58 protein-coding genes (1 of these 58 cut by a window edge) are annotated in these 56,713 nt (G+C 54.6%); 39 read left to right on the top strand and 19 right to left on the bottom strand.

Features of this window, described 5'->3' with window-relative positions:
- On the top strand, window positions 1–1,211 hold the 3' portion of the coding sequence (gene envZ, locus VI01_RS04060) for a two-component system sensor histidine kinase EnvZ (RefSeq protein ID WP_034819650.1). The gene continues 148 nt to the left of window position 1, outside the view; the window shows 1,211 of its 1,359 coding nt (coding positions 149–1,359); its start codon lies off the left edge, out of view; the stop codon is at window positions 1,209–1,211.
- Window positions 1,212–1,281: 70 nt separating this feature from the next.
- Here envZ and pckA read toward each other — a convergent pair whose 3' ends face one another.
- The 5 genes from pckA to VI01_RS04035 form a co-directional block, all read right to left on the bottom strand.
- Entirely contained in the window at window positions 1,282–2,901 is a 1,620-nt protein-coding gene (gene pckA / locus VI01_RS04055) for a phosphoenolpyruvate carboxykinase (ATP) (protein ID WP_045814068.1), read from the bottom strand.
- A 270-nt stretch (window positions 2,902–3,171) separates the two neighbouring features.
- Window positions 3,172–4,044 (bottom strand): Hsp33 family molecular chaperone HslO, encoded by an 873-nt coding sequence (gene hslO / locus VI01_RS04050; RefSeq protein ID WP_045814067.1) that lies wholly within the window; start codon window positions 4,042–4,044, stop codon window positions 3,172–3,174.
- A 25-nt stretch (window positions 4,045–4,069) separates the two neighbouring features.
- Complete coding sequence (hslR, locus tag VI01_RS04045; protein ID WP_038644272.1) at window positions 4,070–4,471, bottom strand: ribosome-associated heat shock protein Hsp15; 402 nt, start codon at window positions 4,469–4,471, stop codon at window positions 4,070–4,072.
- Window positions 4,472–4,484: 13 nt separating this feature from the next.
- The gene (gene yrfG / locus VI01_RS04040) at window positions 4,485–5,153 is read right to left on the bottom strand and encodes a GMP/IMP nucleotidase (RefSeq protein WP_038644273.1); all 669 of its coding nucleotides are present in this window, start codon (window positions 5,151–5,153) and stop codon (window positions 4,485–4,487) included.
- A 51-nt stretch (window positions 5,154–5,204) separates the two neighbouring features.
- Entirely contained in the window at window positions 5,205–7,352 is a 2,148-nt protein-coding gene (locus VI01_RS04035; RefSeq protein ID WP_045814066.1) for an intracellular growth attenuator family protein, read from the bottom strand.
- Between the two features lie 397 nt (window positions 7,353–7,749).
- Here VI01_RS04035 and nudE point away from each other — a divergent pair, with 397 nt between their 5' ends.
- On the top strand, window positions 7,750–8,316 hold the full coding sequence (gene nudE / locus VI01_RS04030; RefSeq protein ID WP_038644276.1) for an ADP compounds hydrolase NudE: 567 nt from the start codon (window positions 7,750–7,752) through the stop codon (window positions 8,314–8,316).
- A 50-nt stretch (window positions 8,317–8,366) separates the two neighbouring features.
- On the opposite strand, the gene mrcA is transcribed toward nudE, so the two are convergent.
- On the bottom strand, window positions 8,367–10,916 hold the full coding sequence (mrcA, locus tag VI01_RS04025; protein WP_045814065.1) for a peptidoglycan glycosyltransferase/peptidoglycan DD-transpeptidase MrcA: 2,550 nt from the start codon (window positions 10,914–10,916) through the stop codon (window positions 8,367–8,369).
- A gap of 242 nt (window positions 10,917–11,158) precedes the next feature.
- On the opposite strand from mrcA, the gene pilM reads away from it, so the two are divergent.
- From pilM to trpS, 12 genes are all read left to right on the top strand, one after another.
- Window positions 11,159–11,968 carry a pilus assembly protein PilM gene (pilM, locus tag VI01_RS04020; RefSeq protein ID WP_045814064.1) on the top strand — a complete coding sequence of 270 codons (810 nt, stop codon included), beginning with the start codon at window positions 11,159–11,161 and terminating at the stop codon, window positions 11,966–11,968.
- Window positions 11,965–12,510 carry a PilN domain-containing protein gene (locus VI01_RS04015; RefSeq protein ID WP_231638459.1) on the top strand — a complete coding sequence of 182 codons (546 nt, stop codon included), beginning with the start codon at window positions 11,965–11,967 and terminating at the stop codon, window positions 12,508–12,510. Before pilM ends, VI01_RS04015 begins: the two co-directional genes overlap by 4 nt.
- Window positions 12,503–12,997, top strand: coding sequence for a hypothetical protein (locus VI01_RS04010; protein ID WP_045814063.1), 495 nt, complete (start codon window positions 12,503–12,505; stop codon window positions 12,995–12,997). The genes VI01_RS04015 and VI01_RS04010 overlap by 8 nt, the downstream gene beginning before the upstream one ends.
- The gene (locus VI01_RS04005; RefSeq protein WP_045814062.1) at window positions 12,987–13,367 is read left to right on the top strand and encodes a HofP DNA utilization family protein; all 381 of its coding nucleotides are present in this window, start codon (window positions 12,987–12,989) and stop codon (window positions 13,365–13,367) included. Before VI01_RS04010 ends, VI01_RS04005 begins: the two co-directional genes overlap by 11 nt.
- Window positions 13,309–14,568 (top strand): DNA uptake porin HofQ, encoded by a 1,260-nt coding sequence (gene hofQ / locus VI01_RS04000; protein WP_075564072.1) that lies wholly within the window; start codon window positions 13,309–13,311, stop codon window positions 14,566–14,568. Before VI01_RS04005 ends, hofQ begins: the two co-directional genes overlap by 59 nt.
- 482 nt (window positions 14,569–15,050) lie before the next feature.
- Entirely contained in the window at window positions 15,051–15,572 is a 522-nt protein-coding gene (aroK, locus tag VI01_RS03995) for a shikimate kinase AroK (protein ID WP_034820046.1), read from the top strand.
- 39 nt (window positions 15,573–15,611) lie between these two features.
- Entirely contained in the window at window positions 15,612–16,700 is a 1,089-nt protein-coding gene (aroB, locus tag VI01_RS03990) for a 3-dehydroquinate synthase (RefSeq protein ID WP_038644284.1), read from the top strand.
- A gap of 182 nt (window positions 16,701–16,882) precedes the next feature.
- On the top strand, window positions 16,883–17,917 hold the full coding sequence (locus tag VI01_RS03985) for an SPOR domain-containing protein (RefSeq protein ID WP_045814061.1): 1,035 nt from the start codon (window positions 16,883–16,885) through the stop codon (window positions 17,915–17,917).
- A 96-nt stretch (window positions 17,918–18,013) separates the two neighbouring features.
- Window positions 18,014–18,826: an adenine-specific DNA-methyltransferase gene (gene dam, locus VI01_RS03980; protein ID WP_038644286.1), complete on the top strand. Its 813-nt coding sequence runs from the start codon at window positions 18,014–18,016 to the stop codon at window positions 18,824–18,826.
- Between the two features lie 65 nt (window positions 18,827–18,891).
- Complete coding sequence (gene rpe, locus VI01_RS03975) at window positions 18,892–19,575, top strand: ribulose-phosphate 3-epimerase (protein ID WP_034819612.1); 684 nt, start codon at window positions 18,892–18,894, stop codon at window positions 19,573–19,575.
- A complete protein-coding gene (locus VI01_RS03970; protein ID WP_045814060.1) occupies window positions 19,559–20,236 on the top strand; it encodes a phosphoglycolate phosphatase in 678 nt (225 codons plus the stop codon). The genes rpe and VI01_RS03970 overlap by 17 nt, the downstream gene beginning before the upstream one ends.
- A gap of 15 nt (window positions 20,237–20,251) precedes the next feature.
- The gene (gene trpS, locus VI01_RS03965; RefSeq protein WP_034819607.1) at window positions 20,252–21,256 is read left to right on the top strand and encodes a tryptophan--tRNA ligase; all 1,005 of its coding nucleotides are present in this window, start codon (window positions 20,252–20,254) and stop codon (window positions 21,254–21,256) included.
- Between the two features lie 101 nt (window positions 21,257–21,357).
- On the opposite strand, the gene cysG is transcribed toward trpS, so the two are convergent.
- From cysG to nirB, 4 genes are all read right to left on the bottom strand, one after another.
- Window positions 21,358–22,722 carry a siroheme synthase CysG gene (gene cysG / locus VI01_RS03960; RefSeq protein WP_045814059.1) on the bottom strand — a complete coding sequence of 455 codons (1,365 nt, stop codon included), beginning with the start codon at window positions 22,720–22,722 and terminating at the stop codon, window positions 21,358–21,360.
- 161 nt (window positions 22,723–22,883) lie between these two features.
- Window positions 22,884–23,687 carry a nitrite transporter NirC gene (gene nirC, locus VI01_RS03955; RefSeq protein WP_045814058.1) on the bottom strand — a complete coding sequence of 268 codons (804 nt, stop codon included), beginning with the start codon at window positions 23,685–23,687 and terminating at the stop codon, window positions 22,884–22,886.
- 30 nt (window positions 23,688–23,717) lie between these two features.
- Window positions 23,718–24,044 (bottom strand): nitrite reductase small subunit NirD, encoded by a 327-nt coding sequence (gene nirD, locus VI01_RS03950; protein WP_045814057.1) that lies wholly within the window; start codon window positions 24,042–24,044, stop codon window positions 23,718–23,720.
- Window positions 24,041–26,581: a nitrite reductase large subunit NirB gene (gene nirB / locus VI01_RS03945; RefSeq protein ID WP_045814056.1), complete on the bottom strand. Its 2,541-nt coding sequence runs from the start codon at window positions 26,579–26,581 to the stop codon at window positions 24,041–24,043. The genes nirD and nirB overlap by 4 nt, the downstream gene beginning before the upstream one ends.
- A 288-nt stretch (window positions 26,582–26,869) precedes the next feature.
- On the opposite strand from nirB, the gene VI01_RS03940 reads away from it, so the two are divergent.
- Window positions 26,870–28,153, top strand: coding sequence for a cytosine deaminase (locus tag VI01_RS03940; RefSeq protein WP_045814055.1), 1,284 nt, complete (start codon window positions 26,870–26,872; stop codon window positions 28,151–28,153).
- A gap of 91 nt (window positions 28,154–28,244) precedes the next feature.
- On the opposite strand, the gene tsgA is transcribed toward VI01_RS03940, so the two are convergent.
- Window positions 28,245–29,423 (bottom strand): MFS transporter TsgA, encoded by a 1,179-nt coding sequence (gene tsgA / locus VI01_RS03935; protein WP_045814054.1) that lies wholly within the window; start codon window positions 29,421–29,423, stop codon window positions 28,245–28,247.
- A gap of 263 nt (window positions 29,424–29,686) precedes the next feature.
- Between tsgA and ppiA the strand changes: the two genes are divergently transcribed.
- The 5 genes from ppiA (at window position 29,687) to VI01_RS03910 (ending at window position 33,030) form a co-directional block, all read left to right on the top strand.
- Complete coding sequence (ppiA, locus tag VI01_RS03930) at window positions 29,687–30,259, top strand: peptidylprolyl isomerase A (RefSeq protein WP_045814053.1); 573 nt, start codon at window positions 29,687–29,689, stop codon at window positions 30,257–30,259.
- A gap of 98 nt (window positions 30,260–30,357) precedes the next feature.
- Window positions 30,358–30,522, top strand: coding sequence for a YhfG family protein (locus VI01_RS24635; protein WP_075564071.1), 165 nt, complete (start codon window positions 30,358–30,360; stop codon window positions 30,520–30,522).
- On the top strand, window positions 30,512–31,105 hold the full coding sequence (locus tag VI01_RS03920) for a putative adenosine monophosphate-protein transferase Fic (protein WP_045814051.1): 594 nt from the start codon (window positions 30,512–30,514) through the stop codon (window positions 31,103–31,105). The genes VI01_RS24635 and VI01_RS03920 overlap by 11 nt, the downstream gene beginning before the upstream one ends.
- A 41-nt stretch (window positions 31,106–31,146) precedes the next feature.
- On the top strand, window positions 31,147–31,722 hold the full coding sequence (locus VI01_RS03915; protein ID WP_038644298.1) for an aminodeoxychorismate synthase component II: 576 nt from the start codon (window positions 31,147–31,149) through the stop codon (window positions 31,720–31,722).
- Between the two features lie 87 nt (window positions 31,723–31,809).
- Window positions 31,810–33,030, top strand: a complete 1,221-nt coding sequence (locus VI01_RS03910) for an aspartate aminotransferase family protein (protein WP_045814050.1) — start codon at window positions 31,810–31,812, stop codon at window positions 33,028–33,030.
- Here the strand turns inward: VI01_RS03910 and VI01_RS03905 are convergent, their stop codons facing one another.
- Together VI01_RS03905 and crp are read right to left on the bottom strand one after the other, a co-directional pair.
- The gene (locus VI01_RS03905) at window positions 33,031–35,106 is read right to left on the bottom strand and encodes a YccS/YhfK family putative transporter (RefSeq protein ID WP_045814049.1); all 2,076 of its coding nucleotides are present in this window, start codon (window positions 35,104–35,106) and stop codon (window positions 33,031–33,033) included.
- Between the two features lie 58 nt (window positions 35,107–35,164).
- Window positions 35,165–35,797, bottom strand: a complete 633-nt coding sequence (gene crp, locus VI01_RS03900; protein ID WP_000242758.1) for a cAMP-activated global transcriptional regulator CRP — start codon at window positions 35,795–35,797, stop codon at window positions 35,165–35,167.
- A gap of 303 nt (window positions 35,798–36,100) precedes the next feature.
- Here crp and VI01_RS03895 point away from each other — a divergent pair, with 303 nt between their 5' ends.
- Window positions 36,101–36,505, top strand: a complete 405-nt coding sequence (locus tag VI01_RS03895; protein ID WP_045814048.1) for an OsmC family protein — start codon at window positions 36,101–36,103, stop codon at window positions 36,503–36,505.
- 43 nt (window positions 36,506–36,548) lie between these two features.
- On the opposite strand, the gene VI01_RS03890 is transcribed toward VI01_RS03895, so the two are convergent.
- From VI01_RS03890 to VI01_RS03880, 3 genes are all read right to left on the bottom strand, one after another.
- The gene (locus VI01_RS03890) at window positions 36,549–37,418 is read right to left on the bottom strand and encodes a phosphoribulokinase (RefSeq protein WP_038644305.1); all 870 of its coding nucleotides are present in this window, start codon (window positions 37,416–37,418) and stop codon (window positions 36,549–36,551) included.
- A gap of 61 nt (window positions 37,419–37,479) precedes the next feature.
- Window positions 37,480–37,698: a YheU family protein gene (locus tag VI01_RS03885; RefSeq protein WP_034820041.1), complete on the bottom strand. Its 219-nt coding sequence runs from the start codon at window positions 37,696–37,698 to the stop codon at window positions 37,480–37,482.
- A gap of 2 nt (window positions 37,699–37,700) precedes the next feature.
- Window positions 37,701–38,717: a hydrolase gene (locus tag VI01_RS03880; protein WP_038644307.1), complete on the bottom strand. Its 1,017-nt coding sequence runs from the start codon at window positions 38,715–38,717 to the stop codon at window positions 37,701–37,703.
- Window positions 38,718–38,777: 60 nt separating this feature from the next.
- On the opposite strand from VI01_RS03880, the gene VI01_RS03875 reads away from it, so the two are divergent.
- Entirely contained in the window at window positions 38,778–39,380 is a 603-nt protein-coding gene (locus VI01_RS03875; RefSeq protein WP_038644309.1) for a LysE family translocator, read from the top strand.
- A gap of 1 nt (window position 39,381) precedes the next feature.
- On the opposite strand, the gene VI01_RS03870 is transcribed toward VI01_RS03875, so the two are convergent.
- The gene (locus VI01_RS03870; RefSeq protein ID WP_045814047.1) at window positions 39,382–40,362 is read right to left on the bottom strand and encodes a LacI family DNA-binding transcriptional regulator; all 981 of its coding nucleotides are present in this window, start codon (window positions 40,360–40,362) and stop codon (window positions 39,382–39,384) included.
- A gap of 233 nt (window positions 40,363–40,595) precedes the next feature.
- Here VI01_RS03870 and tauA point away from each other — a divergent pair, with 233 nt between their 5' ends.
- The 4 genes from tauA to tauD are packed head-to-tail and all read left to right on the top strand — an operon-like array spanning window position 40,596 to window position 44,014.
- Window positions 40,596–41,576, top strand: a complete 981-nt coding sequence (gene tauA / locus VI01_RS03865; RefSeq protein ID WP_045814046.1) for a taurine ABC transporter substrate-binding protein — start codon at window positions 40,596–40,598, stop codon at window positions 41,574–41,576.
- Between the two features lie 10 nt (window positions 41,577–41,586).
- Window positions 41,587–42,354, top strand: coding sequence for a taurine ABC transporter ATP-binding subunit (gene tauB, locus VI01_RS03860; RefSeq protein ID WP_038644313.1), 768 nt, complete (start codon window positions 41,587–41,589; stop codon window positions 42,352–42,354).
- The gene (tauC, locus tag VI01_RS03855) at window positions 42,351–43,178 is read left to right on the top strand and encodes a taurine ABC transporter permease TauC (RefSeq protein WP_038644315.1); all 828 of its coding nucleotides are present in this window, start codon (window positions 42,351–42,353) and stop codon (window positions 43,176–43,178) included. The genes tauB and tauC overlap by 4 nt, the downstream gene beginning before the upstream one ends.
- Complete coding sequence (gene tauD, locus VI01_RS03850; protein WP_045814045.1) at window positions 43,175–44,014, top strand: taurine dioxygenase; 840 nt, start codon at window positions 43,175–43,177, stop codon at window positions 44,012–44,014. Before tauC ends, tauD begins: the two co-directional genes overlap by 4 nt.
- Before the next feature lie 321 nt (window positions 44,015–44,335).
- Here tauD and VI01_RS03845 read toward each other — a convergent pair whose 3' ends face one another.
- Window positions 44,336–46,240: an ABC transporter ATP-binding protein gene (locus VI01_RS03845; protein ID WP_045814044.1), complete on the bottom strand. Its 1,905-nt coding sequence runs from the start codon at window positions 46,238–46,240 to the stop codon at window positions 44,336–44,338.
- 115 nt (window positions 46,241–46,355) lie between these two features.
- On the opposite strand from VI01_RS03845, the gene kefG reads away from it, so the two are divergent.
- The 4 genes from kefG (at window position 46,356) to slyD (ending at window position 49,698) form a co-directional block, all read left to right on the top strand.
- Entirely contained in the window at window positions 46,356–46,907 is a 552-nt protein-coding gene (gene kefG / locus VI01_RS03840; RefSeq protein WP_045814043.1) for a glutathione-regulated potassium-efflux system ancillary protein KefG, read from the top strand.
- Window positions 46,907–48,709, top strand: a complete 1,803-nt coding sequence (gene kefB / locus VI01_RS03835; protein ID WP_045814042.1) for a glutathione-regulated potassium-efflux system protein KefB — start codon at window positions 46,907–46,909, stop codon at window positions 48,707–48,709. The genes kefG and kefB overlap by 1 nt, the downstream gene beginning before the upstream one ends.
- 46 nt (window positions 48,710–48,755) lie before the next feature.
- A complete protein-coding gene (locus VI01_RS03830) occupies window positions 48,756–48,950 on the top strand; it encodes a YheV family putative zinc ribbon protein (protein ID WP_034830784.1) in 195 nt (64 codons plus the stop codon).
- 193 nt (window positions 48,951–49,143) lie between these two features.
- The gene (gene slyD, locus VI01_RS03825) at window positions 49,144–49,698 is read left to right on the top strand and encodes a peptidylprolyl isomerase (protein ID WP_034830781.1); all 555 of its coding nucleotides are present in this window, start codon (window positions 49,144–49,146) and stop codon (window positions 49,696–49,698) included.
- Window positions 49,699–49,744: 46 nt separating this feature from the next.
- On the opposite strand, the gene VI01_RS03820 is transcribed toward slyD, so the two are convergent.
- Entirely contained in the window at window positions 49,745–49,963 is a 219-nt protein-coding gene (locus VI01_RS03820; protein ID WP_045814169.1) for a SlyX family protein, read from the bottom strand.
- Window positions 49,964–50,242: 279 nt separating this feature from the next.
- On the opposite strand from VI01_RS03820, the gene fkpA reads away from it, so the two are divergent.
- The 9 genes from fkpA to VI01_RS03775 form a co-directional block, all read left to right on the top strand.
- Window positions 50,243–51,073, top strand: a complete 831-nt coding sequence (fkpA, locus tag VI01_RS03815; RefSeq protein ID WP_045814041.1) for an FKBP-type peptidyl-prolyl cis-trans isomerase — start codon at window positions 50,243–50,245, stop codon at window positions 51,071–51,073.
- A 257-nt stretch (window positions 51,074–51,330) separates the two neighbouring features.
- Entirely contained in the window at window positions 51,331–52,053 is a 723-nt protein-coding gene (locus VI01_RS03810) for a transcriptional regulator (protein WP_034830776.1), read from the top strand.
- Window positions 52,053–52,439, top strand: a complete 387-nt coding sequence (gene tusD / locus VI01_RS03805) for a sulfurtransferase complex subunit TusD (protein ID WP_038644322.1) — start codon at window positions 52,053–52,055, stop codon at window positions 52,437–52,439. Before VI01_RS03810 ends, tusD begins: the two co-directional genes overlap by 1 nt.
- Entirely contained in the window at window positions 52,439–52,798 is a 360-nt protein-coding gene (gene tusC, locus VI01_RS03800) for a sulfurtransferase complex subunit TusC (protein ID WP_038644324.1), read from the top strand. Before tusD ends, tusC begins: the two co-directional genes overlap by 1 nt.
- Before the next feature lie 9 nt (window positions 52,799–52,807).
- On the top strand, window positions 52,808–53,095 hold the full coding sequence (gene tusB, locus VI01_RS03795; protein ID WP_034830769.1) for a sulfurtransferase complex subunit TusB: 288 nt from the start codon (window positions 52,808–52,810) through the stop codon (window positions 53,093–53,095).
- Window positions 53,096–53,221: 126 nt separating this feature from the next.
- On the top strand, window positions 53,222–53,596 hold the full coding sequence (gene rpsL, locus VI01_RS03790) for a 30S ribosomal protein S12 (protein ID WP_006120575.1): 375 nt from the start codon (window positions 53,222–53,224) through the stop codon (window positions 53,594–53,596).
- Between the two features lie 96 nt (window positions 53,597–53,692).
- On the top strand, window positions 53,693–54,163 hold the full coding sequence (rpsG, locus tag VI01_RS03785) for a 30S ribosomal protein S7 (protein WP_007886246.1): 471 nt from the start codon (window positions 53,693–53,695) through the stop codon (window positions 54,161–54,163).
- A 93-nt stretch (window positions 54,164–54,256) separates the two neighbouring features.
- A complete protein-coding gene (gene fusA, locus VI01_RS03780; protein WP_038644327.1) occupies window positions 54,257–56,371 on the top strand; it encodes an elongation factor G in 2,115 nt (704 codons plus the stop codon).
- Window positions 56,372–56,440: 69 nt separating this feature from the next.
- The coding region (locus VI01_RS03775; protein ID WP_045814040.1) for a GTP-binding protein at window positions 56,441–56,713 on the top strand (273 nt) is incomplete at its 3' end.

The following is a 56,713-nucleotide window of genomic DNA, read 5'->3' as shown; positions in this document are numbered from 1 at the left end:
TCGCCTACGAAGTGCGTATGTTGATGACCGATCGACTGCAGCTGGAAGATGGCACGCAACTGGAAGTGCCACCTGCCTTCCGGCGTGAAATTTATCGTGAACTGGGTATTTCGTTGTACACCAACGCAGCGGCAGAAGAGAGTGGCCTGCGCTGGGCACAGCATTACGAATTCCTTAGCGAGCAGATGGCGCAACAGCTGGGTGGCCCGACCGATGTCCGTGTCGAGGTTAACAAGAATTCCCCCGTGGTCTGGCTGAAAACCTGGTTGTCGCCAGACATTTGGGTGCGTGTACCGCTGACTGAAATCCATCAGGGCGATTTCTCGCCACTGTTCCGCTACACCCTGGCGATTATGTTGCTGGCGATCGGCGGGGCCTGGCTGTTTATCCGTATTCAGAACCGACCCCTGGTCGACCTGGAGCACGCAGCGCTTCAGGTCGGTAAAGGCATCATTCCTCCTCCTCTGCGTGAGTATGGCGCATCGGAAGTGCGTTCCGTCACCCGAGCCTTTAACCAGATGGCGGCGGGCGTCAAACAGCTCGCCGATGACCGTACGCTGCTGATGGCGGGGGTGAGCCATGATTTGCGCACCCCCTTAACACGCATTCGTCTCGCCACCGAGATGATGAGTGAACAGGATGGCTATCTGGCCGAGTCGATCAATAAAGATATCGAAGAGTGCAACGCCATCATCGAGCAGTTCATCGACTATCTGCGTACAGGGCAGGAGATGCAGACCGAACGCGCCGATCTCAACAGCGTGTTAGGTGAAGTGGTGGCGGCGGAAAGCGGCTATGAGCGTGAGATTGAGAATGCGGTGATGCCGGAAGAGTTGATGCTGGATATCAACCCGCTGTCGATTAAGCGTGCCGTGGCGAATCTGGTAGTGAATGCCGCGCGTTATGGTAACGGCTGGATCAAAGTCAGCAGCGGTCAGGAACTGAATCGCGCCTGGTTCCAGGTGGAAGATGATGGTCCGGGTATTAAACCCGATCAGCTTCAGCATCTGTTCCAGCCCTTTGTACGTGGCGATAGCGCACGCAGCACCAGCGGCACCGGCTTAGGGTTGGCGATTGTGCAGCGTATTATCGATGCGCATGAAGGCTCGCTGGAGATAGGTGAGAGCGAGCATGGCGGATTGCGCATTCGCGCGTGGTTGCCGATTCCGGAAAATAACAGTACAGCGTTAGTCAGTACGCATCACAGTTAACGCCTCGCTCAGATCGATGCAACGCGTTGGACTTCGTATCAATGAGCCGCCATTTGGCGGCTCATTCACATCACAACTGCGGCCCAGCCTGAACCAGCGCCTTGCCCGCATCGTTATCAGTATACTTCTCAAAGTTGGTGACAAAACGCTGCGCCAGCCCCTGCGCTGCCTCCTGCCACGCGGCTTCATCCGGCCAGCTGCGACGTGGATCCAGAATCGCGTCATCGACTTGCGCCAGGGTTGCTGGCATCTGCAGGTTAAATACCGGTAGCGTTTCCGTCGCTACGTCGTCCAGCTCACCCGCCAGAATCGCATTGATGATGGCGCGGGTATCTTTCAGTGAAATACGTTTACCGCTGCCATTCCAACCGGTATTCACCAGATACGCTTTTGCACCCGCCGCTTCCATACGCTTCACCAGCACATCGGAATATTGCGTTGGATGCAACGTCAGGAAGGCCGCGCCAAAACAGGCTGAGAACGTCGGCGTTGGCTGGGTGACACCGCGCTCGGTGCCGGCCAGTTTGGCGGTAAAACCCGACAGGAAGTGATACTGGGTTTGTTCCGGTGTCAGGCGTGAAACCGGCGGCAGCACACCAAAGGCATCAGCGGTCAGGAAAATAACGCGTTGCGCATGGCCCGCTTTGGAGACCGGCTGCACGATGTTTTCAATATGCTCAATGGGGTAGGAAACACGCGTGTTTTCAGTTTTGCTGGCATCAGCATAATCAACGCTGCCATCTGCCCGCACCACGACGTTCTCCAGCAAGGCATCACGGCGGATAGCGCGATAGATCTCCGGCTCAGCTTTCTCCGACAGATTGATGGTTTTGGCGTAGCAGCCACCTTCGAAGTTGAAGACACCATCATCGTCCCAACCGTGTTCGTCATCGCCAATCAGCTGGCGGTCGGGATCGGTGGACAGTGTGGTTTTACCGGTGCCAGACAGGCCGAAGAATACCGCAACGTCACCCGCTTTACCCACGTTCGCCGAGCAGTGCATTGACGCGATGCCTTTCAGCGGCAACAGGTAGTTCATGATGGCGAACAAACCTTTTTTCATCTCGCCGCCGTACCAGGTGCCGCCAATTAGCTGCATGCGTTCGGTGAGGTTAAAGGCGACAAAGTTCTCAGAGTGCAGCCCCTGAACCTGCCAGTCCGGGTTGGTACACTGCGCGGCGTTCATCACCACAAAATCCGGTTTAAAGGAGGCCAGCTCGGCTTCATCAGGGCGGATAAACATGTTTTTGACGAAATGCGCCTGCCAGGCCACTTCCATCACAAAGCGCACGCTCAGGCGGGTATCCGGATTCGCGCCGCAGAAGGCGTCGATAACAAACAGACGTTTGCCAGAGAGTTGCGCCGTGCAGCGATCTTTCAGCGCCTGCCAGGTTTCCTGCGACAGCGGCTGGTTGTCATTTTTGCCGTTTCCAACGTCATTCCACCATAAGGTGTCACGCGTGGTGTCATCGCGCACGATGTACTTATCTTTTGGCGAACGCCCGGTAAAGATGCCGGTATCCACGGCAATGGCGCCGCTTTGCGTCAGGGTGCCGCGCGCATAACCTTCCAGTTCCGGGCGGGTTTCTTCCTGAAACAGCGTATCAAAGTCAGGGTTGTACACCACTTCTGTGGTGTTGCTGATGCCCAAAGCGGCAAGGGCTTGCGATGTCAGGCCGTGAACGCGCATGTGGCTGCTCCTTAAATCGGTGCTTCATAGCATTTTTATGAGGGGTTCTGCGTCCTGTCGTGCATAGCCGGACAGGGCAGATCGCGCGCAGTGTACACGTCTGAGCAGGGTGTAAAAGTGAGGAGAGTTAAAAATGCGAGCTGGAACGTGACAAGCAGAGAAATCCGCCACTTAAGAAACTAAAGTCAGTATAAGGTAGTTAATTTTCGCGAAAAAGTGATGGGTTCATTCCTGACAGGAATGCGGGCGGCGATGCCGCCCGTAGGGGGATTAGTGCAATTGATCGCTGTTAGGCGTTGGTGCGTTACGAATGGCAGCAATGTCTACAGCATCATAAACATAGTGCGAGCCACAATAATCGCAGTGCATATCGATCTTGCCATCCTCTTCGAGAATTTCGTCCACTTCTTCAACCGGCAGCGTGTTTAATACTTCGCCACAGCGTTCACGTGAACAGGTGCATTTGAAGCTGACCGGCGTCGGATCAAACACCGTGGCTTCTTCCTGGTGATACAAGCGCCACAGCACATCCGTCGCGGGCAGCTCAATCAGCTCTTCGCTCTTCACAGTTTCGGTCAGAGTGGCCAGATGATTAAAATCATCCTGGCTCGGCTCATGTGCAGGCAGAACCTGCAACAGAATACCGGCGGCGCCTTTATCGCTGGTACGAATAAACAGGCGAGTTGGCAACTGCTCAGAACGCATGAAGTAATCTTCCAGGCACCCAGCCAGCGTATCGGCTTCCAGACCGACGACGCCCTGATAACGCTCGCCTTTTTCCGGAGAAATGGTGATGACCAGATAGCCGTTGCCCACCATCTCTTTCAGGCTGCTGCCCGGCGCAATGTCGGCATCTTCCTTCACGCGTGCAACGCCACGTAATTCCTGTTTGTTGTTGCCGTTGATCACCGCCAATGTCAGTGGACCATCGCCCTGTAACTGAACGGTGATGTCGCCATCGAATTTCAGCGTTGCGGTCAACAAGCTGGTCGCGACCAGCAATTCACCCAGCAGGTTTTTCACCGGTTCGGCGTAGTCGTGGTTTTTGACAATCTCACGCCAGGTTTCGGATACGTTGACCAGCTCGCCGCGAACGGCGACATTTTCGAACAGGTAACGGTGCAGTTGATCTTGAACAGACATAGTGTTTCTCTCGTTGGGGCGACGGTTATTCATCGCCCGACAATTTAAATTTCATCAGATCGCGGCGCTCTTTTTTATCCGGGCGGCGATCGGGGTGCGGCATGGTCAGGGCATTCATTTTGCGCGCCAGTGCCGTTTTTTCACGCTTCTCAATGCTGGCGGCGGTCTCCGCATACATTGCTTGCGCTTCAGTGGCTGGGCGGCGTTGATCGCCAATGGCGGTGATCACCACCGTTCGCTCATCGTTGCCCTGGCGCAGCGTTAGCTCGGCCTGCAATTCCACAATTTTACTCGGTTTGCTGCGCTGGCCGTTGTAATGCACTTTACCGCCATCGATCATTTCGCGAGCCAGCGCGCGCGTTTTATAAAAACGCGCAGCCCACAGCCATTTATCGAGGCGGACACCTTCGCTGGTTTTTTCTTTCATTGCGGCTCCTGCTTTAACGCAGCGTTTCACACAACTGGCGATAGTCTCGCACTGCAGCATGACGCTGGAAAGATTGATCGGGCCGACCGGAATCCGGATTGCTGACGCCTAAACACCAGCGAATGCCCCAGCGTGCCGCTGCATCAAGGATCGCTTCGCTATCATCAATGAACAGCGTGCGTTCGCTATCGAATGCAGTTTGCTGCTGAACGGCCTGCCAGAGACGTGGATCCTCTTTCGGATACCCAAAGGTATGGGTAGAAAGTAATAAATCAAGGTGGGGAGCCAAACCGGTTTGCTCCAGCTTTACCTCGAGGTTGTACGGATGCGCATTGGTTAGCAAGATGGTGCGTTTACCCGCAGCACGCAGTGCCTGGAGTAGCGGCAGCGTATCCTCGCGCATGGCCGCACGGTGGCGCTTTTCCCATGTCATGGCGCGGATATCTAAGGCCAGCTCTTGCGACCAGTAATCAAGACAATACCAGTTTAGCGTATGCACCACGGCTTGATACTTTTGCTGAATCAGCTGGTGTGCTTCGGCCAGCGTGATATCACGCTCGCGGCTCAGGGTTTCCGGAACGTGCTCCAGCCAGAAATGGCGGTCAAAGGCGAGATCGAGCAGCGTGCCATCCATATCCAGCAGCACGGTATCAATCCCGGACCAGTTTAGCGTCATCGTCATACTCTCTCGCCCTAAAAAATAGGGCGACAGGGTAGCACAGAAGGGAAGGGCTCAGAACAGTGAGCGCACGCTCTGCATAGTGCTCAGATTGTGATTGAAGCACTTGTCGTAATACTGCTGAATTTCCACCATGCGCAGGCGATTACGATGCACACGTCGCAGGGCCAGCAGCCCATTGGTGACGCCGCAGAGGATCAGCACCAGCATCAATAATGCGGTACCGAGGTATCGCCATTGCGCCATCGCATCCGGTTCATTGTGCAACGCAATGTGGCGTGTGCCGTTAGCGTCAGTGGTGATGCTGGTAATAATGCCGTTGGCAGCAAACGGCGTGTGCAACAGCATACCGGACATGCGTTGCAATTCGCGCCATTGCGACGGCGCATCAAGATCAAACAGCGACACGGAGGGCTGTGGCTGGTTCACCATCTGACGGCCCTCATCACTCATTATCAGGAAGCCGCCCGGTGGTGGGCTATTCAGATTTTCTGCTGCACGACGGGTTTCACGCGAGAAGAAGGTCGAGGTCGCGGTATTCACCAGGTTCTCCAGCGCTTCCGCACTGACCGGGCGTAACAGCACGTTCATGCCGTTAAGCTTGCCGGAATCAGCGCGGTGGATCAGTGAATCCCAATCCTTAGCATTGCCCAGATTCACCAGGGCATTTTTCAGCCGGACGCAATCTTGCTGCTGGCTGCACAGATCCTGTGTTTTCAGCACTAAATCAGAGAAATCATCCAGCAGAATCATGCCCGATTTCTGAATCGCGGAGGCGAGCTGTGGATTGAGTTTCGGATCGGTGTTGGTTTCCGGATGCAGCTGACGTGTGGTGGTATCAAGCAGAGCGGCAGCTTTATCGATGATATCTGACTGCGGCTGCGGCAGAGGTGCTGCGTTATTCCAGTAAATGGCTGAGCAGTCGAACGGCATATACGCATAGCTGCGATTGCTTTGATAGTTGCCCGGTACGGAACACATGCCGGTTCCACTCACCTTCAGGTTGTCACCGATGTGCAGCGGCAGGGCGTTGAGTTTATCCACGCTATTCACTTCAATGCTTTCGGTGCCTTTTACCCAGGCGAGGCTGAGCTTGATCGGCATACTGAGCGGAATCCAGGTAAACAACATCACCAGGACCACCAGCGAACCACAAGCCAGCACCAGATTTTTGCGCCAGCGCTGAACCGGGAAATTGCGAACCTCATCGTGCAGGGAGAGGAAACGCCCCTGGCGCACCACTTGCCGATTCAGATAGATGTCGACATCCGTCACCTGGCCCAAATCGTGCGCCACATAGGGTTGCCAGTGGGGGGGATAAATTAAATCGATAATGCCCAGCGAGATATTGCTCTGCTCCTGATTGGATTCACCAAACAGGCCCCAGCGTTTCGGTGCTCCGCGCAAGCAGTGCACATCGCGCAGCCCTTTTTCACCCGGGAAGCGGTAAAGGAACCACAAGCTAACCGCGATCACTGCGCAGGCTGGCAGTGCAATCCACACCATCAGGCTTCCGGGCAGCACCAGGCTGAGGAAGAACAGCAGGAAGGCAAAGCAGATAACAATGGCCTCGCGCGTGCCATCTGGCCGCGATAGGCGGTACTCTTCCGGCGATTCTTTACGCACCTGCAGCAACTCGACATTTTCGCTCTCCTCTTTACGAATAGAGGCGTTGGTCGACATTGAACGCACCAGCGGCGGCAAGGCGGGTTGTTCTACGGCATAATTCACTAACGAGTGACCGTTGAGTGAGATTACCAGTGGCAGCGTTTGAGTGCGGATCAGCTCAACATAATTCTCTTCCGCAATGTACTGCTCCCACAGCGGTGGCAGATGCACTTCCACTTCATCGAGGTAGTAGCGCGATTGATGCGCATCATCCGTTGAGAGGCCATAGCGAGTGATGGAACGCGTGACGGGATAAACATTGCTGCTCTGCGCCGTGAGCGTCAGGGATTCGGTCTCACGCGACTTCTTTGAGGAGCGGGCAGTACTCTGTTTTTGTTTTTGCTGTTTCGCCAGGGACGCAATGTACGCTTCAACGGCGAGACGTTCTTCATCAGTGAGTTTGCGGCAGGGGGGACTAATAAACGGCAGCGGTTTCGCCAACGGCGGACGATGCCGCATAGCGTACCAATAACCTATTCCTGCTATCAGAGAGCAGGCCAGCATGACAGCCAGAATGATGATAAAAGTGCTCATGCTTTGCTCAATCCAGCCAAAAAACTGCCTTCACGTTTACGATGTGCTCCCGGTGGAACCATTATTACCAGTCAATTTTGGCGAGCAGAAGTCATTCTTACAAGAAAAAACTCAGATAAAATAACGCACAAAATCATTGAATTATAATTTATTAGATTATTCCTTAATGGGATGTTAACCACAGGACACTCAATTAAATATCGGTATTTTCTGAATTTAACAAAACCCCATTGACTTATTGTGAAAATTTAAGTGTATAGATAACAATAAGTTGTTAGCAGGCGTAAGCAAATGTGTGTCACGATGCTTTCCCTGCGCTGCGTGTCGCACATTGCTGCGGGCTTCGGTATGCTGGCGTCATCGCGATTCACAAGGCTGTGCTAAGTTTGAGGCTGATATGAAAACTCCAATGAAAAAACCTGACATCCTCAACGTGGAAGCGGTGGCCCGCTCCCGCTTGTTTACTATTGAAGCGGTTGATCTCGCTTTCAGTAACGGTGCACGCCGTGTCTATGAGCGTATGAAACCTTCCAACCGGGAAGCGGTGATGATTGTGCCGATTCTGGGTGATGATGTGATCCTGATTCAGGAATATGCCGTAGGGCTGGAAAGCTATGAGTTGGGTTTTCCTAAGGGGTTAATCGACCCAGGCGAAAGCGTGTTTGAAGCCGCAGACCGTGAGTTAAAAGAAGAAGCCGGCTTTGGTGCCCGAAAACTCGAAGCGCTGGGTAAACTCACTATGGCACCGTCTTACTTCTCCAGCAAAATGAACATTGTGGTGGCAGAAGGGCTATATGAAGAGAAGCTGGAAGGGGATGAACCTGAACCGCTGATTGTTCACCGCTGGCCGCTCAATAACCTGCTGGCGTTGCTGGAAGAGCCAGATTTCCGTGAAGCCCGGAATGTTAGTGCGCTGTTCCTGGTGCGTGAGTGGCTGGTGAAGCAGGGTCGATTGACCTACTGAATACGACAAATATGCAATAAAAAAGCCGGCGAATACGCCGGCTTTTTTTATCAGAACAGTTCGTGGCTTTGGCCGTTGTCCATGAGTGTGGTGCCCACATCATGCACAGAATACTCCGTTGGCTGAGTGCCATTGATGAAGTACTCCTGACGGGTATTGCCGCCACCGTTGGCCAGCTTGCCCGTACCGCGATCGATCGTCACAGTGACAACGCCATCTGGCGGTGTCAGCGGCTGTACCGGCACGCCATCCAGCGCAGATTTCATGTAATCATCCCAGGCTGGCTGAGCACTCTTCGCGCCGCCTTCATAGCCAGAAATCTGGTCAGGAATCGCACCTGACATGGTCGAGCGGCCCAGCGCGCGTGAATCATCGAAACCAATCCACACTGAGGTCACGACACCAGGGCCGTAACCAGAGAACCACGCATCCTTCGAGCTGTTAGTGGTACCGGTTTTTCCGCCGATATCGTTACGCTTCAGGTCACGACCCGCGCGCCAGCCTGTTCCCATCCAGCCGGGCTCACCGAACACGTTGGAGTTCAGTGCGCTTTTGATCAGGAACGACAGCGGCGTATTGATCACATGCGGAGCATATTGCTGATCACCTGCGGGTTGCGGCTGGGCAGGCACTTGCTCCAGCTCCGGCTGTGGCACCGCCTGATTTTGCGATTGATCGGAGGTCGCGACGTTTTCCACGCTCTCTTCGCTCAGCGCCAGCGATTTTTTGGTATCACCGTAGATCACCGGCAGATTGCACTGTGGGCAGGCAATCTTCGGTTTCTCTTCGAACACCACGCCGCCTTGTTCATTCTCAATTTTGGTAATGAAGTAAGGATCGACAAGGAAGCCGCCGTTAGCCATCACGGCATAACCGCGCACCACCTGCATTGGGGTAAACGAAGCCGCACCCAGTGCCAGCGATTCGGTATGGATGATGTTCTGTGCAGGGAAGCCGAAGCGCTGCAGATACTCTGCGGCGTAATCCACACCCATCGCACGCATCGCACGTACCATCACCACGTTTTTCGACTCACCCAGGCCCTGACGCAAGCGGATAGGTCCCGCATAGGTCGGCGGGGAGTTTTTGGGGCGCCAGTCCGCTCCGGCACCCGCATCCCAACGTGAAATGGGCACATCGTTCAGTATGGAAGCCAGCGTCAGTCCACGGTCCATCGCGGCGGTATACAAGAACGGTTTGATGTTTGAACCGACCTGACGCAGTGCCTGTGTCGCGCGGTTAAACATACTCTGGTTGAAGTCAAAACCACCGACCAGCGCACGTACCGCACCGTCTTCTGGATTGAGCGAGACGAGGGCCGAGTTGACCAGCGGCACCTGACCTAACCACCAGTCGTTATCGACTTTACGCACCCAAATCTGCTGGCCAGCCTGCAGTACCTGCGTCACGCTGCGGGGCGTAGGGCCTTGTAGCGTGTCGGATTTGTAAGGACGCGCCCAGCGAACGCCCGCCATACTCAGAGAGACGCTGCTGCCGTCTTTCATCATCGCGGTGGCTTCATCGGCCGTGGCAGTGGTCACCACGGCGGCATTCAGTGGGCCGTAGGTGGGCAGGTCTTTCAGCGCGTTTTGAATGCGGCTCTTATCCCAGCTGGCTTCGCCCACTTTCCACAGCACGTTGGTCGGGCCGCGATAACCATGACGCATGTCATACGCCATCACGTTATTGCGAACAGCTTGTTGTGCGGCCTCCTGCAGATGACGCGTGACGGTGGTATACACCTTGTAGCCATCATCGTAAGCGGCGTCACCATAGCGTTTCACCATCTCCTGACGCACCATTTCGCTCAGATAAGGTGCGGAGAAGGCAATTTCGGGACCATGATAGGTTGCGACCAGCGGCGTGTTGCGCGCGTCATCATACTGCTGCTGCGTGATGTAATTCTGGTCGAGCATACGCGCCAGTACCACATTACGACGCGCCAGCGCGCGCGCATGAGAGTAAAGCGGGTTAAAGGTTGACGGTGCTTTCGGCAGACCGGCAATCATCGCCATCTCACTCAGTGAGAGCTGATCAACCGGCTTACCGAAGTAGACCTGTGCTGCCGCTCCGACACCATAGGCACGGTAACCGAGATAGATTTTGTTGAGGTAGAGCTCGAGGATTTCATCCTTGCTCAGCAGTTGTTCGATGCGAATCGCCAGGAACGCTTCCTTGATCTTACGCATCAGCGTGCGTTCAGGGCTAAGGAAGAAGTTACGCGCCAGCTGTTGCGTGATGGTACTGGCACCCTGGGAAGCATGGCCGGACACCAGCGCGACGCTGGCGGCACGGAAAATGCCCACCGGATCGACGCCGTGGTGCTCATAGAAGCGGCTGTCTTCCGTTGCAATGAACGCTTTGATCAGCTCAGGCGGCATCTGTTGCAGGTTGAGCGGCACGCGGCGCTTCTCACCATACTGGGCGATCAGTTCGCCATCCGCGCTGTAAACCTGCATCGGGGTTTGCAAACGCACGTCTTTCAGCGTGTTCACATCGGGCAGCTGCGGCTCTATGTATTTGTACAAACCATAAACCGTGCCTGCTCCCAGCAGAATGCAACACACTGTAAGAATCAATAAATACTTTACGAACTTCACCTGAGAATTCCCATCTGTTGTCGTTTGGGCAGTTTATAAACAATCGCGCGGTAGTATAAAGGCAAGCCTGACGCTTTGATATACCCGTCATACTTCGAGCTGCAGCTGTGTCGGCTGCGCGAGCTTACCTTAGACGCTGACTTCATTAAGCGCCTGAGCCATCGCTCGTTTTCCGCCTTGCCGCGACTCGAATGATTTAGGGTATCTCTTTTTTTACCTTAAAAGATAAGGAGATCGCGCATATGGCTTTTCAGCGCTGGCAAATCGGATTGGACATCCAAAACGGGCAACTCTGCGCCCTGGGCATTGAACGCCGACGTCATGGCTGGCAGTTACGCCATTGGTGGCAACAACCGCTGCCGCACGATACGTTACGCAAAGGCGTGTTGCAAACTACCCCTCTGTTACAGGAGATGTTGACGCGCTGGCAGCGTCATCTGCCGAAACGCTATTCACTGCGAGTTGGCTTGCCGCCGCAACTGGTGTTGCAGCGAACATTGCCGCTGCCAGAAACCTCGCTCAGTGAGCCGGCGATGAGCCGTTATGTGGCATCCTCGGCACCACGCCTGTTTCCGGTTGAACCCGCCACGCTGTCGATTGACTACCGCTCGGCACGTAATGCAACGCAACTGTGCATTACGGCGGCACGGCGTGAAGTGATTGCGCAGTGGCTGGCGCCGCTAAAGGAGGCTGGCCTGCGACCCGATGTCTTTGAACTGAGCAGCCTGGCGTTGACCCAAATCGCCATGCGCATACCGCTGCATCGTGACCAACTTTTAATCCATCCGCTTAGCGATCACTGGTTATGGACGTTAGCCGGTGAGCCGGGCACTTCAGGCGCGGCCACAGAACCTCTAACGCTGGCGAAACTGCGTGAAACCTTCCCTCAGGCATCGTCCATCTTTTGCACCTCGGCCTTCAGCCTGGCTGAACCCAGCGTGACGCACTGCCGACCGCTTTCATTACTGCACTATCGGCAACCGCCACTGCCTGCGCAAGAAGGTGAGTTTGCTATCGCGCTCGGTCTGGCGCTGCGCCCGGAGGATGCATGATGCTGGCCGTCAATTTATTACCCTGGCGCGTGCGGTTGCAGCAGCGCCGTCGCCAGCAAAGTGTTTCCCTGCTGGGAAGCGTCCTGCTGGCGACGGTAATGATGGTGCTGTCGTTATGGTGGCGCGGAAGCCAGGCACAGGGCCAGATGCACAGGACGTTGGCGGAGATCAGCCAACAGCATGAAGCGTTGCAACGCCAGTTGACGCAACAGCAACTGCTGCTGCAGCAACGCGATGAGCTATTAGAGGCGCAGCTGATACGGCTGCGTAAAAAGGATGAGCATCAGCGCTGGCAACAGTTCTGGCAGCGCTTGCCGATGTTGATGCTGGACACGCTTTGGCTCAAACGGGTGGAGCGGCGCCAGGGCATCTTGCTGTTCGAAGGGCAGGCGCAAAGCATGATGGCGATCCAGGATTTTCGTCATCAATTGATGAGGCAGCCGCTGTTTGCCACGGTAAAACCGGCCAGCGTGCAGCGCCAAACCGCTGGGCACTATCGATTTGTCTTGCGCGCGCGGATGCAGGAGAACATCGGTGAATGATGCATTGCAGCGCTGGCTCGCTTTAGCCCTGATGTGGCGCATTGCCTGCCTGTTGGGCATGTCTCTGCTGCTGATGCTTTTGGCGTGGTGGATTTTGCTGCGCCCGCAGCAACAGGTCCATGCTGCCCAATTACGCCAGCAGGCGGTGATGTCACAGCAGGTGATGCAGCGTCAGCAGCTATTGGCTGCACGACCTGCCATCAACGTGCTGGAACAGGAAATCGCACGGTTACAGCAACCCATTAGTGGCGTCACTGAGCAAGTTACGCTCGAAGCTTTGATCACCGAGCGTGGCGATCAACTGGAAAGCTGGCTGCCGGATAATCAGCCACAGCAGTTACAGCTGCGGCTCGGCTGGACGCAATTTGTCCCGCTGTTTTCAGCGCTGTCATTGACTCGCCTGCCTGTACCGCAGCGCTTTGAACTCAAAGAAGAGCAGGGATCGCTGAACACACAGCTGTGGCTGGAGGATGGAGATGCGCCATAGTGCATGGCTGTTAGTACTGTGGAGCGGCTTTACGCTGGCACGCGATCCCTTTCAGCCGCAGGCCGAGGTGCAATGTCGGATGCAGGTAGCTGAACCTGATGGCTGGCGGTTGCAGGGCATTATCGGTACTCCCACGCGCTATGTTGCCTGGCTACTCTCACCAGAAGGAAAAAATCTTCGGCTTGGCCCTTCGGCTCGGTTACCGCGCTCAAGCTGGCAGGTGGCAGCGTTAACCGCGAATAGCATGACCTTGCATGTCGCGCAAAGCTGCCCACCGCAGCAAATCACCTGGTCTATAAAAGGAGGATATTATGAAATGGATGACACTACTGCTGTGCCTGAGTTTGAGCCTACCTCTGCAGGCAAATGAGGAACGCTTAAGCCTGGTGTTTGATGATGCCCCCGTTGAACGTATTTTGCAGGCGCTGGCAGATTATCAACAAACCAACCTGCTGATTGCACCTGGCGTTGAAGGGCGCTTATCACTGCGCCTGGAAAATGTAGGATGGGAGCGCGCACTGGCGCTGGTGACCCGGTTGGCAAAACTCACCGTGGTGCAGGAAGAGGGCGTGCTGCTGGTTTATCCCGAAAGCTGGCAACAGATGCAGACACAACAGGCGAAAACAGAACATGAGGAGCGGCAACAGCAACTTCCTCTCGAACAGCAGTCCGTCACGCTGCATTACGCCAATGCCAGCGATGTCTATCGTAGTCTGCAAGCGGAGCGTTCACTCCTCACTCCACGCGGCAGTGTCACGGTCGATAGCCGCACCAACAGCTTGTTATTGCGTGACACTGCCGCCGCGCTGCGTGATACCTCGCGCTGGTTGCGCGCGCTGGATATGCCACTCGAACAGGTCGAGTTGTCTGCCCACATCATCACTATCAATGAAGAACATCTGCGTGAGCTGGGGGTGAACTGGCACACCGCGCCTGCGCAAAGTGTGACGACGGCATTGCATCATCCACAACTGGCGATCCCATTGGCCGTGAATAGTCCTGCGTTGCGCGCGGGTGTTACGCTGGGGCAGGTTAGTGGGGGATTGTTGAATCTGGAACTCAGCGCGCTCGAACAGGAGAACCAAATCGAAATCATCGCCAGCCCGCGGCTTTTTACTTCTCACCAGCAAACCGCTTCCATTAAACAGGGAACCGAAATTCCTTACGAGGTGAAGTCGGGCAGCAGTGGTGCAACGGCGATTGAATTTAAAGAGGCAGTGTTAGGGATGGAAGTGACGCCCATGGTTCTGGGGAATGGACGGATTCAGTTAAAACTGCGCTTAAGCCAGAATATGCCGGGGCGCAGCCTGAACGTGGGTGAAAGCAACGTGCTGAGTATTGATAAGCAGGAAATTGAAACGCAGGTGACGCTGCGTGATGGCGAAACGTTGGCGCTGGGCGGGATTTTTCAGCAACAGCGCATGCAGACCGAACAGCGGGTGCCTTGGTTGGGTGAACTGCCCTTACTGGGAACGCTATTTCGTCAGCAAACCAAAGAACATAAAAAGAAGGAGTTGGTGATCTTCATTACCCCCAGACTGGTCAGGGAAGCAGCGCTTACAGCCGGATAAAGCGGAAAATTCACTCTGATTTGCCATCTGCGTTGACGCAGGGCAGGAATTAGCTTACAAGGTTTAGCGATTTTTAAAACGGTGTAGCGGAACGCGGCAGGATAACCTTCCGATGGGCGTCAGTCACAAGCGATACTGGCGTCAGAATATTTTTTCCTTAAATAAATTGAGTTAAAGCGCGGCGGTGAAAGCGTTCATTCCTAAGCTTATTTATGTAAGTTTCAGGGATGAAAAGACACAGCCAACGCGCATGGTGCTTGAAGTGTGAAGGAAAACAGGAGGGGCGTTACCGTCTCGCGAACCACAGACCGGTCCTGTTACAAGGTCGCCGGGGGCAATTTATTCGGTTGCCAAACGGCCATGAGTGTTGAGATAATTTTCCGTCTGACTCTTGTTAATGCTCATGAGGTCTCAGTTCCTGTCCCGCCAGCACTATGCTGAACGCGGGGTATCATCAACGAATTCTTAGTAATACCGATAAAATGGCAGAGAAACGCAATATCTTTCTGGTTGGGCCGATGGGTGCCGGCAAAAGCACTATTGGTCGTCAGTTAGCTCAGCAACTCAATATGGAATTTTTCGATTCCGATCAGGAAATTGAGCGACGTACCGGAGCGGATGTAGGCTGGGTATTTGATGTGGAAGGCGAAGACGGTTTCCGCGATCGCGAAGAGAAGATCATTAATGAACTCACCGAGAAACAAGGCATTGTCCTGGCGACCGGTGGTGGTTCTGTCAAATCCCGTGAAACCCGCAATCGTCTCTCCGCCCGCGGCGTGGTCGTTTATCTTGAAACGACTATCGAAAAGCAACTTGCTCGTACACAGCGTGATAAAAAACGTCCGTTGTTGCAGGTTGAAGAGCCACCGCGCGAAGTACTGGAAGCTTTAGCTGGCGAACGTAATCCACTTTATGAAGAGATCGCTGACGTCACTATTCGCACTGACGATCAAAGTGCAAAAGTTGTCGCCAATCAGATCATCAACATGCTGGAAAAAAATTAATCCAGCGCCCTGACGGCTCAGCAATAGGTATCGGTCATCATGGAGAAGATCACTGTCTCACTCGGGGATCGTAGTTACCCCATCACCATCGCTGCCGGACTGTTTAACGATCCGGCTTCTTTTTGGCCGCTAAAAGCAGGCGATAACGCCATGCTGGTGACCAATGAGACGCTTGCCCCGATCTACCTCGACAAGCTGTCAGCACTGCTTTCGCAGGCGGGCGTGAAGGTGGATCAGGTGATTTTACCTGATGGTGAAAAGTACAAGACGCTCGCTGTGATGGACGATGTCTTCACCGCGCTGCTGCAGAAACCGCATGGACGTGATACCACGTTAATTGCGCTCGGCGGCGGTGTGATTGGTGATCTCACTGGGTTTGCCGCTGCGAGCTATCAACGCGGTGTGCGCTTTATCCAGGTACCGACAACGCTGCTGTCTCAGGTCGACTCTTCGGTCGGCGGTAAAACAGCCGTCAACCATCCGCTGGGCAAAAACATGATTGGTGCCTTCTACCAGCCCGCCTCAGTGGTGGTCGATACCGATTGCCTGGCTACGCTGCCGGCGCGCGAATTGGCGTCTGGTCTGGCAGAAGTAATCAAATACGGCATTATCCTCGACGGGGAATTCTTCCAGTGGCTGGAGCAGAATCTTGATGCTCTGCTGGCACTGGATCAGCAAGCCCTGGCCTACTGCATCCGTCGCTGCTGTGAACTCAAAGCTGAAGTGGTTGCCGCCGATGAACGTGAAAACGGTCAACGCGCACTGCTCAATCTGGGCCATACTTTTGGTCATGCGATTGAAGCGCACATGGGCTATGGCAACTGGTTACACGGTGAAGCGATTGCGGCGGGAATGGTCATGGCTGCCCGTACCGCCGAACGGCTGGGTCAGTTCACTTCGACGGATACCGATCGCATTATTGCGCTATTTTTGCGAGCGGGTTTACCGGTGCACGGCCCGGCAAGCATGCAAGCAGAAGCGTATCTTCCGCACATGATGCGCGATAAAAAAGTGCTGGCGGGTGAAATGCGTTTGGTGCTGCCTCTCGCAATTGGTCGCTCTGAAGTGCGCGCAGGTGTGGCACATGATATGGTGCTGGCTGCGATTAACGATTGTATAAAATACTGAAGATATCCGGAATAAGTTGAGCTGCAGCAAGGTGGCCATCGCATGCGTTCCAGGCGCTGACATCAGTGAGATGTCTGGATGATAGGATGCAGCCAACGTCGTTTCAGCTTGAAGTATCACGGATAAAGCAGTGAGTGGTGATGCGGTGCGTGGGAAGCGTGCTGTTTTACGGAGGAGGCTAGATGGATGAGTTCAAACCGGAAGACGAGTTAAAACCTGATGCCAGTGACCGCCGTCCAACGCGGCCACGCAAAACGTCTTCTGCGCCGAAAGCGAAGGTACCTGTTTCTCGTCAGCATATGATGATGGGGATCGGCATCCTTGTTCTGCTGTTGGTGGTGCTGGGTATTGGTTCGGCATTGACGGGTCCGGATGATAAGAAACCCGCAAACACGGCCAGCAATGGCAATGCGGCGCCAACGGCAACCGGTGGTGAAAAGAACATCGACCTTTCCGGCTCGACGTCCATGAGTGGCCAGCAAAGCGCCACACCTTCAGCGGACGCATCGCAGACGCCAGCGGCATCCTCCTCTTCAGCAGGCGGCGATTCCAACTCGATTTCAATGCCAGCAGTGTCTTCAACGCCGACGCAAGCTGCACCTGTCGATACGCCCGCCAATCAGCAACGTGTAACGCTGCCGGGCGATCTCAACAGTGCGCTGAGCAATCAGCAAGGCCAGGTTGATAACGCGGCACAGGGTGCACAAGGCAACAGTTCATTGCCGACCGCTCCTGCTACCGTAAGCGGTAACGGCAAAGCGATAACGCCTCCGGCGATGCGCTCTGAGACACCTGCGCGTACCAACAGCAATGGTTCACGTGAAACGCACAGCAACACCGCGCATAAAGCGCCGACCACGTCGAAACCGGCAGCCGGAGCAAAAGAGAATAAAACGCATACCACTGCCGCGCATAATGCGCCGGTGAGCGCCAGCAGCGGTACCAGTAAGTCACTGCCAACGGGCGGAAGCTACACGCTGCAGTTGAGCGGTGCGTCGAAAGAAGAGAGCCTGAATGCCTGGGCGAAGAAACAAAATCTGAGCGGTTATCACGTGTATAAAACCACGCGTAACGGTCAGCCCTGGTATGTGTTGGTCAGCGGTGCTTACGCTACGCCAGCCGATGCCAAGCGTGCAGTGGCATCACTGCCGGCTGAAGTCCGTGCGGCAAATCCGTGGGTAAAACCGTTGAGTCAGGTGAAGAAAGAAAGTCAGTAATTGATGTGGGGCTGCGATCGCGCGGCCCCGTTTAAAGCGCAAAGCTGCTGTCGGTTCCACCACAGCCCATAATTAAGATGTAATAACCACGACAGCATGAAGAAAAATCGCGCTTTCCTTAAATGGGCCGGAGGGAAATACCCGCTGCTTGACGATATCCGTCGTCATTTGCCACAAGGTGACTGTTTAGTCGAACCTTTTGTGGGTGCCGGTTCCGTGTTCCTCAACACCGATTATGATCGCTATCACCTGGCGGACATCAACGGTGACCTGATCAATCTCTATAACATCGTTAAAAACCGCACGGCTGAGTTCATTGAAGACGCGCGGCAGTTGTTCACGCCTGAAGGTAATATCGCAGAGACCTATTACGCGCAACGTCTGGCATTTAACGCCAGCAAAGATGAATATCAGCGTGCATTACTGTTTCTCTATCTCAATCGGCATGGCTATAACGGTTTGTGCCGTTACAATCTGCGCGGTGAGTTCAATGTGCCTTTTGGTCGTTATCGCAAACCTTACTTCCCGGAAGCGGAGCTGTTGTGGTTTGCCGAACGGGCGCAAAAAGCGACCTTTGTCTGTGAATCGTACGATGTTACTCTGAACAACGCCCCTGCTGGCTCAGTGGTTTATTGCGATCCGCCGTATGCGCCCTTATCGGCGACGGCGAACTTTACCGCGTACCACACCAATAGCTTTAGCCTGCGCGAGCAGCAGCATCTGGCCGAGCTGGCAAATAAGCTGGCACATGAAAACAGCATACCGGTGCTGATTTCCAACCACGACACGCTGCTTACGCGTGAGTGGTATCAGAATGCGGTTTTACACGTAGTCAAAGCCCGGCGTTCCATCAGCCGAAGCATAAGTGGTCGCACTCAGGTTGACGAACTGCTGGCGCTTTTCCGCTAGCCTGTTTCGTCCGCGACCAACGCATTACGCCAGCTCTGGCTGGCGCACAAAATTGGGAGAATCGGATGAAACAATTTTTGCTGGCCCCTTCAATTCTTGCTGCTGACTTTGCTCGCCTGGGCGAAGATACCGCCAAAGCGCTGGCAGCAGGCGGGGATGTGGTGCATTTCGACGTGATGGATAACCACTATGTGCCTAATCTGACCATGGGGCCAATGGTGCTGAAAGCGCTGCGCGACTATGGCATTACGGCACCGATTGATGTGCATCTGATGGTGAAGCCGGTGGATGCACTGATTCCCGAGTTCGCTAAAGCGGGCGCGACTTACATTACCTTCCATCCTGAAGCCAGTGAGCACGTTGACCGCACGCTGCAACTGATCAAAGAGCACGGCTGTAAAGCGGGGCTGGTGTTCAATCCGGCGACGCCGCTCGATTACCTCGACTACGTGATGGATAAACTCGACATCATTCTGCTGATGTCAGTGAACCCTGGCTTCGGCGGTCAATCTTTCATTCCTGGCACGCTGGACAAATTGCGTCAGGCGCGTCGTCTGATTGATCAAAGCGGTTACGATATCCGTCTGGAAGTGGACGGTGGCGTGAAGATCGATAACATCGGTCAGATCGCGGCGGCAGGTGCGGATATGTTTGTGGCTGGTTCAGCTATCTTTGGTCACCCCGATTACAAAAAAGTGATCGACGAAATGCGCGGCGAACTGGAGAAAGTTAATGGCTCATTTCACTGATATCCGCGCGCTGGCGTTTGATCTCGATGGCACGCTGGTCGATAGCGCACCGGGTCTGTCACAGGCCATCGATCATGCTTTAGGCGATTTGCAGTTGCCGCCGCCCGGCGTTGCGCTGGCCTCCACCTGGATTGGCAATGGCGCAGATGTGATGATGACACGCGCGCTGACCTGGGCATTAGGCCGCGAACCGCACGCCGAGGAGCAGCGCGACGCGCGCTCGTTGTTCGATAAGTACTACGCCGAAACGGTGGAAGCGGGCAGCACGCTGTTTCCGCAGGTGAAAGAGACGCTGGCGGCGCTGCACGCCAAAGGCTTGCCGATGGCCATCGTCACCAATAAGCCGACGCCGTTTGTCGCGCCTTTGCTGCAATCGCTGGGCATTGCCGATTTCTTCACGCTGATTATTGGCGGTGATGATGTGGTGGTGAAAAAGCCCCATCCGGCAGCGATCTTCCTTGTTTTGGGTCACTTTGGCGTACTGCAAAAAGAATTACTGTTTGTCGGTGATTCTCGTAATGATATTCACGCAGCTCAGGCTGCGGATGTACCCAATGTTGGTATGACTTTTGGCTACAACTATGGCGAGCCGATTGCCGCCAGCCAACCCGATTTAACTCTCGATACTTTTAGCGAACTTTTGCCCGCTCTCGGGCTGTAATTATCAGGATATAACATGAGCAAACCCATCGTTTTCAGCGGCGCCCAGCCTTCCGGTGAACTGACCATTGGCAACTATATGGGTGCGCTGCGTCAGTGGGTGCAGATGCAGGATGATTTCCACTGCATTTACTGCATCGTCGATCTGCACGCCATCACCGTTCGTCAGGACCCCGCTGCGCTGCGCAAAGCCACGCTGGATACGTTAGCGTTGTACCTTGCCTGCGGTATCGACCCGGCAAAAAGCACCATCTTTGTACAGTCGCATGTGCCTGAGCACGCGCAGCTGAGCTGGGTGCTGAACTGCTATGCCTACTTTGGCGAGCTGAGCCGTATGACGCAGTTTAAGGATAAGTCCGCGCGTTATTCTGAAAACATCACCGCGGGTTTGTTCGATTACCCGGTGCTGATGGCGGCCGATATTCTGCTGTATCAGACCAACCAGGTGCCAGTGGGCGAAGATCAGAAGCAGCATCTGGAACTGAGCCGCGATATCGCCGGTCGTTTCAACGCACTGTATGGCGATGTGTTCAAAATTCCTGAGCCGTTTATTCCGAAATCAGGCGCACGCGTGATGTCGCTGCTGGAACCGACCAAGAAAATGTCGAAGTCGGATGACAACCGCAACAACGTGATTGGCCTGCTGGAAGACACCAAAGCGGTAGTGAAGAAGATCAAACGCGCGGTAACTGACTCCGCTGAGCCGCCAGTCGTACGCTACGACGTCAAAGAAAAAGCCGGTGTCTCTAACCTGCTGGATATCTTGTCAGGTGTCACCGGCAAGTCGATTCCGCAGCTGGAGCAGGAATTCGAAGGCAAGATGTATGGCCACCTGAAAGGCGAAGTGGCGGAAGCGGTTTCCGGCATGCTGACTGAGCTGCAGGAGCGCTATCATCGTTTCCGTAATGATGAAGCTTTCCTGAATCAGGTCATGCGCGATGGTGCCACCAAGGCCCGTGCGCAGGCGCAAGAGACACTGAAGAAAGTCTACGAAGCAGTGGGTTTTGTGGCTCAGCCTTAAGCGACGAGCGGTATGATCTAACAACGGCGAGTTGTCATGACTCGCCGTTTTTTATGAATTTGCGCGTAAGACCTCGCCCAATCGGACGGGGGCAGCCAAGTTTAAAACCAGCGTAACTGGCGGCGCAGGCTGACCACGCGCCCGACGATAATCAGCGCTGGGCTGGCAAACTGCTGCGCCAGCGTGTTGAGTTCAGCCAGCGTTGCGGTCTCTACCCGTTGCTCTGATGTCGTGCCGTTCTGCACGATGGCGACCGGCATAGTTGCATCCATACCATGTTGCAACAGCTGGCGCTGAATCTCGGGTGCCTGATTCAGGCCCATGTAGAACACCAACGTTTGCTGTTCTGCTGCCAGCTTACTCCACTCAATTTCGCCCTGCTGTTGCAGATGGCCGGTAACAAAGCGCACACTCTGGGCGTGATCGCGGTGTGTCAGTGGAATGCCGCTGTAGGCGGCACAGCCGGACGCGGCGGTAATACCCGGTACCACGCTGAACGGAATGTGGTGCTGCGCCAGCACCTCCAGCTCCTCGCCGCCACGACCAAAAATAAAGGGATCGCCGCCTTTCAGCCGCACCACACGTTTGCCGCTCTGGGCCTGCTCCAGCAGAAGCTGGTTGATTTGTGACTGTGGGACGCAGTGATGTCCCGCCTGTTTACCGACAAAGATGCGCTCTGCATCGCGGCGCACCAGGTTGAGAATCGGTTCGGATACCAGGCGGTCATACACCACCACATCGGCCTGCTGGATACACTGCAACCCTTTTAGTGTCAGCAATCCGGCATCGCCCGGACCCGCGCCCACCAGCACCACTTCACCTTGTTGTGACAGCGGCGCATTGAACAGCGTATCAACGATATGATCGGCGCGTGGCTGGTCGCGATTAGCCAGCGTTTGTGCCAAACGATCGCTGGCAAAGAAGCGTTCCCAAAAAGCCCGGCGCTGTCCCATGCTGGCGAAAGTGTTCTTCACCCGACTGCGCAGTGTGCCAGCGAGTGAAGCCAGTTGGCCTAAATGCTGTGGCAGCATCGCTTCCAGCTTCTCGCGTAGCAGGCGAGCCAGCACCGGAGCACGACCACCGGAGGACACCGCAATCATCAGCGGGGAGCGATCGATAATCGATGGCATGATAGCGCTGGCTTCCTGTGGTGCATCCACCAGATTGCAGAAGATGCGGCGCGCTTCGGCGGCATCGCCCACTTGCTGATTCACGGCGTCATCGTCGGTGGCGGCAATCACCAGCCAGCAGCCTTCTAGCCAGCATTCTTGAAAGGTGCCGGACATGAGGTGCAACTTTCCCTGCTCGGCCCACTGCTGAAATACAGGGGAGAAATCCAGTGCGCCGATGTGCAGATCGGCACCGGCATCCAGCAGCAGGCGCGCTTTGCGTTCTGCCACATCGCCACCGCCAACCAGTAAGCAGCGTTTGCCCTTCAGGCGGCAAAACAGTGGAAAATAGTCCATCGCTCATCCTCAAAAAAGCCCGCGAGCCACGTGATGATCATCAATCGCACCTTTTCGGTCGCCATAAATGACGACCCTACGATGATGTAGAGTGCGCATTCATGCACACCCGGATGGATGCGCAAACTGATTAGCATGATGCGGAAAGCGGGCTAACACGATTAAACAGATTTGAGCGCAGTGGCTTGTGTCGCCACTTGCGGTCTTTGAGCTTGCGGGGTGGCGTACCAATAACCGAGGCCCATTAACACCATACCAGAGAACATATTACCCAGCGTCACCCACAGCAGGTTATGGCCGATGCCGCTTAAGGTGAGTTCGGCATTATGCTGACCAAACCACGACAGTGCAAAGACCGTCATATTCGCGACAGAGTGTTCATAGCCGGAGGCGATAAAGGCCAGCAGGCACCACCAGATGGCAATGAATTTTGCCGTGCCTTCGGTGCGCACTGCCATCCAGATCGCCAGACACACCAGCCAGTTGCACAGCGCCCCTTTAAAGAACAGCGCCATTGCCGGTTGCGTGGTTTTCGCCAGCGCCGCGCTGTGAATCAGTGCGCCTGCATTGGGCAGCATCGCGCCTGCCGCGTAGTAATAGAGCAGGGCGACAAATACCGAGCCGATCAGGTTGCCCAGCCAGGTTTGCGGCAGCACACACCACATCTGACCCTGGCTAATGCTACCGGCTTTAACGCCCACGGTGAGGAACATCGTATGACCCGTAAACAGTTCTGACCCTGCAATGATCACCAGGGTCAGAGCGATACCAAAGGTGGCGCCCATGACTAGCGGACGCCAGGCTGGATCGGCCAGATTGCCGAGGGTGAAAATCAGGATGATGGCGAGACCAACGTAAGCGCCCGCCATCGCCGAACTGATCCAGAAGGCCAGCGGGCTGTGCTGTGCCGTACGCACAATGCGCGCCGCGTTGGCGGCGCAGGTATTCAGGGTGTCAGTAAACATAGTGACGTCTCATAAAGTAAAAGAATTCTGTCAGGCGCATACTTCGACCTGGCCCGCAGTAACGCGCACCGGATAGCTCGCCACGGAACGGGCGGCATCTTCCAGGCAGACGCCGTCGCTTAAACGGAAGCGCTGTTTTTTTAGCGGGCTGGCGACCCACAGCGTGTGCTTATGTTCGGCAATCAGGCCGCGTGACAGCACGCTGGCTGCGGAGAAAGGATCGATGTTACTCAGCGCATAGAGTTGCTCATCATCATGCGGACGGAAGATGGCAATCTGCTGGCCTTTCACCAGCGCGCAGACGCCGGTGGCAGGCAGGATTTGTTCGAGTTCACACACGGAATGCCACTGGCTCATGCGTCGATCTCCTCAATCTGGGTGATGGCAATACGCTCGGCAGGACGTGCCGGACGGTGCTGATCGCGCTGAGCGACGTGCTGCACTAGCGGATCGCGCTGATCGCTGTTGATGAAGGTGCTGAAGTGGATGTGCTGCCGGGGATCGTTCACCGTTGCAGTCCATTCACACTCGACTTCAGCCCGCAGGCGCGCCAGTTCAGCTTCCAGCTGCGCATTCAGGCTGAGTTTGTCATCGATAATCACGCTGCGCAGATAGTCGATACCACCTTCCATGCTTTCCAGCCACAGCGAGGTACGTTGCAGGCGGTCACCGGTGCGGATATAGAACATCATAAAGCGGTCGAGATAAGTCAGCAGGGTATCGCGATCCAGGTCCGATGCCAGCAAATCGGCGTGGCGTGGCTTCATGCCACCGTTGCCGCACACATACAGATTCCAGCCTTTTTCCGTAGCGATAATGCCGACATCTTTGCCCTGCGCCTCCGCACATTCGCGCGTGCAGCCCGAGACGCCAAACTTCATTTTGTGCGGTGTACGAATGCCTTTGTAGCGGTTCTCGAGCTCGATACCGAAGCCGAGGCTATCGCCGACGCCATAGCGACACCAGGTGCTGCCCACGCAGGTTTTTGCCATGCGCAACGCTTTGGCATACGCCTGGCCAGTTTCAAATCCGGCATCAATCAGCTGCGACCAGATGGCAGGCAGGTCATCACGCTGGGCACCGAACAGGCCAATACGCTGCGAGCCGGTGATTTTGGTGTAAAGGTTGTACTGGCGCGCCACCGCACCGATCGTCATCAACCCTTCTGGCGTGATTTCGCCCCCAGGTGAGCGCGGGATGACCGAGTAGGTACCATCTTTCTGGATATTGCCAAGGAACAGATCGTTGCTGTCCTGAAGTGGCGCGAGTTGTGGCTTGAGCACATAGTCGTTCCAGCAGGAGGCCAGCAGCGAACCCACGGTCGGTTTGCACACTTCACAGCCATAACCCTGACCGTATTTCGCCAGTAAGGCATCGAAGGAAGTGATCTCTTCGACACGAATCAGGTGATACAACTCCTGACGCGAATAGGGGAAGTGCTCGCACAGGTGATTGTTGACTTCGATGCCCTGGCGGCTCAGTTCTGCGTTGAGCACCTGAGTGATCAGCGGAATGCAGCCGCCGCAGCCCGTTCCGGCACGGGTTTCGCTTTTCAGCATCGCCACGGTATGGCAACCGCCTTGCACCGCTTTGACGATATCGCCTTTACTGACATCAAAGCAGGAGCAGATTTGCGCGCTGTCCGGCAGGGAATCGACGCCCAATATCGGCTTCTCGCCACTGCCTGCTGGCAAAATCAAACCTTCAGGATTATCGGGCAGCGCGATGTTATTCAGCGCCAGCTGCAGCAGATTGCCGTAATCACTGGTGTCACCGACCAATACCGCGCCGAGCAGCGTGCGGTTGTCTTCGCTGACAATCAGGCGTTTGTAGATGTGCTTTTGCTCATCAAGCCACATATAGCTGCGCGCGCCCGGCGTGCGGCCATGCGCATCGCCAATACCACCGACATCCACGCCCAGCAACTTAAGTTTGGCGCTCATATCGGCACCAGAAAAGGCACTGTCGCGTCCCAGCAACGCATCGCTGGCGACCTGTGCCATTTTGTAGCCCGGCGCGACTAAGCCGAACAGCCGGTTCTGCCAGGCTGCGCATTCGCCGACGGCATAAATCGCCGGATCGCGCGTCTGGCAGCGGTCGTTGATGGCGATGCCACCACGCTGGCCGATTTCCAGCCCACACTGTTTTGCCAGCTTGTCTTGTGGACGAATGCCAGTGGAGAACACGATGAAATCGACATCCAGCGCGCTGCCATCGGCGAATTCCAGCGTCTTACCGCCTTTAGCGTGGTGCACAATTTGCTGGGTATTTTTGCCGGTGTGCACACGCACACCCATTTGTTCGATCTTACGACGCAGTTGCTCGCCACCTTGCGCATCCAGCTGTTCCGCCATTAATCCGGGCGCGAACTCAATGACATGGGTTTCGATACCGAGGTTTTTCAGTGCGCCTGCCGCTTCGAGGCCAAGCAGACCGCCGCCAATCACGGCACCGCGTTGGCTGCGGCGGGCGCAGGCTTCTATGGCGTTGAGATCTTCGATGGTGCGATAGACAAAGCAGTCGCTGCCTTCGGCGCCTTTTATCGGCGGTATCCACGGATAAGAGCCGGTGGCAAAAATCAGCGTGTCGTAATGCACCGCGCGACCGGTATTAGAGTGAATCAGTTTTTCGTCGCGGTTGATGGTAATCGCCCGTTCACCGATCAGCAGTTTGACCTGATGTTTTTCGTAATAGCCGGGGCGAACCAGTGACAGCTCTTCAGCGGTGTGATGGGAGAAGTAGGCGGAAAGGTGGACGCGGTCATAGGCGACGCGCGGTTCTTCACAAAAGACGGTAATGGCAAATTGGCCGGGCTCGGCTTTATCGATCAGTTCTTCTATAAAGCGGTGGCCCACCATGCCGTTGCCAATGATCACGACACTGTGCTTGCTCATGCTTGCCTCAAAAATTGCGGTATCTGCGCTTACGATAGCGCGCTACATCAGGCGCTTATTGATGCACATCAAGCGCACCCTCATATACCTATTTTGAGGTATGTAATTGATTTTGAACGAAATAGATAAGTGGCTTATTTGGTTGAATATTGTGCAGAACGGGTCACTGCCGATGGCGCCGTGAAAAGTCACTCGCTGGTTCGCCAATAATGACATCCGAAAAATCGATGACGCTGACAGACAGTTTTTCGTGCTAGCTTAACCTGTTGCTTTAAACAGGAGGATGGCATGGCGAACCGGTCACTGAAGTGGATCAACAATCTGCGCTTAGCGGGCCAGCAGGGCTTGTGGCAAATGGAAATCAACGGTGGAAAAATTGCGGCGATACGTCCCCAGCCACCGCAAATCGTGGATCAGAGTGACGCACTGGACGCCGAAGGCGGGCTGGCGAGTGCGCCGTTTATCGAACCGCACATTCACCTCGACACCACGCAAACTGCCGGGCAGCCTGCCTGGAATCAGTCCGGCACCCTGTTTGAAGGTATTGAACGCTGGGCGGAGCGCAAAGCGCTGCTCAGTCATGACGATGTCAAACAGCGCGCACAGCAGACGCTGAAGTGGCAAATTGCCAACGGTATCCAGCATGTGCGTACCCACGTTGATGTTTCCGATCCCACTCTCACCGCGCTGAAAGCGATGCTGGAAGTGAAAGCGGAAATGGCGCCGTGGATCGATATTCAAATCGTGGCGTTTCCGCAGGAGGGAATTCTCTCCTATCCAAATGGTGAAGCATTGCTGGAAGAGGCATTGCGTCTCGGCGCCGATGTGGTGGGTGCCATCCCGCACTTCGAGTTCACACGCGAATATGGCGTGGAATCGCTGCATAAAACCTTCGCGCTCGCCAACCGTTATGACCGCATGGTGGATGTGCACTGTGATGAGATCGATGATGAGCAATCGCGCTTTGTCGAAACCGTGGCGGCACTGGCACATCGTGATGGCAATGGCGAACGTGTTACCGCCAGCCACACCACGGCGATGCACTCCTACAACAACGCCTACACCTCGCGCTTATTCCGCTTGCTCAAGCTTTCAAAGATTAATTTTGTCGCTAACCCACTGGTGAACATTCACCTGCAGGGGCGTTTTGACAGCTATCCCAAACGCCGTGGTATCACGCGGGTGAAGGAGTTGCTGGAAGCCGATATTAACGTCTGCTTTGGCCATGATGATGTGTTTGATCCCTGGTATCCGCTCGGCACGGCCAGCATGCTGCAGGTGCTGCATATGGGATTACATGTCTGTCAGTTGATGGGCTATGAACAGATCGACAACGGCCTGAGTCTAATTACCACCAACAGCGCGAAAACGTTGCAATTGGAGGATTACGGTCTGGCAGTGGGTAACTATGCCAGTCTGATTATTCTGCCGGCTGAGGGTGGCTTTGATGCGGTGCGCAGACAAGTGCCTGTGCGCTACTCGATACGGCAGGGAAGCGTAGTGGCGGCAACGCAGCCCGCGAGCAGTGAAATCTATTTGGGCGAGGCGGAAGCGGTGACATTCCGACGATAGTCGTTTAATAAAAAAGAGTGCGCATCACTGCGCACTCTTTTGCTACGGCACCAGGCAACGGAGGCGAACGTTCACCCCTGCACGTCACCGATTAGTGCGTAATATGACCGTGCTGGCGATGTTTGGTCACAAAGCCCAGCAGCACACACATCACAAACACCACGGCATACAAGCCATTCGCGGTAGAGAGTGCCGCATGTGCGCCGCCTTTCGCCACAATCGGGCCGGTGACCACAAAGGTCAGCATGGTGCCGACGGTGCCGCAGGTGAGGATAAAGTTCACCAGCTTCGGCGAAGAGACTTTGGTTTGCAGCGAACCGAGGGTGATGATGGTGGTGTAAATGGCGCTGGAGCTGAAGCCGAGAATCATGATGATCCAGTGCAGCATGCTGGCGTCGTTCGTGGTGACAAACCAGTACATCAGGCCCGTCGCTAATGCGGCCAGCACCATCAGGATGCGCTGTAGATCGAAGAAGCGTAGCAGGAAGCTGAACACCCACATGCCGACCATGTACGCGGTCCAGAAGTTACCCACCAACTGACCGGCTGCCGCAATGTCCATACCCATCGATTTGGTCGCATACTCTGGCACCCAGGAGATAAAGCCCAGCTGACCAAGGATGTAGCACAGCGCCGCGATCGACAGGAACAGCACGCCGATGCCCCATTTCTCTTTCTCGCCACCTTGTACGGCAGCTTCGCTTTTCAGTTCCGGGAATTCCACCATCAACGTCAGAACGAAAATGGCGATGTAAATGACGCCAATGCAGGCATATACCCAGTACCACGGCAGCATGCGCGCCAGTAACACACCGGCGATAATCGGGAAAATGGTACCGGCCATGCTGAAGAACGAGTCGGTAAACAGCAGGCGGGAGCCACGCTGACGGCCATCGTACAGATGGGTAATCAGGAAGGTACCGATCGACATGGTGATACCGCTGACCACACCGAGCACAAACATGCACAGTGAGAAGATGGTCAGGTTATGGCTGGTCATCAGGCCTGCCACCGCGAGGATCATCAGCACAAAGCCAAAAATCAGCTGGCGTTTCAACGGCACAATCACCATCAGCCAGGCGTTAAGGAATACCGCGACCAGGATACCGGCATTCAGGAAGGTGAAAGTGTTGCTCATTTCTGAGATGGGCAACTGGAAGTATTGGGCAATATTGTCCAGTACCATACCGGTAACGATCACCAGCGCGCCGGTGAGCGCGTAGGAGAAAAAGCTGATCCAGGTAAGGCCAATGCGATTACGGTTTGTCATGTTCTGAACCTGTGATGCGCCGGGATTGGCAAAAAAGTGTCATGAATTGTAAATGCAACTGTGATCTTAATAAACAACGAGTGTAACGAGCGGGAAATATTTCATTAATAGTGTGATTTTCATCACGCAAATGATTGCGTGCCAAAAAAAGTATGACAATCGCAACATCAGCGTAAATATCGGTAAAACGCTGGCTCTTATATAACTTGCTCTTTACAATCGATCTCGTTTTTGAGCTTGCACTTCATGGTAAGGAATCTTTCATGTTTAAACGTACTTTGACAGCGGCAGTCGCCCTGTTTGCGCTCTCTTCTGTATCCGCTTCGGCTCTGGCCGCTAAAGGGGATACACATGTGCTGCTCACCACCTCTGCGGGCAATATCGAACTCGAACTGAACAACCAGAAAGCCCCGGTTTCGGTGAAAAACTTTGTCGACTACGTCAACAACGGTTTCTACAACAACACGATTTTCCATCGCGTGATTCCTGGCTTTATGATCCAGGGCGGCGGTTTCACCACGGATATGCAGCAGAAGCAGACCGTGGCACCGATTAAGAACGAAGCCGACAACGGCTTGCGTAACCTGCGTGGCACCATCTCGATGGCGCGTACTGCTGATAAAGACAGTGCGACCAGCCAGTTCTTCCTCAACGTCGCGGATAACGCGTTCCTCGATCACGGCCAACGTGACTTCGGTTACGCGGTATTTGGTAAAGTTGTGAAAGGCCAGGATGTGATCGACAAGATTGCTCAGGTGCCAACCAAGGATGTCGGCCCGTACCAAAATGTGCCGTCAAAACCGGTTGTTATCCTTTCTGCGAAAGTCCTGCCTTAATGATTTAACGCGCCGGCGATCGTCGGCGCGTTCTGCTGCTCTCCAGCAAAGCTAAAATTAGCTCTTATACTTAGGGCAAATTGCTTGTCGGAGGCGCCATGACCAGCCAACTCACCGAAAAACAGAAAGCCACCCTGTGGCAACAGCACCGCATGGCCAGTTATCAGGCCAGTTGCCGTCTTGCAGGCTACGTACTCAGCGATATGACGGCTGAGCAACATGAAGAGCGACTTGAGTCACTGAGGAGGCAATATGGCGGATAACACGCTGGCCGTGCGCGACCCTTATGTCTGGCACAATGATACGGTGCTGAAAAACCGCCTCGATATTCATGATGACGTGCAGTTGCGTAAAGCCGAACTGGCTTTCAGTGCCGCCCGGCTAGCCACGCTGGAACTCGGCCCGCGCAGCACCGGCATCCCATGGCTATGCCATATTCATCGCACGCTGTTTCAGGATCTCTACAGTTGGGCAGGGGAGTTACGCAGCATCGATATCTGGCGTGATGAGACACCCTATTGCCACTGCGAATATATTGAGAAAGAGGGCAACGCGCTGATGAGCGCGCTGGAAGATGAACATCAACTGACAAACCTGACGCAGGATGAGTTTGTTGCGCGGCTTGCGCATTACTACTGTGAAATCTTCGTGTTGCATCCGTTCCGCGCCGGCAACGGCCGCACGCAGCGCATTTTCTTTGAACAGCTGGCGCTGCACGCCGGTTATCTGCTGACATGGGATAAGCTGGATCGAGAGGCGTGGCGTACCGCACTGTATGCTGGTGTATCGGGCGATCTGACGCCGCTGACGGCGCAGTTTGCAAAAGTGGTGAGCCCAGCCCGGTAAAATGCGTAGAATAGCGGCGGTTTGACTGGCCTGAGGGCACTATGCTGCTGTTAATTGATAACTACGACTCCTTCACCTGGAATCTCTACCAGTATTTCTGTGAGCTGGGAGCACAAGTCCGCGTGGTGCGTAACGATGCCATCACGCTGGCGGAGATGGAGACGCTGCCACTCACCCATTTGGTGATCTCCCCTGGCCCCTGCACGCCGGATCAGTCTGGTATCTCACTGGACGCCATCCGCCATTTTGCTGGGCGTTTGCCGGTTCTGGGTGTTTGCCTCGGCCATCAGGCGATTGCGCAAGCCTATGGCGCGCAGATAGTGCGCGCGCGGCAGGTGATGCACGGCAAAACTTCTGTTATCCAGCACACCAATCAGGGCGTTTTTCGCGACCTTAATAATCCGCTCACCGTTACGCGCTACCATTCACTCATTGTGGCGCGCGATACGCTGCCCGCAGAATTCGACGTCACGGCCTGGAGCCTGCGTAATGGCGAGCCGGATGAGATCATGGGCTTCCGCCACCGTACGCTGCCCTTAGAAGGGGTGCAGTTCCATCCTGAGAGTATCCTCAGCGAGCAGGGCCATCAGCTGTTGGCTAATTTCCTCGACACGTAACTTATGTTTGCCTTCGTGTGATTTTTTATGCATATTTTGTGATTATAATTTCACTTCAGCTCAATAAATAACCCAATGAGGTCGGCAATGGCAGCGGAAAAACTAGCGGTAACCCGGGAAACGTTCGATAACGTGATATTGCCTGTTTATGCACCTGCGCAGTTCGTGCCGGTGAAAGGCAAGGGCAGCCGAGTCTGGGATCAGCAGGGCAAAGAGTATATCGACTTCTCCGGCGGTATCGCGGTGACGGCTCTCGGTCATTGCCATCCGGCGCTGGTGGAAACGCTGAAAAGCCAGGGTGAAACCCTGTGGCATACCAGCAACGTGTTTACCAATGAACCGGCATTACGTCTGGCGAGCAAACTGATTGCCGCGACCTTTGCCGATCGTGTGTTCTTTGGCAATTCCGGTGCGGAAGCCAACGAAGCCGCCTTCAAGCTGGCACGCTACTACGCCTGCAAAAAACACAGCCCGTTCAAAAGCAAAATCATCGCCTTCCACAATGCGTTCCACGGTCGTACCTTGTTTACCGTTTCTGTTGGCGGCCAGCCGAAATACTCCGACGGCTTTGGTCCAAAGCCGGCAGATATCGTACATGTGCCATTTAACGATCTGGATGCGGTGAAAGCGGTGATGGATGACCACACCTGCGCGATTGTCGTGGAGCCGATTCAGGGTGAAGGCGGCGTGGTGGCTGCGACGCAGGAATTTATGCAGGGTCTGCGTGCGCTGTGCGATGAGCATAAAGCGCTGCTGGTGCTGGATGAAGTACAGAGCGGCATGGGTCGTAGCGGTAAGCTGTTCAGCTACGAACATTACGGCATCAAGCCAGACATCATCACCACCGCGAAAGCGCTGGGCGGCGGTTTCCCGGTGAGCGCGATGCTAACCACCAATGAAATCGCGTCGGTGATGGCGCCGGGCGTGCACGGCACCACCTATGGCGGCAACCCACTGGCCTGTGCGATTGCTGAAACCGCGCTGGATATCATCAACACCCCAGAAGTGCTGGGTGGCGTAGAGGCCCGTCGTCAGCAGTTCGTTGAGGCACTGCAAGCGATCGACAGCAAATACGATCTGTTCAGTGAGATTCGCGGCAAAGGTTTACTGATTGGCGCAGCGCTGAAGCCACAACACGCCAGTAAAGCGCGCGATATCCTCAATGCCTCAGCAGCAGAAGGGTTGATGGTTCTGACCGCGGGCACTGATGTGATGCGTTTTGTGCCGTCACTGGTGATCGAGCCGACTGACATCGAAGAAGGCATGGCGCGTTTCGCCAAAGCGATTGAGAAAGTGCTGGCGGCGTAATCAGCCCTTCGGACGTAACACTTTCAGCCAGCGGCCGTGATGCGGTCGCTGGCTCCACGCCAGTGAAGAGATGGTGTGCATCACATTCAGGTGTTGCAGGATGCGCTTCACATGCTGCTCGACAATCGTGACCGGCCCTTCATTCATATTCTCCGGCGCTTCCAAAATATTGCTGTCATTGCCTGGCCCATCATACGCCAGCCGCTGCTGACAGCGCTGCAGCGCAATTTCACAGGATTGCAGATAGCGTTCCGCCAGCTTCGGCGTCAGCATGGTGTGCTCACGCGCCAGGATCGTCATCGCGTTGATGTGTTCCACAATGAACTGGCTGTGGGTCACCCACATGCGCATATCTTTCAGGTACTGCGCGTTGAAGCCCGGTTCGCTTGATGCCTGATTCAGTGAGTTGAAGAGCGCATTGTGCGCCTGATTGACCTTCATGCGCTGATACGCCAGCTTTTCAGGAGACTGCTCCGGCCCCAGCAACATCCGCAAGGCTTCCTGATAGGCCTCCAGCGCATCATGCGCGTTGCTGCGCAGTAATCCGCTCTGCCACTGTGGCCACAGCCAGATCATACCGGCAAAGGCGATCAGGCAGCCCATCAGGGTATCCATCATGCGCGGCAGCAGAAACTGCGCCCCGTTCAGCGACAACAGCTGGAGTGAATACACCGCCGTCACGGTGAAGCCAATCATCGACCAGCCGTAATACTTGCGCGTGACCAGGTAGCTGGCGAGGGTGATGGCCAGCATGAACAGTAGGGTGATCGATTCGGGGACGTCGAGCTGTAGTGAGCCTGCGGCGATCAGCAATCCGGCAAAGGTGCCTAGCGCACGGTGCTGGATACGCACCCGTGTCGCGCTGTAGCCATTCTGGCTGACAAACATGATGGTCATCAGAATCCAGTAAGGCTTGGGGATATTGAAGAACAGCGCCAGCGCGCTGCCGAACATCAGCATCACCGAGATACGCGCGGCGGTGCGCAATGCGGCGGACTTGAGCGACAGGTAGCTGCGCAGCGCCGGGAACAGCGGCAGGCGACGCTGGCGATCCGCCATCAAGTCTCGGGTGTATAACGGCTTTTGCGTGCGCAACACGCGGGCGATGCGGCTGAAGTGGTAGTAGCAGAAGTTGCCCACCGGGTTATCAGGATGCTGGCGCGCGATTTTTTCCAGCGCACCCAGTTGCTTCTCCATGTGGAAGCGTTCGGGCAACTGATGATAGAGAATGGCATCGGCCAACAGGCGCAGGCGCGCAGAGATGGTTTTGGCATTCCAGCGGATCACCGCTTCAGCGTGACTCTGCTCGACCAGCTTTTGCACTTCTTCCGGCTGATGCAGGCTCACTGAGATGTGCTCCTGCAAATCAAGCGCCACCTGGAAAGCCCGCGTCAGGCGCTTGTGGCTGTTATCGCGGCTGGCAGAGAGCATGTGCATCTGCTGATAGCAGGTGGTGATCAGGTCAACGGCTTTTTGCTGACGCGCCAGCAACGGCGGCAGCGCTTTCTCGGGATCGGTAAGCTGCGTCAACAGGGTGTATTTGGCATCGCAATAATCTGCCAGTTCCCGATAAAGCAGGCTGAGGGTTTCGCGCATTGGCTGCTCTTTCCACAGCCAGAACCAGAACCAGTTAAACAGGCCGTACCACAGCGTGCCACCAATATACAGCAGAGGCGGCACCCACATGGGCATGCGGCCCACCAGGCTGAGGCTGAAGATGGCAGCAACTAGCGTAGCGGGCAGTAAGCGGCCGTGCAGCGGGCTGATTTCGCCGGTCACGCCAATCAGCAGCGGCAGCACAAACAGGATCAGCGGTAACGGAATGGCGTCACTGGTGAGAAATTGGATCAGGAAACTGGCGCTAGCAAACAGTGAGCCGCCCACAATCAGGCGTTTGAAGAAGCGCTTATGTGGTGTATCGAGACCCGCCATGTTGCAGCAGGCAGGAACTAATGAGAACAGCAGGCCTTTTTGCAGATCGCCAAACAGCCAGCCTAGTGCCACAGGCAGGCACAGCACCAGCGTTTGCCGCAGTGCGTAGTTGACCTCAGGATGATAGATGATTCGGCGCCACATCAGCTCATCGCAAACAAAAACGGCGCGATGTTGCCATCACGCCGTGGGTGATAAGAAATTAGCGGGTGCCGTAGACGACGATGGTTTTACCGTGTGCGGAGATCAGGTTCTGATCTTCCAGCATTTTCAGGATACGACCCACGGTTTCGCGTGAGCAACCCACGATCTGACCAATCTCCTGACGGGTGATTTTGATTTGCATCCCGTCGGGGTGCGTCATCGCATCGGGTTGTTTCGCCAGATTAAGCAGTGTTTGCGCGATACGGCCCGTCACATCGAGGAAGGCAAGGTTGCCCACTTTCTCGGAGGTGACTTGCAGACGACGCGCCATCTGCGACGAAAGTCGCATTAAAATATCCGGGTTTACCTGAATCAGCTGACGGAATTTTTTGTAGGAAATTTCAGCCACTTCGCAGGCAGTCTTAGCACGTACCCAGGCACTACGTTCCTGGCCTTCTTCAAACAGGCCGAGTTCGCCGATGAAGTCTCCCTGATTGAGGTAGGAGAGGATCATCTCTTTGCCTTCTTCATCTTTGATCAGAACCGCAACGGAACCTTTCACGATGTAGTACAGCGTTTCCGCTTTCTCACCCTGATGGATGAGCGTGCTTTTGGACGGATATTTGTGAATATGGCAATGGGACAGGAACCATTCGAGTGTAGGGTCTGTTTGCGGTTTGCCGAGAACCATTCGCTATTATCCTCTGTTGTAATCGTGCCCAAAATACAGGGGGCAGTTTTCCCTGTCAGGCGGTGTAATCGTAGAGCGCTTCCAGTAAAGGAAAATTATTTCCGGGTGATTCTTAAGCTACGCTTTTGATTCTTCCCGCCTTCGTCTGTGATGACGAAAATATTTTCAGCACTGTTTGTAGCACAGCTTTTGCAAGCTGTCTTCTGTTGTCTCGCTTCAGCAACAGGCGGAAGAGTCTGGATTGCTGTTTATCAAGTGAAAGCGTACTCTGGCGGCAAAACCGCCACTTCAGGAGAAAGAATAATGCAGGCACGAGTGAAATGGGTGGAAGGGCTGACCTTTCTCGGAGAATCCTCATCTGGCCATCAGGTATTAATGGACGGTAACTCGGGTGACAAAGCGCCAAGCCCGATGGAGATGGTTTTGATGGCAGCAGGCGGCTGTAGCGCGATTGACGTGGTATCGATCCTGCAGAAAGGCCGAAATGATGTGGCTGACTGCGAGGTGAAACTCACCTCCGAGCGCCGTGAAGAAGCGCCACGTATTTTTACGCACATCAACCTGCATTTTATCGTTAGCGGCTCCGCGCTAAGCGATAAAGCGGTGGCGCGGGCTGTCGATCTGTCGGCGGAGAAGTATTGCTCGGTGGCGATCATGCTCGGCAATAGTGTGAAAATGACGCACAGTTACGAAGTGATTGAGCGATAACATCAGCGGGCGGCCAAACGGCCGCCGCTACAGAATTTCTGGATTATTCAATCCGTTTACCTTCAATCAGCCGCTGCACCAGTGGCGTCATGATTAACTCCATTGCCAGCCCCATTTTTCCGCCCGGCACCACTAGCGTGTTCATATGTGAAATGAACGAGCCCTGGATCATCGCCAGCAGGTAAGGGTAAGCAATGCCTTCCAGCCCACGGAAGTGAATTACCACAAAACTTTCATCGAGTGACGGAATTTCACGTGCGGCAAAGGGGTTTGACGTATCCACCGTTGGCACACGCTGGAAGTTGATGTGGGTGCGCGAGAACTGCGGCGTGATGAAGTTGATATAATCCTCCATTGAACGCACCACTGAATCCATCACCGCTTCACGGGAATGGCCGCGCTCGCTGGTGTCACGCACCAGCTTTTGAATCCACTCCAGATTGACAATCGGCACCACGCCGACCAGCAAATCGACATGCTCGGCGACGTTGTGCTGCTGTGTTACCACGCCACCGTGTAAACCTTCATAGAACAGCACGTCAGTGTTTTCCGGCAGCGGCTGCCAGGGCGTAAAGGTGCCCGGCACCTGATTCCACGGCACCGCTTCGTCGTAGGTGTGCAGATATTTGCGCGACTCACCCAACCCGGTTTTTCCGTAATGCTTAAACGTCTGTTCCAGCAGCCCGAAGTCATTGGCTTCCGGGCCGAAGTAACTGATATGGCGGCCCAGATCGCGTGCCTTACGGATCGCCATATCCATTTCTGGACGGGTATAACGGTGAAAACTGTCACCTTCCAATTCCGCAGCATGCAGATCCAGCTGCTGGAAAATCTTACGGAAGGCGAGGCTGGTGGTGGTGGTACCGGCACCGCTGGAACCGGTCACGGCAATGATTGGATGCCTGGCTGACATAACAGAACTCCCTGTGAAGTCGGGCGATGAGCATTGTTACCACGAATTACTGTGCGGTGCATTAACCGCGAAACTCGCCTTTCGGCATAATGTTGACGGATTCGTGCAGTTCCGACCACACCAGCACAACGTCTCCGCGCTCCAGTTGGCGGCGCACGTCGGCGACTTTCTGTTCCAGGCTGCGCTCCTGCTCACCATAGTCGGTGCCTTCGCGCAGCACGAAAGTTTCAATCAGGTTTTCCAGTGTTGCGACTTCAAGTTCTTGCCAGGGAATAATCACGATCACACATCCAGATAGGTTGAAAGCCAGTCAGGCACACGCTGTTCCAGCCACATTTTCGGCTTCATTAACGTACCGCCGACAAAGCCAACGTGACCGCCTTTTTGCGTCAGCTGATATTCAATCGAAGGCGACAGTTGCTCCGGCTGCGGGATCACCGCATCGGTCATAAAGGGATCGTCTTTGGCATGGATGATCAGCAGCGGCTTGCGCACGCCCGTGAGCAGCGGCATAGCGCTGGCACGTTGATAATAGTCGTTGGCATCCAGAAAACCGTGCGCCCGTGCGGTAATCGCATCATCAAACTCACGAATGCGGCGAAATGCCCGCAGCTGGCTCAGTTCCACCGGCAGTGTGCCAGGCCAGGCCAGCAGTTTGCGCGTGGCGTTCTGTTTCAGCTTGGTCAGTAAATAGTGCTGATAGAAACGAGAGAAGCCGGCATCGAGCTTTTCACTGCAGGGTTCGAGCGCAAAGGGTGCCGAAATCGCGACGGCTGCATCCACAGGCACATCATTGCCCTGCATGCCCAATAAATAGGCCAGCATATTGCCACCGAGTGAAACGCCCACTGCTGCAGTCGGCACCGTGCCCCATTCGCGCTGCAGCCAGTGTAAGAAAAAGGTCGCATCTTCGGTTTCACCGGAATGATAAATGCGTTCCAGGCGATTAGGTTCGCCACTGCAGCCACGAAAGTGCATCACCACCGCCAGCCAGCCTCGCGCCTGACACGCTTGCATCAGACCATGGGCGTATGGGCTACGAAAGCTTCCTTCCAGGCCATGAAACATCACCATACGCGGCTTGTGGCGCGCCTGCGCCGGGTCTTCGCTCCAGGCGAGATCAACAAAATCGCCATCAGGCAGATCAAGTCGCTGCCAGTGCGGACGCAGGGTTACGCGCCGACGCAGTATGCGCGGCAGCAGGGTTTGCAGATGCGCGTTACTGAATCCGCGCAGCGGAGTGAATCGCTCGCCGTTCAGGCGATCAAAATAGCTTGGGTAAAGGCTTGTCTGATGCATAACTCGCTGATAGCTTCGATGGGTTGTCCGCTTTACTGGGTGAGGAGCACCCGAATTTACATGGAACTGAGTCTTTTTTTATCAATGTTGGGTTTTCTTTGGGTCGCTGCCATCACGCCAGGGCCCAATAATATGTTACTTACCGCCTCAGGTGCTAATTTTGGCTTCCTGCGCACCATCCCGCTGCTCATTGGTATCATGATTGGTATGCAAGTCATGTTGCTGATGGTGGCATTTGGCATCGGCGGTTTGATCCTGCTTTATCCTTCACTGCATCTGGTGCTGAAGATTGCCGGTAGTCTCTATCTGTTGTGGCTGGCGTGGAAAATTGCTACCGCAGAGTACGAGAAGCTGGAAACCGAAGACGCCACGGTGAAACAGATGCCGTTCTGGCAGGGTGGTCTGTTACAGCTGATCAACCCAAAAGCCTGGCTGATGGCGCTGGGCGCGGTGGCCAGCTTCAGCCTTGCAGGCGACGCGTATCTGCATTCCGTGATTGCGATCAGTATCGGCATGGCGCTGGTTAATGTGGTATCCGGTGTTATCTGGATGGGATTTGGTTCGCTGATTGGCCGATTGTTGCGCAGCCCGCGTGCGTGGAAAATCTTCAACCTGGCGATGGGTGCGCTCACGGCAGCCTGTGTACTGCTGATCTGGCGTTGAGTTAACTGGAGGCGCGTTCAACGCGCTTCCAGGGTAACACTTCACGCACCACTTCACTGTGCGGCTGGCGGATGCGGTTCAATAACAGCTGAACACTGCGTGCACCCAGTCGTTTCATCGGTTGTTCGATGGTGGTCAGTGGTGGATTGAGGCTGCTGGTGAAGGGAATACCATCGAATCCTACTACCGCCAAATCCTCAGGTACCCGCAATCCCGCTTCCAGCGCTGCATGGATCACGCCAACCGCCAGCACATCAGAAACCGCAAACACGGCGTCTGGTCGCTCCGGTCGCGCCAGCAGTTCACGCAGTGCGGCACTGCCCGCTTCACACGAAATGTTTTCCGCGTAAGCCACGCCACCCCAACTCAGTTCCAACTGCTCCAGCGCTTCGCGATAACCCGTTTCGCGCTGATGTGAATAGAGATAGCGCATATCACAATTCACCAGCGCGATACGTCGGCGGCCTTTGTTGGCCAGATAACGCACCGTTTCAAATGCGGCTTCTTTATTATCAATGGTGACACTGGAAGCGGGAATGGCTGGATCGTATTCGGCGCATTGCACCCAGGGGGCGTCACCAATCAAATCTTTTAACTGCTGCAAACAGGCGGCGGCATCCATGGTGATCACACCGTCAACCACTTTACCGCTTAATAACGCCAGATAAGCGGCTTCGCGCGGCAGCTGCGAGGCCGAATTGCATAACAGGATGTGATAACCCTGCGCTTCGGCTTCAGCTTCAATGCCTTGTACCACGCGTGAGCAGAAGGGATTAGTGATGTCTGATATTAACACCAGCAACATATGACTCTGGGCAGTACGCAGCTGGCGAGCCAGCAGATTGGGCTGATAGTCACAGTGATTGATGGCAGCCAATACTTTTTCTCGCGTATCTGTAAGCACGCCGGGATGCTGGTTCAACACCCGAGAAACCGTGGCTTTAGACACGCCAGCAAGACGGGCAACTTTTTCAATCGACATGGATTTCAGTACCGCCAGTAGAGGTGAAAAATCAGAAGCCTATCAATAGCACAGTCGTTATGTGAGCGCGTGACATATTTCCGTCTTTACGCCTTCTTTGCATTTGCATATTTCGCATATCCTTGCCCAATGTTGATCTAAGAACAGATTTTCATTAGGGATAATTTTTAATTCCTTTATGAAATTACAGCCGCTGGAGAAACTGCCATCACGACATAACATTGGGGTGAACGATGATGGCAGTAAAAAAAACAATAACGGCAGTGGCGGCAGCATTGGCCCTGATGGCGTTTCAGGCACAGGCGGTGAATGTCACCGTGGCATATCAAACCTCGGCGGAACCGGCCAAAGTGGCGCAGGCCGATAACACCTTTGCCAAAGAGAGTGGCGCGACGGTGGATTGGCGCAAGTTTGATAGCGGTGCCAGCGTGCTGCGGGCATTGGCTTCCGGTGATGTGCAAATCGGTAATATCGGGTCCAGCCCGTTAGCCGTGGCGGCAACACAGCAGTTGCCCATCGAAGCTTTCTTACTGGCATCACAGCTTGGCAATTCCGAAGCGCTGGTGGTCAAAAAATCCATCACCAGTCCCAAGGATCTGATTGGCAAACGCATCGCCGTGCCTTTCATCTCCACCACCCATTACAGCCTGCTGTCAGCGCTCAAGCATTGGGGCATCAAGCCGTCGCAGGTGCAGTTAGTGAATCTGCAACCGCCTGCCATTATTGCGGCGTGGAAACGCGGTGATATTGACGGCGCGTACGTCTGGTCACCGGCGGTTAACGAGCTGGAAAAGGATGGCACGGTGTTAACCGACTCTTCTCAGGTGGGCAAATGGGGATCGCCAACGCTGGATGTGTGGGTGGTGCGCAAAGATTTCGCCCAGCAGCATCCTGAAATCGTCACTGCCTTTGCGCGCAGCGCGATTGAGGCACAGCAAGCCTACATTGCTAATCCAGAACAGTGGCTGAAGCAGCCCGACAATCTCAGCAAACTGGCGCGCCTGAGTGGCGTACCGGAAAGCGATGTGCCGGTGCTGGTCAAAGGCAATACCTACCTGACCGCACAGCAGCAGGTGGAACAGCTGGGCAAGCCAGTGAACAAAGCCATTGTTGATACCGCGCACTTCCTGAAAGAGCAGGGCAAAGTGCCGGACGCGGCTAATGATTACAGCAGCTTTGTCACCACGCAATTTGTTGCACCTTTAGCGAAATAACGGAGGCGCTATGCTCAGCATCACCAACCTGAATGCACGTTACGCCGGACAACCCGCGCTGCAGGATATCAATCTGCAACTGGATCAACGCGACCTGCTGGTGGTGCTGGGACCGTCTGGCTGTGGCAAAACCACCTTACTGAACTTGATCGCCGGATTCCTGCCGCTGGAGTCCGGCAGTATCACGCTTGATGGCAAAGCGGTAAATGGACCGGGCGCAGAACGCGGCGTGGTGTTTCAGAATGAAGGGCTACTGCCGTGGCGTAACGTGATCGATAACGTGGCGTTTGGCTTGCAGCTGGCGGGAATGGACAAGGCTGAACGCCACACCATTGCTCGCCGTTTAATCCGCAAAGTCGGACTGGAAGGGGCAGAAAAGCGTTATATCTGGCAGCTCTCTGGGGGTCAACGTCAGCGCGTGGGGATTGCGCGTGCGCTGGCGGCTGATCCTCAGTTGCTGCTGTTAGATGAGCCATTTGGTGCGCTGGATGCCTTTACACGCGAACAGATGCAAACCCTGCTGCTGACGCTGTGGCGCGATACCGGCAAACAGATTCTGCTGATTACCCACGATATTGAAGAAGCGGTGTTTCTTGCCAGCGAACTGGTGCTGTTGTCACCGGGACCCGGTCGAGTGGTGGAGCGTATCAAACTCGATTTTGGTCAGCGGTTCGCTGCCGGTGAAGCGTGCCGCAGTATTAAATCCGACCCGGCCTTTATCGAGCGCCGTGAATATGTGCTGAATCAGGTCTTTTCTCAGCGGGAGGCGTTTGTATGAGTGCGGTGATTGATGAGAAAACCCAGACTCGCCGACGCACACTGCGCTGGCCGTTTTCCCCCCAGTTTTCATTGAGTCTACTGAGTGTCGCGCTGTTGCTGCTGGTGTGGTGGGGCGTCACGACGCTGGGTTTGGTGGCCCCCCTGTTTCTGCCGCCGCCACAGCAGGTGCTGCAAAAGCTGCTGCTGATTGCCAGCCCGCAAGGTTTTATGGATGCCACGTTATGGCAGCACCTGGGCGCCAGCCTGACGCGCATGCTGGTGGCACTGTTCTTTGCCGCGCTGATTGGTATTCCCGTCGGCATTGCGATGGGCCTAAGCCCGGCGATTCGGGGGCTGCTCGATCCACTGATTGAACTCTATCGCCCGGTGCCACCGCTCGCTTATTTGCCGCTGATGGTGATTTGGTTCGGTATCGGTGAGACCTCAAAAATATTACTGATTTATCTGGCGATCTTCGCACCGGTAACGCTCTCGACGTTGGCGGGTGTGAAGAATGCTCAGCAGGTACGGATTCGCGCGGCACAGGCATTGGGCGCGTCGCGCTGGCAGCTGCTGCGCTTTGTCATCTTGCCGGGCGCCTTGCCGGAAATTCTCACGGGTTTGCGCATTGGCCTCGGCGTCGGCTGGTCAACGCTGGTGGCTGCCGAACTGATTGCCGCCACGCGCGGACTGGGATTTATGGTGCAGTCGGCGGGCGAGTTCCTTGCCACCGATGTGGTGCTGGCCGGAATCGCCGTGATTGCCTTGATCGCTTTTAGCTTAGAACTGGGTCTGCGCGCTTTGCAGCGCCGATTAACGCCCTGGAATGGAGAACAGCAATGAACGAACGTATCACCTTTACCGCGCTGGGCCCGTATATCGGTGCGCAGGTCAGCGACCTCGATCTCAGCCGCCCGTTAAGCGACGCGCAGTTTGAGCAGCTTTATCATGGTCTGCTGCGCCATCAGGTGTTGTTTCTGCGTAATCAGGTGATCACACCGGAACAGCATCGCGCTCTGGCGATCCGCTTCGGCGATCTGCACATCCATCCGGTGTATCCGCATGCCGAGGGGGTGGAAGAAATTATCGTGCTGGATACCCATCAGGACAATCCGCCGGATAACGATAACTGGCACACCGATGTGACCTTTATTCAAACGCCTCCAGCGATTGCGATTTTAGCGTCGAAGCTGCTGCCGGAAAGCGGTGGCGACACGCTGTGGTCCACGGGGATTGCGGCTTATGAGGCGCTATCCGAGCCTTTCAAGCAGCTACTGAGTGGCTTGCAGGCAGAACACGATTTTAAGAAGTCATTCCAGGAATACAAATACCGCAAGACTGAAGAGGAACATCAACGCTGGCAACAGGCCGTGGCGAAGCATCCGCCGGTGCACCATCCCGTCATTCGCACGCACCCGGTGAGCGGGCGTAAGGCGCTGTTTGTGAATGAAGGCTTCACGACGCGTTTACTGGGATTGCGTGAGAAGGAGAGCGAAGCACTGCTGAATTTCCTGTTCTGGCACACGGCAAAACCGGAGTTTCAGGTGCGCTGGCGCTGGCAGGAGAATGATGTGGCTATTTGGGATAACCGCGTCACGCAGCATTATGCCAATGCGGATTATTATCCGGCGCGTAGAGTGATGCATCGCGCAACCGTGCTGGGTGATGTGCCGTTCTAACTGGCTGATTCATATCCGTAGCGGCACTATTTATCGCGCGTGTCTAAAAAAATGCGCAATAAATTGCGCCGCTACGAAGTGTGCAAACATCCAGACAAGCGCACAAGATACAGCGATGAGAATCTAAACAGGACAGGAAAGCCCCGCCCGAAGAGCAAAGCGTCCGCCACAAGGATGTGGCGGTCGATCAGCATGGATGCGTGATCCCTTTGCGGTCGGGCGGGGCTTTTCTGGCCCTTACACCAAACCCGGCAGCAACATAAACAGCAACACAATTTACCAGGTTCGCAAAATGCGAACCCTACAGAATCAACCTAGCGGCTAGCCCGCCAGCATTTGCTCCAGTTGTTCTTGCGCATCCAGCCAGGCCATTTCAACCTCTTCCAGCGCCGATTTGCTTTCAGCCTGACGTTGCAGCGCCGAGGTTAAATCGGCCTTACGGCTCTGATCGTAAATTGCACTGTCTGACAGCATCGCTTCCGCTTCACTGAGCTGGCTCTGCCACTTCGCCATCTGCTTCTCTAACTTCTCGATCTCTTTACGCAACGGCTGGGTTTGCGCACGCAGTTCGGCATCGCGGCGTTTCTGATCTTTACGAGACTGGGCGCTGTTGGCGTTATCCTGCTTCGGTGCAGCATCCTGCTGGGCTTGCTGCTTTTGCAGATCGCTCAACCACTGCTGGTAATCATCGAGATCGCCTTCAAACACATCGACTTTGCGGTCATGCACCAGATAGAGATCGTCGGTGGTGGATCGTAGTAAATGACGGTCATGCGAAACCACAACCAGCGCGCCTTCGAAATCAATCAGCGCTTCGGTTAATGCCTGACGCATGTCGAGATCGAGGTGGTTAGTCGGTTCATCGAGTAGCAGCAGATTTGGACGTTGCCAGACGATCAGTGCCAGCACCAGCCGCGCTTTTTCACCGCCGGAGAAACGCTCGGTGATTTCACTGACTTTATCCCCCTGGAAACCGAAGCCGCCGAGATAATCACGTAGCTGTTGTTCCAGCGTTTGTGGCGCAATACGGGCCAGATGCTGCAATGGCGATTCATCGGCGCGCAGGTATTCAAGTTGATGCTGAGCGAAGTAGCCAAGCTTGATGCCTTTTGCCAGGCCAACTTTGCCATCCAGCGCTTCAATCTCACCGGCCAGCAGTTTGATCAGCGTTGATTTACCCGCACCGTTACGGCCGAGCAGACCGATGCGTGAACCCGGCACCAGATTCAGTTTGATGGCATCAAGAATGATGCGCTCACCATAACCCGCCGTGACTTTCTCCATTTTCAGTAATGGATTAGGCAGGCTTTCTGGTGCGCGGAAGCTGAAGCTGAACGGGTTATCGACGTGAGCCGGCGCAATTAACTCCATGCGCTCCAGCATCTTGATACGGCTCTGCGCCTGTTTGGCTTTAGTGGCCTGGGCGCGGAAGCGATCAATATACTTTTGCAGGTGCTGTACTTTTTCCTGCTGGCTCTGGAACAGCGCCTGCTGCTGCGCCAGTTTGGCGACACGCTGGCGCTCGAACGAGCTGTAGTTGCCGGTGTATTCGAACATCGTCTGCTGTTCGATATGAATGATTTTATCCACCACCGGATCAAGGAAGTCACGGTCGTGCGAGATGAGGATCAGCGTGCCTTCATAGCTTTTTAACCAGCGCTCAAGCCAGATAACGGCGTCAAGATCGAGGTGGTTAGTCGGTTCATCAAGCAGCAGCAGATCGGATCGGCACACCAGCGCTTGCGCAAGGTTAAGGCGCATACGCCAGCCGCCGGAGAAATCACTCACCGGCCGCATTAATTGTTCCTGGCTAAAGCCCAATCCGTGCAGCAGGCTGGAGGCGCGAGCATGTATGCTCCACGCCTGAATCGCATCCAGCTTGCCATGCAGCAGGGCGATGGCGTTGCCGTCATCCCTGGCGTTAGCATCAGCTAATTCGGATTCAAGCTGACGATATTCGCGGTCGCCGTCGATAACATATTCCAGCGCGGCTTTACTGAGGGCCGGGGTTTCCTGGTTCACCCATGCCAGCGCCCAGTTACCAGGGAAAGTGAAATTGCCTGCATCACTGCTAATTTCGCCCTTCAGTAGCGACAGCAGCGTGGATTTTCCACAGCCGTTCTTACCCACCAAACCGACTTTTTGGCCGGGATTAATGGTGGCTGTTGCGTTGTCCAGCAGCACGTTGGTGCCGCGGCGTATTTGTAATGCGGAAAAGACAATCATAAGCGCCGTATCGTCAGAATATGTTAATTTATCGGCAACATAATTCAATAATGGTTAGTTGCGTCGAGCATGGTAGCGGAATTCCGCTGCGGTGACGACGCTTTGGAGGGGAACGATGTCGCAGCCACCCAAAATTTTGCTGCTTTACGCCCATCCGGAAACACAGGATTCGATTGCTAATCGGGTTTTGCTGCAGTCGGCTATGGAACTGGACCACGTCACGGTGCACGATTTATACGCCCACTATCCGGACTTTTTTATTGATATTCATTACGAGCAGCAGTTGTTGCGCGACCACCAAATCATTGTTTTCCAGCACCCGCTATACACCTATAGCTGCCCGGCTTTGCTGAAAGAGTGGCTGGATCGCGTGTTGTCGCGCGGGTTTGCCAGCGGTCAGGACGGGAATGCGCTGGAGGGCAAGTACTGGCGCAGCGTGGTGACCACCGGGGAACCAGAAACCGCGTACCACCACAATGGTCTGAATCGTTATCCGATGAGCGACATCATGCGTCCGTTTGAGCTGACGGCGCAGATGTGTCGTATGCACTGGATGACGCCGATGGTGATCTACTGGGCTCGCCGCCAGACGCCGGAGGTGATGCGCAATTATGCGCGCGCCTATCGTGACTGGCTCTCGTCACCGTTGCCGCAGGGAGTGATGTGATGGAAGGTCAAACGTTACTCACCGCCGGAGTGATTTATCTGGTGGCTGCTGTGGTTGTGGTGCCGATTGCGGCACGACTTGGCATTGGTGCCGTACTGGGTTATCTGCTGGCCGGCATTGCCATCGGCCCGTGGGGGCTAGGCTTTATCAGCGACGTTGATGAGATTCTGCACTTCTCCGAACTCGGCGTGGTGTTCCTGATGTTCATCATCGGGCTGGAGTTGAATCCCGCCAAGCTTTGGGCGTTAAGACGTTCAATCTTTGGCGTGGGCGCTGCGCAGGTATTGGTTTCTGCGGCGATTCTTGGTGTGCTGTTGTGGCTAACCAACTTTAGCTGGCAGGCTGCGACTATCGGCGGGATTGGCCTGGCAATGTCCTCCACGGCCATGGCACTGCAATTGATGCGCGATAAAGGCATGAATCGTAGCGAAGCGGGACAGCTCGGCTTCTCAGTGCTCCTCTTCCAGGATTTGGCTGTCATCCCCGCATTAGCACTTGTGCCGTTGCTGGCCGGTGGGGACAGCGGTCATGTTGACTGGCTGAAAGTGGGTATGAAGGTGCTGGCGTTTGCCGGCATGCTGGTGGGTGGCCGTTATCTGCTGCGTCCGATTTTCCGCTTTATCGCCGCTTCCGGTGTGCGTGAAGTGTTCACGGCGGCTTCATTATTACTGGTGCTGGGCTCGGCGCTGTTTATGGATATGCTAGGGCTGTCGATGGCCCTCGGCACCTTTATCGCCGGGATCCTACTGGCCGAGAGTGAATATCGGCACGAGCTTGAAGTGGCGATCGAACCCTTCAAAGGGTTGCTGCTCGGGCTGTTCTTTATTTCCGTTGGCATGGCGCTGAATTTGGGCGTGCTCTATACCCATATCGCGGAAATTATCCTTGGCGTAGTGATTCTGGTGGCGGTGAAAACGCTGGTGCTCTATGTGCTGGGCCGTATTTATGGCTTACGCAGTTCCGAGCGCCTGCAGTTTGCCGGGGTGCTTAGCCAGGGCGGTGAATTTGCTTTTGTGCTGTTTTCGGCGGCCGCGTCGGCCAAACTGTTTAGCGGCGATCAATTACCCCTGTTGCTGGTGACGGTGACGCTGTCGATGATGACCACACCGCTGTTGATGCAGGGTGTAGATAAAATTCTCGCACGTCGGTTCAATGAGCCCGATGATGACAATGAGAAGCCGTTTGTCGAAGATGATCAGCCGCAGGTGATTGTGGTGGGCTTTGGTCGTTTTGGTCAGGTGGTGGGCCGCTTGCTGATGGCTAACAATAAGCGTATTACGGTGCTGGAGCGTGACATCTCGGCTGTCAGCCTGATGCGCAAATATGGCTATAAGGTTTACTATGGCGATGCCACTGAGCTTGAGTTACTGCGTGCTGCCGGTGCGGAGAATGCACAATCCATTGTGATTACCTGCAATGATCCAGAAGATTCGATGTCCATCGTTCACCTTTGCCAGCAGCACTTCCCGCAGTTGGAAATCCTGGCGCGTGCGCGTGGTCGTGTGGAAGCCCATGAATTACTGCAAGCGGGCGTCACGCTGTTCTCGCGTGAAACCTTCTCCAGTGCGCTGGAGCTGGGACGCAAGACGCTGATTTCACTCGGCATGCATCCGCATCAGGCGCAACGTGCGCAACAGCACTTCCGTCGACTCGATATGCGCATGCTGCGTGAGCTGGTGCCAAGCCACGATGATAATGCGCAGGCCTCACGTGTGCGTGAAGCTCGCCGTGAGTTAGAAGACATCTTCCAGCGCGAAATGCAGCATGAAAAGCGCCAGATCGACGGTTGGGATGACGAGTAGGACTACACTTAACATATCCGTTGCTTAATAGCGGGCAGGAAAGAGTATGCGTAAACGTTTTATTGCTGGTGCGGTATGTCCGCAATGTCAGGAAAAAGACACGCTGGCGTTATGGCGTGAAAACAATGTCGAAGTGGTGGAGTGCGTGCAGTGCGGCCATCAAATGCGTGAAGCGGATAAACAAGTTCGCGATAAGGTGCGCAGCAATGAGCAAGTGATCGGCATTTTTCATCCTGAGTAGCGGAATGGCGCAGCTTTTTTTAAGCTTAAACTTACAGCGGGATTGAATTCCGCTACAATCGGCGCCATTAACGCTGAGCAGTATGCAGCAACACATTTGTTGGCATCCTCAGTCTTGAACCTTTCTGGTTGGTTATTGCACGCAAAATAGACCAATGAGACGGGATCTCAGTTCTCAACGGTTAGGAGATATCATGAAAGTAGCAAAAGACCTGGTGGTGAGCCTGGCGTATCAGGTTCGTACCGAAGACGGTGTGTTGGTTGACGAGTCACCGGTGAGTGCACCGTTGGACTATCTGCACGGTCATGGTTCCCTGATTTCTGGTCTGGAAAAAGCGCTGGAAAATCACGCGGTTGGCGATAAGTTTGATGTGCATATTCCGGCAAACGACGCTTACGGTCAGTACGATGACAACCTGGTGCAGCGTGTACCAAAAGACGTGTTCATGGGCGTCGACGAACTGCAGGTTGGCATGCGCTTCCTGGCAGAAACCGATCAGGGTCCAGTGCCGGTTGAAATCACCGAAGTGGAAGACGAGCACGTTGTGGTTGATGGTAACCACATGCTGGCGGGTCAGAACCTGAACTTCAACGTGGAAGTGGTAGCGATCCGTGAAGCAACGGAAGAAGAAATCGCTCACGGCCATGTGCATGGCGCGGATGGTCATCATCATGACCACGATCACGACCATGGTCACGATCACGGCCAGGGCGGTTGTGGTACTGGCGGTTGCGGCTGCAGCCACTAAGTTCTGCATTGAACAACAAAAGGCCACCTCCGGGTGGCCTTTTGCTTTAATAGTGCGGTGGTGGCGTCTCTTCGGACTGCGAAGCAATCGGTGAGGGTGTCGCTGCTTTCACTTTATCCACTAATAAACGTACCTGTTCGCGCATACGACTCATCTCTAGTTCGTGTTGACTCACCGTCAGATTGAGCTGATCGATGGTATGCTCCTGAAATGCCAGTTTGCTCTCCAGCGCCTCAAGGCGTTGTTCCCACTCTTCATGCTGCATCATCTCTTCTCCTGTCACGGTGCTGCGCCTGGCGCGTATCGGGCGTGATTCTACGGCCTTTAGCGCCAGAATCACCCGATTTTTAACCTTTATGGGGCTTTGCGGTTGAAATCAGCGCTAATGCCTTCATCTCTGGTGAAACTTCCTGATGCAAAAAAGGTCGGATGTTAAGCGGGTAATTACGTTGTGGGAGTGTTCGCCGCTGCCACGTAAAGTTATAGTGTGGGCCACTGTCCGCAATGATTCCCGAGGTTTAGATGCTTCGGTTTTGGAGAAAGGATGAAATCACTGTTTAAAGTCACATTGTTAGCTACCACCATGGCCGTTGCGCTGAATGCACCGCTGGCAATGGCAGCTGAAACCGCTGCGGCTCCGGCTGACGCTGCTCAGGCAGCACCGCAGGCACCGAAAAATGCTGCCTTCAAAAACGAAGACCAGCAGTCAGCTTATGCGCTGGGTGCCTCTTTGGGTCGCTACATGGACAACTCTCTGAAGGAACAAGAGAAGCTGGGCATCAAACTGGACAAAGATCAGCTGATCGCAGGTGTTCAGGATGCATTCGGTGGCAAGAGCAAACTGTCTGATCAAGAGATCGAGCAGACACTGCAAGCCTTCGAAGGCCGCGTGAAAGGCGCTGCACAGGCGAAGATGGAAAAAGACGCGAAAGAGAACTCTGACAAGGGTGCCGCTTACGCTGATAAATTCGCCAAAGAAAAAGGCGTGAAGAAAACTGAATCTGGCTTGCTGTATCAGGTTGAGAAAGAAGGCACCGGTGACGCACCTAAAGACAGCGACACCGTCGTCGTGAACTATAAAGGTACGCTGATTGACGGTACCGAGTTTGATAACTCTTACACCCGTGGCGAGCCACTGTCATTCCGTCTCGACGGCGTGATCCCAGGCTGGACCGAAGGTCTGAAGCACGTGAAGAAAGGCGGCAAGATCAAGCTGGTGATCCCACCGAACCTGGCTTACGGCAAAAATGGCGTTCCGGGCATTCCGGCCAACTCAACGCTGGTATTTGATGTTGAGCTGCTGGATATCAAGCCAGCGCCAAAAGCGGATGAGAAAGCACAGGCTCCGGCCGCTGCTGATAAGAAAGCGCAGTAATCTGCTTGCGCTTCTGACGCCGCCTCCGGGCGGCGTTTTTATTTGTCCGCCAGACTTGAGATTCGCTGGCTGTACTCGCAATGCTCAGGGCTGAACGAACATGCCGTCTTGCAGCAACCCAAATTGTTTAGGGGAATGAGTAAAGCTCTGGCTAAACATCCCGACATTTGCCAGACTAGCGCCTGCACAACTATCACAATATGAGTCTGCCCCAAAGCTGTCGAGACAGGCTCCAGCCATTTAGGGTAATGTCTTCGATGTCTAATCCATTCAATCCCGGTGAACTGACTGACTTCGATTTACTGGAGCAACGTCCGTTCGAGCAAGCCGATTACGATATTCTCAAATCTTACGAAGCCGTCGTTGATGGCCTCGCGATGCTGATCGGCTCGCACTGCGAAATCGTGCTGCATTCACTGGAAGATTTGAAATGCTCCGCCGTGCGCATCGCCAACGGTGAACATACCGGCCGTAAAGTGGGCTCGCCGATTACCGATTTGGCATTGCGCATGCTGCATGATATGCATGGCGCAGACAGCAATGTGTCCCGTGCTTACTTCACGCGCGCCAAAAGCGGTGTGCTGATGAAATCTGTCACCATTGCGATTCGCAATCGTCAGCAGCGAGTGATTGGCCTGCTGTGTATCAACATGAACCTTGATGTGCCGTTCTCGCAGATTATGTCGACCTTTATGCCGCCGGAAATGCAGCAGGTAGATTCCAACGTCAACTTTGCCAGCTCAGTCGAAGACCTGGTGATGCAAACGCTGGAATTTACCATTGAGGAAGTGAGTAACGACCGCAACGTCTCGAACAACGCCAAGAATCGCCAGATTGTGCTCAACCTGTATGAGAAGGGAATTTTTGATATCAAGGATGCGATTAACCAGGTCGCTGACCGTCTCAATATTTCCAAGCACACGGTTTACCTCTACATCCGTCAGTTCAAAAGCGGTGACTTCCAGGGGCAGGATCGCTAATGCGTTACACCTTGCTGGTAACGGGGCCGGCGTACGGTACGCAGCATGCCAGTAGTGCATTGCTGTTTGCTCGTGCGTTGCTCAAAGCAGGGCATCAGCTGGAAAGTGTTTTCTTTTATAGAGAAGGCGTGCTGAATGCCAACCAGCTTAGTGCACCTGCCAGCGATGAAGTGGATGTGGTGCGCGCATGGCAACAACTGCGTGAAGAGAGCGGTGCCGCGCTGAATATTTGCGTGGCTGCCGCATTGCGCCGTGGCGTGACGGATGAACAGGAAGCCACTCGCTTGCAACTGGCAGGCAGTAATTTGCAGCCTGGTTTTGAACTGAGCGGCTTAGGTGCGCTGGCAGAAGCCGCGTTGAGCTGTGATCGTCTGGTGCAATTCTGATGAATCGCGTGGCATTTCTTTTCACTCAGGCACCTCACGGCAGCAGCGCGGGCAGGGAAGGGCTGGATGCGGTGCTGGCCACTGGCGCGCTCAGCGAAGACATTGGACTGTTCTTTATTGGCGATGGCGTGCTGCAACTGCAACGCGAACAGCAGCCTGAGCAGATTTTGGCTCGCAACTATATCGCGACGTTTGGCGTGCTCGATCTCTACGACATAGACCAGTGTTTCGTCTGCCGCGAGTCACTTGATGCGCGCGGGCAAAGCCTGACGGCTGAACGTGTGATGACGGCTGAAGTGCTGGATGCCGCGACACTGCGCCAGACACTCGCCACTTATCATCGAATCCTTCGTTTCTGAGAATCCAACATGCTCTACACGCTGCTGCAATCACCCTGGCAATGCGATATCGATAGCCTGTTACTGCTGATGCAGGAGGGCGACGATTTGCTGCTAATGCAGGATGGCGTCACGGCCGCGCTTGAGGGCAGCCAGATGTTCATCAAGCTGCAAGCCTCTCCGGCCGCGCTTTGGGTCCTTGAGGAAGATGTGGTCGCGCGTGGGTTGGTTGAGCAAATTTCGACCAAAGTAGCACGTTTGGACTATACTGGTTTCGTTGCGATGACGGTGAAGCACCAACAACAAGTGGCCTGGTAGCAAGGAAAACCTGGTTATTTCTTGACACCCTTTTGACACAGCCCTAAAATTCTGCCTCCTCGTAGTAATACGAGGCGATTTATTACGTGTTTACGAAGCAAAAAGCTAAATCCCAGGAGCTATTTAATGGCAACAGTTAACCAGCTGGTTCGCAAACCACGCGTACGCAAAGTTGCAAAGAGCAACGTGCCTGCGCTGGAAGCTTGCCCGCAGAAACGTGGTGTTTGTACTCGTGTGTACACCACTACCCCTAAAAAACCAAACTCAGCACTGCGTAAAGTTTGCCGTGTGCGTTTGACTAACGGTTTTGAAGTTACCTCCTACATCGGCGGTGAAGGTCATAACCTCCAGGAACACTCAGTGATCCTGATCCGTGGCGGTCGTGTTAAAGACTTGCCAGGTGTGCGTTACCACACCGTTCGCGGCGCGCTTGACTGCTCAGGTGTTAAAGACCGTAAGCAGTCACGCTCCAAGTACGGCGTGAAGAAGCCAAAGGCTTAATGGTTCTCCGTTAAGTAAGGCCAAACATTTTCACTTTAATGTCAAAATAAACTCGTAGAGTTTTGGACAATCCTGAATTAACAACGGAGTATTTCCATGCCACGTCGTCGCGTCATTGGTCAGCGTAAAATCCTGCCAGATCCTAAGTTCGGATCAGAATTGCTGGCTAAATTTGTAAACATCCTGATGGTAGATGGTAAAAAATCTACTGCAGAATCTATCGTCTATACCGCACTTGATACCCTGGCTCAACGTGCAGGTAAAGATGGTCTGGAAGCTTTCGAAGTTGCACTCGAAAACGTACGTCCGACTGTAGAAGTTAAGTCACGTCGCGTTGGTGGTTCAACCTACCAGGTTCCAGTTGAAGTCCGTCCGGTTCGTCGTAATGCTCTGGCAATGCGTTGGATCGTTGAAGCTGCTCGTAAACGCGGTGATAAATCAATGGCTCTTCGCCTGGCGAACGAACTTTCTGACGCTGCAGAGAACAAAGGTACTGCAGTTAAGAAACGTGAAGACGTTCACCGTATGGCTGAAGCCAACAAGGCGTTCGCACACTACCGCTGGTAACAGCCACGTAGTTGTTATTAACCCAGCGGGCGTCCCAGTGGCTTACCTGCTGGGCTTTTTTAACTTAGAACGTCTCAGAATCAGAGGAATCAAATGGCTCGTAAAACACCCATTGAGCGCTATCGTAACATCGGTATCAGTGCTCACATCGACGCCGGTAAAACTACCACTACCGAACGTGTTCTGTTCTACACCGGTGTAAACCACAAAATCGGTGAAGTGCATGACGGCGCCGCAACCATGGACTGGATGGAGCAGGAACAGGAACGTGGTATTACCATCACTTCCGCTGCAACCACCTGTTACTGGTCAGGTATGGCTAAGCAGTTCGAGCCACACCACGTCAACATCATTGACACCCCGGGACACGTTGACTTCACCATCGAAGTTGAGCGTTCTATGCGTGTGCTTGATGGCGCAGTAATGGTTTACTGTGCGGTTGGTGGTGTTCAGCCACAGTCTGAAACCGTATGGCGCCAGGCTAACAAATATAAAGTTCCACGCATCGCGTTCGTTAACAAAATGGACCGCATGGGTGCTAACTTCCTGAAAGTTGTTGACCAGATGAAAACGCGCCTGGGTGCAAACCCGGTTCCACTTCAGCTGGCTATTGGCGCAGAAGAGAAATTCACCGGTGTTGTTGACCTGGTGAAAATGAAAGCCATCAACTGGAACGATGAAGATCAGGGCGTTACCTTCGTTTACGAAGATATCCCAGCTGATATGCAGGAACTGGCTGAAGAGTGGCGTGCCAACCTGGTTGAAGCCGCTGCTGAAGGTTCTGATGAGCTGATGGAGAAATTCTTCGGCGGTGAAGAGCTGACTGAAGAAGAGATCAAAACTTCTCTGCGTAAGCGCGTGCTGAAAAACGAAATCATCCTGGTAACCTGTGGTTCTGCATTTAAGAACAAAGGTGTTCAGGCGATGCTGGATGCGGTTGTTGAATACCTGCCAGCACCGACTGACGTTACCGCGATCAACGGTATGCTGGACGACGGTAAAGATACGCCGGCTGAGCGTCATTCTGACGACAACGAGCCGTTTGCTGCTCTGGCGTTCAAAATCGCAACCGACCCGTTTGTGGGTAACCTGACCTTCTTCCGCGTTTACTCTGGTGTTGTTAACACCGGTGACACCGTGTTCAACCCGGTTAAGTCAAACCGTGAGCGTCTGGGCCGTATCGTTCAGATGCACGCAAACAAACGTGAAGAGATCAAAGAAGTTCGTGCGGGCGACATCGCAGCAGCGATCGGCCTGAAAGATGTGACCACTGGTGACACCCTGTGTGATCCAGAAAACGTCATCATTCTTGAGCGCATGGAATTCCCAGAGCCGGTAATCTCTATCGCCGTTGAGCCGAAAACCAAAGCTGACCAGGAAAAAATGGGTCTGGCTCTGGGTCGTCTGGCGAAAGAAGATCCATCATTCCGTGTATGGACTGACGAAGAATCTAATCAGACCATCATCGCGGGTATGGGTGAGCTGCACCTCGACATCATCGTTGACCGTATGAAGCGTGAGTTCAACGTTGAAGCGAACGTCGGTAAACCACAGGTTGCTTATCGCGAAGCGATTCGTTCTAAAGTTACCGATGTTGAAGGTAAACACGCTAAGCAGTCTGGTGGTCGTGGTCAGTACGGTCATGTTGTTATCGACATGTACCCACTGGAGCCGGGTGTTAACCCAAAAGGCTACGAATTTGTCAACGATATCAAGGGCGGTGTGATTCCAACTGAATACATCCCTGCGGTTGATAAAGGTATCCAGGAGCAGCTGAAGTCTGGTCCACTGGCCGGTTATCCGGTAGTTGACCTGGGTGTTCGTCTGCACTTCGGTTCTTACCATGACGTTGACTCCTCTGAGCTGGCGTTTAAACTGGCCGCTTCTTTAGCCTTCAAAGATGGCTTTAAGAAAGCACAGCCAGTTCTGCTTGAGCCGATCATGAAGGTTGAAGTAGAGACTCCGGAAGAGAACACCGGTGACGTTATCGGTGACCTTAGCCGTCGTCGTGGTATGCTCAAAGGACAGGAATCTAACGCTACTGGCGTTCAGATCCATGCTGAAGTTCCGCTGTCTGAAATGTTCGGATATGCAACCCAGCTGCGTTCTCTGACCAAAGGCCGTGCTTCTTACTCCATGGAGTTCCTGAAGTACGATGATGCGCCGAACAACGTCGCTCAGGCCGTTATTGAAGCTCGTAGCAAATAAGCTACGGTTTAAAAATTGTGAACTGATGCCTTCATGACTCATGAAGGCACAACGTAAGGAATTATCGCCATGGCGAAAGAGCAATTTCAGCGTAACAAACTGCACGTAAACGTTGGCACCATCGGTCACGTTGACCATGGTAAAACCACTCTGACTGCAGCTATCACCACCGTTCTGGCTAAAACCTACGGCGGCTCTGCTAAAGCGTTCGATCAGATCGATAACGCACCAGAAGAGAAAGCTCGTGGTATCACCATCAACACTTCACACGTTGAATATGAAACCCCGACTCGCCACTACGCACACGTTGACTGCCCAGGCCACGCCGACTATGTGAAAAAC

It is taken from the genome of Pantoea sp. SM3 (genome assembly GCF_000963995.1).
Lineage (GTDB): Bacteria > Pseudomonadota > Gammaproteobacteria > Enterobacterales > Enterobacteriaceae > Pantoea > Pantoea rwandensis_B.
Note: the sequence above shows the minus strand (reverse complement) of the source record. Positions and strands in the feature narration are given on the sequence as shown.

Bases quoted from the DNA above. Each gene is read 5' to 3' on its own strand.
- tsgA (WP_045814054.1), bottom strand. From the start codon at position 29,423: ATGACAAACCGTAATCGCATTGGCCTTACCTGGATCAGCTTTTTCTCC.
- VI01_RS03985 (WP_045814061.1), top strand. From the start codon at position 16,883: ATGGATGAGTTCAAACCGGAAGACGAGTTAAAACCTGATGCCAGTGAC.
- VI01_RS24635 (WP_075564071.1), top strand. From the start codon at position 30,358: ATGACCAGCCAACTCACCGAAAAACAGAAAGCCACCCTGTGGCAACAG.
- cysG (WP_045814059.1), bottom strand. From the start codon at position 22,722: ATGGACTATTTTCCACTGTTTTGCCGCCTGAAGGGCAAACGCTGCTTA.
- tusD (WP_038644322.1), top strand. From the start codon at position 52,053: ATGCGTTACACCTTGCTGGTAACGGGGCCGGCGTACGGTACGCAGCAT.
- pckA (WP_045814068.1), bottom strand. From the start codon at position 2,901: ATGCGCGTTCACGGCCTGACATCGCAAGCCCTTGCCGCTTTGGGCATC.
- VI01_RS03920 (WP_045814051.1), top strand. From the start codon at position 30,512: ATGGCGGATAACACGCTGGCCGTGCGCGACCCTTATGTCTGGCACAAT.
- hofQ (WP_075564072.1), top strand. From the start codon at position 13,309: ATGAAATGGATGACACTACTGCTGTGCCTGAGTTTGAGCCTACCTCTG.
- VI01_RS03910 (WP_045814050.1), top strand. From the start codon at position 31,810: ATGGCAGCGGAAAAACTAGCGGTAACCCGGGAAACGTTCGATAACGTG.
- tauD (WP_045814045.1), top strand. From the start codon at position 43,175: ATGAACGAACGTATCACCTTTACCGCGCTGGGCCCGTATATCGGTGCG.
- rpsL (WP_006120575.1), top strand. From the start codon at position 53,222: ATGGCAACAGTTAACCAGCTGGTTCGCAAACCACGCGTACGCAAAGTT.
- VI01_RS03870 (WP_045814047.1), bottom strand. From the start codon at position 40,362: ATGTCGATTGAAAAAGTTGCCCGTCTTGCTGGCGTGTCTAAAGCCACG.
- fusA (WP_038644327.1), top strand. From the start codon at position 54,257: ATGGCTCGTAAAACACCCATTGAGCGCTATCGTAACATCGGTATCAGT.
- VI01_RS03880 (WP_038644307.1), bottom strand. From the start codon at position 38,717: ATGCATCAGACAAGCCTTTACCCAAGCTATTTTGATCGCCTGAACGGC.
- pilM (WP_045814064.1), top strand. From the start codon at position 11,159: ATGGCTTTTCAGCGCTGGCAAATCGGATTGGACATCCAAAACGGGCAA.
- VI01_RS03905 (WP_045814049.1), bottom strand. From the start codon at position 35,106: ATGTGGCGCCGAATCATCTATCATCCTGAGGTCAACTACGCACTGCGG.
- nirD (WP_045814057.1), bottom strand. From the start codon at position 24,044: ATGAGCCAGTGGCATTCCGTGTGTGAACTCGAACAAATCCTGCCTGCC.
- ppiA (WP_045814053.1), top strand. From the start codon at position 29,687: ATGTTTAAACGTACTTTGACAGCGGCAGTCGCCCTGTTTGCGCTCTCT.
- VI01_RS03845 (WP_045814044.1), bottom strand. From the start codon at position 46,240: ATGATTGTCTTTTCCGCATTACAAATACGCCGCGGCACCAACGTGCTG.
- hslO (WP_045814067.1), bottom strand. From the start codon at position 4,044: ATGTCTGTTCAAGATCAACTGCACCGTTACCTGTTCGAAAATGTCGCC.
- tauC (WP_038644315.1), top strand. From the start codon at position 42,351: ATGAGTGCGGTGATTGATGAGAAAACCCAGACTCGCCGACGCACACTG.
- trpS (WP_034819607.1), top strand. From the start codon at position 20,252: ATGAGCAAACCCATCGTTTTCAGCGGCGCCCAGCCTTCCGGTGAACTG.
- kefG (WP_045814043.1), top strand. From the start codon at position 46,356: ATGTCGCAGCCACCCAAAATTTTGCTGCTTTACGCCCATCCGGAAACA.
- aroK (WP_034820046.1), top strand. From the start codon at position 15,051: ATGGCAGAGAAACGCAATATCTTTCTGGTTGGGCCGATGGGTGCCGGC.
- VI01_RS04035 (WP_045814066.1), bottom strand. From the start codon at position 7,352: ATGAGCACTTTTATCATCATTCTGGCTGTCATGCTGGCCTGCTCTCTG.
- nirC (WP_045814058.1), bottom strand. From the start codon at position 23,687: ATGTTTACTGACACCCTGAATACCTGCGCCGCCAACGCGGCGCGCATT.
- tusB (WP_034830769.1), top strand. From the start codon at position 52,808: ATGCTCTACACGCTGCTGCAATCACCCTGGCAATGCGATATCGATAGC.
- nirB (WP_045814056.1), bottom strand. From the start codon at position 26,581: ATGAGCAAGCACAGTGTCGTGATCATTGGCAACGGCATGGTGGGCCAC.
- VI01_RS03810 (WP_034830776.1), top strand. From the start codon at position 51,331: ATGTCTAATCCATTCAATCCCGGTGAACTGACTGACTTCGATTTACTG.
- VI01_RS03890 (WP_038644305.1), bottom strand. From the start codon at position 37,418: ATGTCAGCCAGGCATCCAATCATTGCCGTGACCGGTTCCAGCGGTGCC.
- VI01_RS03875 (WP_038644309.1), top strand. From the start codon at position 38,778: ATGGAACTGAGTCTTTTTTTATCAATGTTGGGTTTTCTTTGGGTCGCT.
- nudE (WP_038644276.1), top strand. From the start codon at position 7,750: ATGAAAACTCCAATGAAAAAACCTGACATCCTCAACGTGGAAGCGGTG.
- tauB (WP_038644313.1), top strand. From the start codon at position 41,587: ATGCTCAGCATCACCAACCTGAATGCACGTTACGCCGGACAACCCGCG.
- VI01_RS03820 (WP_045814169.1), bottom strand. From the start codon at position 49,963: ATGCAGCATGAAGAGTGGGAACAACGCCTTGAGGCGCTGGAGAGCAAA.
- crp (WP_000242758.1), bottom strand. From the start codon at position 35,797: ATGGTTCTCGGCAAACCGCAAACAGACCCTACACTCGAATGGTTCCTG.
- yrfG (WP_038644273.1), bottom strand. From the start codon at position 5,153: ATGACGATGACGCTAAACTGGTCCGGGATTGATACCGTGCTGCTGGAT.
- rpsG (WP_007886246.1), top strand. From the start codon at position 53,693: ATGCCACGTCGTCGCGTCATTGGTCAGCGTAAAATCCTGCCAGATCCT.
- tauA (WP_045814046.1), top strand. From the start codon at position 40,596: ATGATGGCAGTAAAAAAAACAATAACGGCAGTGGCGGCAGCATTGGCC.
- tusC (WP_038644324.1), top strand. From the start codon at position 52,439: ATGAATCGCGTGGCATTTCTTTTCACTCAGGCACCTCACGGCAGCAGC.
- rpe (WP_034819612.1), top strand. From the start codon at position 18,892: ATGAAACAATTTTTGCTGGCCCCTTCAATTCTTGCTGCTGACTTTGCT.
- aroB (WP_038644284.1), top strand. From the start codon at position 15,612: ATGGAGAAGATCACTGTCTCACTCGGGGATCGTAGTTACCCCATCACC.
- kefB (WP_045814042.1), top strand. From the start codon at position 46,907: ATGGAAGGTCAAACGTTACTCACCGCCGGAGTGATTTATCTGGTGGCT.
- VI01_RS04005 (WP_045814062.1), top strand. From the start codon at position 12,987: ATGCGCCATAGTGCATGGCTGTTAGTACTGTGGAGCGGCTTTACGCTG.
- VI01_RS03940 (WP_045814055.1), top strand. From the start codon at position 26,870: ATGGCGAACCGGTCACTGAAGTGGATCAACAATCTGCGCTTAGCGGGC.
- hslR (WP_038644272.1), bottom strand. From the start codon at position 4,471: ATGAAAGAAAAAACCAGCGAAGGTGTCCGCCTCGATAAATGGCTGTGG.
- fkpA (WP_045814041.1), top strand. From the start codon at position 50,243: ATGAAATCACTGTTTAAAGTCACATTGTTAGCTACCACCATGGCCGTT.
- VI01_RS04015 (WP_231638459.1), top strand. From the start codon at position 11,965: ATGATGCTGGCCGTCAATTTATTACCCTGGCGCGTGCGGTTGCAGCAG.
- VI01_RS03895 (WP_045814048.1), top strand. From the start codon at position 36,101: ATGCAGGCACGAGTGAAATGGGTGGAAGGGCTGACCTTTCTCGGAGAA.
- VI01_RS03970 (WP_045814060.1), top strand. From the start codon at position 19,559: ATGGCTCATTTCACTGATATCCGCGCGCTGGCGTTTGATCTCGATGGC.
- dam (WP_038644286.1), top strand. From the start codon at position 18,014: ATGAAGAAAAATCGCGCTTTCCTTAAATGGGCCGGAGGGAAATACCCG.
- VI01_RS03915 (WP_038644298.1), top strand. From the start codon at position 31,147: ATGCTGCTGTTAATTGATAACTACGACTCCTTCACCTGGAATCTCTAC.
- VI01_RS03830 (WP_034830784.1), top strand. From the start codon at position 48,756: ATGCGTAAACGTTTTATTGCTGGTGCGGTATGTCCGCAATGTCAGGAA.
- slyD (WP_034830781.1), top strand. From the start codon at position 49,144: ATGAAAGTAGCAAAAGACCTGGTGGTGAGCCTGGCGTATCAGGTTCGT.